Here is a 57671-nt window from a genome sequence, read left to right as displayed (position 1 = left end):
GTGCGGAACCTGCGGGTGCCCGGCGCGGTGGACGGCGTGGACCTGCTGCTGCGCCGCGGTGAGGTGATCGGGCTGACCGGTCGCCGCTCCTCCGGCGTCCGGGAGATCGCCGGCGCGCTGACCGGCGAGTTCCCGGCGATCACCGACGAGCTGCTGCTGCACGGCGAGCCCCGCGAGCTGGACCCCGGCGCGAACGGCCACGCGCTGCGGCTGCCCGCCTACCGCCCGGACGAGGACGCGTACGGGGTCGACCCCGGCGAGACCATCGCCCGGACGCTCACCCAGGAGGAGTGGGGCGCGCTCACCGACCTGCGCTCGGAGATCGCCACCCTGCGCGGCGTCATCCGGACCGTGCACAAGATGGACGTGAAGACCCTGAGCATCCGCACCCGGGTGGGCGCGCTGTCCGGCGGGGACCAGCACAAGCTGGCCCTGGCCCGCTGGATGGCCGCCTCGGCGCACGACGTCCTCGTGCTGCACGAGCCCACCCGCGGGCTGGACGTCCGGGCCCGCCGGCAGGTGCGCGAGCTGCTGGACGACGCCACCGGGAACGGCGCCTCGGTGGTCGTGGTCTCGGTCGACCCCGACGAGCTGGCCGAGTGCTGCGACCGCGTCGGGATCGTCTCCGGCGGCCGGGTCACCCGCTGGATCGACACCGGCGGGCCGGCCGACGGCACGCTGCGCGACCGGATCATCGCCGCCTCGACCGCGGCCTGAGCCGGCGCCCTCCCCGTCCCCCCGCCTGGGGTGAGCGCCGGCGCAGCGGGCGCCTCAGACGGTGACGTGGCCCGCGACCGCCCGCAGCTTGTGCCGGGCCAGGGCCAGGTTGGCGCCCACGCGGTTGAGCACGAGGTAGATGAACAGGCCGGCGTTGCCCTCGCCGGTCAGCACGTTGATCAGGTGGTACTGGCCCTGCAGCGTGATCAGGACGTCCTCGATCTCGTCCTTCAGCTCCAGGTCGGAGATGGTGCGCAGCTTGGCGCGGACCACGTTGGAGTTGCCGGCGGCCGCGACGTTCAGGTCGAAGCCGGGGCTGCCGCCGGAGGCGAGGGCCATGCCGCTGTCGATGTCGACGATCGCGGCGCCGGTGGCGCCCTCGATGGCGAGCAGGTCCGCGATGACGTTGTCGAGCTGTGCCACGGGTGGGGCTCCTGTCGTTGTCGCTGGGGGACGCAGCGGTTCGCTGCGCTCCGGGTCGGGATGGGACCCGGGTCGACCGGACGGACCGGACGGGTGGACGGGCACGGGGTCCCGGGGCGGCGGCGGTGCCGCCTCGGCGTGCGCCGCGTGGTGCGGAGCCGTCTCGTCGAGGGCGGGCGCGGCAGCGGGCAGGGGGCCGTCGTCGGGCACCCGGTCCGGGTCCCGCTGGGCCTCCGCCGCAGGGTGCTGCGGCAACGGGCGCGACCACGACCACAGCGACGCCCACCACCCGGTTGCCATGCCGTTGTTCCGCCTTCGCCGAGGGGCTCAGGACCCCAGACAACACGGCTCGACCGGGCCGGGCAAACCGGCGGACGTATCTGCAGGTGAGCGCGCCGACACTCACCGCGAGCGGCTGGGCGGCGTTCGCGGGGGACGCGTCACCGGCCGGCGCCTCCGCAGCGCTGCGCCCGGCCGGTCGCCTGCGGGCCCGACTCGGGTACCTTCCGCCGGGAACGCGCGGGCCCCCACCCGCTGCCAGCAGAGGAGACGCCGTGAAGACCCGCGACCTCGCCTACATCGCCCTGTTCGCCGCGATCATCGCGGTGCTGGGCACGTTGCCCGCCATCAACGTCGGTCCGGTGCCGATCACGGCGCAGACGCTCGGCGTGATGCTCGCCGGCAGCGTGCTCGGTGCCCGCCGCGGCTTCCTCGCCGTCCTGCTGTTCCTCGTCCTGGTGGCGGTGGGACTGCCGCTGCTGGCCAGCGGGACCGGTGGCCTGGCGCCCTTCGCCGGGGCCACGGCGGGGTACCTGTTCAGCTGGCCGTTCGCCGCCGCCGTCATCGGCTGGCTGACCGAGCGGACCTGGCGGCGCTACAACGTCGCCGTCGGCACGCTGATCAACGTGCTCGGCGGCATCGTGGTGATCTACGCGGTCGGCGTCCCGGTCCTCAAGGCCGTCGCCGGCCTCCCCTGGGACACCGCGCTCTGGTCCGGTGCCGCCGTGTTCGTGCCCGGAGACCTGGTCAAAGCGTTCGTCGCGGCGGCCATCGCCGACGTCGTGCGGCGCAGCTACCCGGTGATCGAGCGTCCCCGACGGGCCGTCGGCGTCAGGTGAGGTTCCGCCGCCCCGGCACCGTCGCGGCGGGCGCCGACGTGGCCGACCCCGGCCGGGGCGTCGAGCTGCGCGGGGTCGGGCACCGGTACGGCGACCGGGTGGTGCTGGCCGGCATCGACCTGACGCTGACCGAGCCGCGGGTGGGGGTCATCGGCGCGAACGGGTCGGGCAAGAGCACCTTCGCCCGGCTGCTCAACGGGCTCGTGGTGCCCGAGGAGGGGCAGGTGCTGGTCGACGGGCTGGACACCCGCACCCAGGTGCGCGCGGTGCGCCGGCGGGTCGGCTTCGTCTTCCAGGACCCCGACGCCCAGATCGTGCACCCCACGGTCGCCGAGGACGTCGGCTACGGGCTGGAGAACCAGGGCGTGCCGGCCGGGGAGCGCGCCGCCCGGGTCGCCGAGGTGCTCGCCCGCTACGGCCTGGCCGGGCACGCCGACCACCCCGCGCACCTGCTCTCCGGCGGGCAGAAGCAGCTGCTGGCCATCGCCGGCGTGCTCGTGATGCGCCCGGCCCGGATCGTGTTCGACGAGCCGACGACGCTGCTGGACCTGGTCAACGCCCGCCGGGTCGGGGAGCTGATCGCGGGGCTCGAGCAGCAGGTGGTCGTCGTGACCCACCAGCTGGACCTGCTCGACGGCTTCGACCGGGTACTGGTGGTCGACGGCGGCCGGGTGGTCGAGGACGCCGCGCCCGCCCCGGCGGTCGCCGCCTACCGCAGTCTCATGGCCACCCGGTGACCCTCGCGCTGTACGTCCGGCGGGACAGCGTCGTCCACCGGCTGCCGGCCGGGGCCAAGCTGCTGGGCCTGGGGGTCCTGGCCGTGACGCTGTTCTGGCTGCCGACGCTGACCGCCGCCGGCGCCGCGCTGGCCGGGGTGCTGGTCGTCGGGTCGGTCGTGGCCCGGCTGCCGGTCGCCGTCCTGGCCCGGCAGGCACGGGCGGTGCGGTGGTGGCTGCTGGCGCTGCTCGTCGTGCACGCGGTGACCACCGAGCTGCTCACCGGCGTGCACGTCGCGCTCCGGCTGCTCACGCTGGTGCTGGCCGCGGCAGTGGTGACCGCGACGACCCGGGTGAGCGAGATGGTCGCCGTGATCGAGCGGTTGTGCGCGCCGCTGCAGCTGGTCGGGGTCCGGCCGGCGCGGGTGGGCCTGGCGGTGACCCTGGCGCTGCGCTTCATCCCGGTGCTCACCGAGCGCGCCGACCGGATCCGGGCCGCGCAGGCCGCCCGCGGCGGCTCGGCCCGGGGAGTGCGCGCGCTGCGGACCACCGTCGCCCCGCTGCTGGTCCAGGCGCTGCAGATGGCCCACGACGTCAGCGAGGCGCTCGACGCCCGGGGTGCCGACGTCGAGCCACCACCGCGCGTGGCGTGGCGGCGGTCGTGACCGGCCGGGTGCGGGAGATCTGGACGGCGCCGGCGGCCGCGGCGCCGATGGTGCGGTCGGCGTCGGTCCGGGCGCTGGCCGGGGTCGGGCTGGAGGGTGACCGCTACGCGGACGGGGGCGGCACGTGGGCCGGCTACCCGCTGCAGGAGAAGCAGCTGACGCTGATCGACGCCGACGAGGTGGCGGCGGTGGCGCGCGAGGTCGGTGTCCCGCTGACCCCGGGCGCGACCCGGCGGAACCTGGTCACCGCCGGCATCGCGCTGCCCTCGCTGGTCGGCCGGTACTTCGCGGTCGGTGAGGTGCTGGCGTTCGGCACCAAGCGCTGCCCGCCGTGCCGGCACCTGGAGCAGCTGACCGGCTGGAAGCTGGTGAAGGCCCTGGCGGCCCGCGGCGGGGTCAACGCCGCGGTGCTCGTCGGCGGGACGGTGGCCGAGGGCGACGTCGTCCGGCTGGTGCCGGACGAGGAGGCCGCCGACCGCGGCGCCCCGGTCGGCGCCGACCGCCCGGTCCCCCGCATCGTCGCTCTCCCCGACTGACCTCCCCGCGCTTGCCCGCGCGAATGCGCGCTGGTTTCGGCGCGGAAACCTGGTGGGGGTCCGGCGCCGAACCCGGCCGGGGGTCAGTCGTCGAGGTACTTGGTGAGGAAGACCTTCTCCGCCGGGGTGAGGCGGCGGGGGCGGTTGAGCGCGAAGTCGACCGGGACCAGCAGGGTGCTGCCGGTGACCGCCAGCTGGCCGTGGTCGAACAGCTCGTAATGGCAGGTGAAGGCCGCGGCCCGGATGCCGGAGACCCAGATCTCCACCTTGAGCGGCTCGGCGTCGTAGACCACCGACCGCTTGTAGGTGACCTCGTGCGAGGCGACGACGATGCCGCGGCGCAGGCCGGTCTTCTCGTCGTGGGTGGGCTGGTCGAAGAACAGGTCCACCCGCGCCATCTCGAAGTAGCCGAGGAAGGCCACGTTGTTGATGTGCTGGTAGGCGTCCATGTCCGACCAGCGCATCGGGACGGCGACGGTGTGCCTCACGGCGGCCACCCTGCCCTACGGGCCGCTCCGGGGCTGCACGCGGCCCTACCCTCGCCGGCATGGACGGAGGGTGGGAGCCGACCGCGCCGGGGGTGCTGACCCTGCCGTCGGGGCGCCGGGTGCGCGGGCGCGGACGAGGGGCGCCGCTGCCGGCGGGCCCGGTGCCCGACCTCGGGGTCTACCTGCTGGGCCGGCGGCCGGAGCCGGTGCCGTGGGAGGAGCGCTGGGTGCGCTGGCCTGACTTCCGGCTGCCGGCCGACCCGGCGCAGCTGCGCGCAGCCCTGCTCGAGGTGTGGGGACGCTCGGCGGTGGAGCGGGTCGAGCTGGCCTGCCACGGTGGCACCGGCCGGACCGGGACGGCGCTGGCCTGCCTGGCCGTGCTGGACGGGGTGCCGCCGGCGGAGGCGGTCGGGTTCGTCCGCGCGCACTACCGCCCGCGCGCGGTGGAGACCCCGGGCCAGCGCCGCTTCGTCGCCCGCTTCACCCCGCGCTGAGACACCGACGGCCGGCCGGAGCAAAGGGCTCCGACCGGCCGACGGTGAGGCCGTGGAACGGCCCCGCTGCAGGGGCCCGCGCCGAGGTACGAGGCGTGGGGGGCAGCGGGGTCCTTCTAGTCCCGGCTGAGCTTCCGGTACGTGGCGCGGTGCGGGCGGGTGGCGTCGATGCCGAGCCGCTCGACCTTGTTCTTCTCGTAGTCGGCGAAGTTGCCCTCGAACCAGAACCACTTCGACTCACCCTCGTAGGCGAGGATGTGCGTCGCCACCCGGTCCAGGAACCACCGGTCGTGGCTGACGACCACGGCGCAGCCGGGGAACTCCAGCAGGGCGCTCTCCAGGCTGGTGAGGGTCTCGACGTCCAGGTCGTTGGTCGGCTCGTCGAGCAGCAGCAGGTTGCCGCCCTGCTTGAGGGTCAGCGCCAGGTTCAGCCGGTTGCGCTCACCGCCGGAGAGGACGCCGGCCTTCTTCTGCTGGTCCGGGCCTTTGAACCCGAACGCGGAGACGTAGGCGCGCGAGGGCATCTCGACGTTGCCGACCTTGATGTGGTCCAGCCCGTCGGAGACGACCTCCCACAGGCTCTTCGCCGGGTCGATGCCGCTGCGGTTCTGCTCGACGTAGCTGATCTTGACCGTCTCGCCGACCTTGACCTCGCCGTCGTCGGGCTTGTCCTGGTCGACGAGCATCTTGAACAGCGTCGTCTTGCCGGCGCCGTTCGGACCGACCACGCCGACGATGCCGTTGCGCGGCAGGGTGAACGACAGGTCGTCGATGAGCACGCGGTCACCGAAGCCCTTGGTCAGGTGCTTGGTCTCGATGACGATGCTGCCCAGCCGCGGGCCCGGCGGGATCTGGATCTCCTCGAAGTCCAGCTTGCGGAACTTGTCCGCCTCCGCGGCCATCTCCTCGTAGCGGGCCAGCCGGGCCTTGCTCTTGGCCTGGCGGGCCTTGGCGCCCGAGCGCACCCACTCCAGCTCCTCGCGCAGCCGCTTGGCGCGCTTGGCGTCCTTGGCGCCCTCGACCTTGAGTCGGGTCGCCTTGGTCTCCAGGTAGGTGGAGTAGTTGCCCTCGTAGGGGTACGCGCGGCCGCGGTCGAGCTCCAGGATCCACTCGGCGACGTTGTCCAGGAAGTACCGGTCGTGGGTGACGGCGATGACGGTGCCGGCGTACTTCTCCAGGTGCTGCTCCAGCCACGCGACGCTCTCCGCGTCGAGGTGGTTGGTGGGCTCGTCGAGCAGCAGCAGGTCCGGCGCCTCGAGCAGCAGCTTGCACAGCGCCACGCGGCGCCGCTCACCACCGGACAGCACCCGGACGTCGGCGTCGCCGGGCGGGCAGCGCAGCGCGTCCATGGCCTGCTCGATGCGGGCGTCGAGCTCCCAGCCGTCGGCGTTCTCGATGACCTCCATGAGCTCGCCCTGCTCGCTCAGCAGCTTGTCGAAGTCGGCGTCGGGCTCACCCATCGCCGCGCTGACCTCCTCGAAGCGGTTCAGCGCCGCGCGGAGGTCGGCGACGGCCTCCTCGACGTTGCCGCGCACGTCGAGGTCCTCGTTGAGCGGCGGCTCCTGCTGGAGCATGCCGACGGTGGCGTCGGGGGCGAGCACGGTGTCGCCGTTGGAGGCGGTCTCCAGACCGGCCATGATCTTGAGGACCGTGGACTTGCCGGCGCCGTTCGGGCCGACCACGCCGATCTTGGCGCCGGGCAGGAACGCCAGGGTGACGTCGTCGAGGATCACCTTGTCGCCGTGCGCCTTGCGCGCACGGACCATCGAGTAGATGTACTGGGCCACTGGGGGTTCGAGCCTTCCGTCAGGTCGCGAGTGGGGGCGGGGCGGGGCGGCCGCGCCGCGACTCCGGCCCCGCCCCCTGCGTTCTCGACTCCGATCCTCCCAGCCGGGGAGGCTCACGCCGGCGTCGGCACCGCCTCGCGGTCGCCGCTGACGTCGGAGTCCGTCAGGTGCAACGTCCGCTCCCCCTCGATGTAGTCCGTCGACCGGTCCGCGTAGGGGTCCTCGGCGGGCGGTGCGTCCTCCGGCGGCGCCAGGTCGGGGACGGCACCGGCACGGGCGGGCCGCGTGAACTCCGACCAGCCGCGGGCCAGGTTCAGCCCCACGGCGACGGCCTTGATCCGGTTGGCGCTGCGCCGCCCGGAGTCGCTGTCCCAGGACTCGGTGAGCAGGTTGCCGACCACCACGACCGGGTCGCCCTTGCTGATGCTGCGGACGACGTTGCCGCCCAGCTCACCCCAGCAGGCGACGTCGACGAAGAGGCTGGCGCCGTCGACGAAGCCCTTGGTCTCGTCGTCCCAGCGGCGGGACGACGACGCGATGCGGAAGTTGGTGACCGACCCGTTGGCGGTCCGGGTGTGGCGCGGCACGTCGACGACGTTGCCGACGACGTGGAGGGGTGTCTCGTTCACGGTGCTCCTCTGGCGGTGGGACCCGGCCAGCTGCCGGGGTGCGACCACCGTCCAGCGCCGGGCCTCCGCCGGACAGGCCTGCGCCGCGGTTGTGGAGCGACGCCCCGGCTGTGGACGACGGCGCCCCGTCCCCCGTCGTCTCCGCTACGGCCGTGCGAGGCGCTGTGGTGCGATGATCGGCACCGCGAGCGCCCGTAGCTCAGTGGACAGAGCAGGTGCCTTCTAAGCACTTGGTCGCAGGTTCGATCCCTGCCGGGCGCACTACCCGGCGCTGACCAGCAAGGACTCCGTGAAGCTTGTACACAGAGCTCTGGCACAGCGCTCAGTCAGCAGACAACTTGCGGCGATGCAGGAGACCTGGGAGTCGCTGATCCGCGACTTCGTGCGGCATCTCAAGGGCACCAACCGCGCGCTCAACACCCAGACGATCTACCGTCGCGCGGCGGTCGGGCTCGTCAACCACCTCGAGCAGGAACGCTCGCTGCCGGCGCCGCGGCAACTGACCCGGCGGCAGGTGGAGGGCTACATCGGTCACCTGGTCGAGACGCGGTCGGCATCGACGGCGAACGTCACGTACCGCGCCCTACAACAGTTCATGAAGTGGCTGTTGGACGAGGAGGAGATCGACCGCTCCCCCATGGAGCGGATGAAGCCGCCGATCGTCCCGGAGAAGCCGGTGCCCGTGCTCAGCGAGGCGCAACTGCGGGCATTGCTGGCCGGCGCGAAGGGCAACTCCTTCGTCGACCGGCGGGACACCGCGATCATGCGGCTGCTGCTGGACACCGGTGGCCGGCTGTCCGAGGTGTCCGGTCTTGCCGTGGCCGACGTCGACTTCGACAGCGACGTCGTCCACGTCCTCGGCAAGGGACGGCGTCCGCGCGCGCTCCCGTTCGGACAGCAGACCGGTCTGGCGCTCGGCCGCTACCTTCGTGTCCGGGCCCGGGAGCCGCAGGCCCACAGAGCCGACTTGTGGCTGGCGGAGAAGAACCGCGGACCGCTGTCGTCGGGCGGAGTGGGCCAGATGCTCGGCCGGCGGGGCGACGCAGTTGGGGTCTCCGGGCTTCACGCGCACCAGTTCCGGCACACAGCCGCCCACGAGTGGCTGTCCGCTAACGGAGGCGAGACCGACCTCATGCGGCTGATGGGCTGGAAGTCACCGCAGATGCTGCGCCGCTACGGCGCATCCATGGCCGACGAGCGCGCCCGTGAGGCACACCGCCGCCTTGGCCTGGGTGATCGCTTGTGAGGGTGATGCTCAGATCTCGCCGCTACTGGGATCCACGAGCCGCTAACTGAGGTCACTGGAGGCTGACCGGACCCCGGATGGGTCGGCGCGACGGGCGCCACGGGCGTGGGCGGAGGCGAGGGCCAGCCGGGTGAAGTACGCCTCCCGCGCATGCTGTGCCCGACGGGCTCGCTCGCGAGGATCGAGCACACCCTCAGGGTCGACCTCGCGCTCGAAGCGGGAGAGGAACGCGGCGCGCGCAGGGGCCGTGTGCGCTGCCGGATCTGCAATGGTGGCGTGCAGGTGGTGGGCCGCCATCCGCGCCCGCATCACCCGCTGACTGGCCGACGAGCCGTGTCCTGCCATGAGACCCCCTCGCCGCCGACCACATCCCTGACCCCACCGCCCGAGCCGGACAAGCAGGCGCTCTCGGAACAGGCGATACGCGAGCGGGATCGGTGACAGCGACTGGCTCCCCGTCGACACCCATGACCTGCGTCAGGCGATGGGAGTGACCCCTGCCATGGGGGCATGACCCGTTCTCATCAGGCGCGTCACCGGCCCTGGGAGGCGGCGACCATCACCACCGTCAGGCGCCGACGGCCGGACGTCGTCACGTCCGGACGCCCCTCACAGCGAGTGGCTGACGTGTCCTGTCACCCGTCGTGGGTGAGGCGCGAGCGCCACCGAATGAGCACAGTTGGTACCGGAACGAGCAAGTCGATCAGGACGTGAAGGCCCTCAGACCTCGGGGCGGCAGGCGCCATCGGCTTCGGGCGGACATCGCCCCGAGGAGAGGCACGGTGGACGTGCGCATGCCTGCGGGGAAGTTCCGCCGTCCGCGGCTCCCCCGGTCGGTCATCGACCGGACCTGGCTGTTCCTCCGCCCGCCGGCGGTGCCGTCGGAAGCGCTGGACGAGTGGCCGCCCGAGGCCCCGGTGACGGTCGTGTGCGCCACGGCCGGCGCTGGCAAGACGACGTTGTTGTCGGGCTGGGCCCGGATCCGCGAACAGCAGGGCGACGCGGTCGCGTGGGTGTCACTGGACCGCACGGACGCCGACCGGCCACTGTTCTGGCAGGCGCTGCTCGCGGCCGTGCGGGAGGCAGCTCTTCGAACAGCCGACCGGAGCACCGCGGACGGGACGGACCATCTCGATGAGTCCCCAGCGGCCCATCACACCCCCTTGGCGGAGCTCGATCGGCTCGTCCAGCGCTCGACAGCACCCCTGTGGTTGTTCCTCGACGACCTCCAGGAGGTCTCTTCACCCGGCGTGCTTGCCGACCTGGACACCCTGCTGCGGACCATGCCCGAAGGCCTGCACCTGGTTCTGGCCAGTCGCCGTGACCCCGTACTGGCTCTGCACCGGCTCAGGCTCGCCGGCACGCTGCGGGAGATCCATGCGAGCGATCTCGCCCTGGACCGGAGCGAGGTGCGCCAGCTGCTCGTCCACCACAGCGTCGTGCTCGACGACGAATCGCTGAGCCTCCTCGTGGACCGGACCGAAGGGTGGGCGGCGGGCGTACGCCTGGCCGCACTGGCCCTGGCCGACGCCACTGACACCGGTGCGGCGGTGCGCCGTTTCGCGGGAGACGACCGAGCCGTCGCGGACTACCTCGCTGCAGAGGTCCTCCGGCGGCTGGACGTGCGGGAGCGTCACCTGCTCCGACTCTGTGCCCTCCCCCATCAGCTGACTGCCGAGCTCGCGGTGGAGATCACCGGCGATCCCGCGGCGGCTGACGTGCTCGAGGAGCTGTCCCGGGCCAACGTGCTCGTGGCGCCTGCCCAGGCCGGCGGCTGGTTCCGGATCCACACCCTGCTTCGGGGCTACCTGCTGGCGCAGCTGCAGCGGACGGACCTCCCGGCGGTCCGGACGGCCCACGCCCGCGTCGCCCGGTGGTTCGCCGTTGGCGGTCACCTCTCGTGGGCGGTCGAGCATGCCGTCCAGTCCGAGGACGACGCCTTGGCCGTCGAACTGGTGACCACTCACGGGCCGAGCTTGTTGGCCGAGGGACGGGCTCGCGCGCTGCACACGATGATCGGCACGAGCACGGAGGCGGTGCGAGCCGATGCGTCCGTGCGACGCCTGGACGCCCTGGCCGTGCTCGAGTCCGATGAGTTCACCCGAGAGCCGCTGCCGACCTCGCGTGCCAACTCCCATGACGACCTGGCGACGCCCGACGCGGTCGCCTCGGCGGCGGAGGGGTGTCTCGAGGCGTTGCTGGCCCTGCACCGGGTGCGGTACGACCTCCACCTCTCGCCGACGGTCCTGGACGCCACCGCTCCACTGCTCGACGACCGGGAGGACGACCTCGGTCTGCTGCTCGGGCTGGGGCGCGGCAGGGTCCTGCTCCTGGCCGGCCGCTTCGATGAGGCTGATGTCGAGCTCACCAGGTCCAGCTCACTGGCCCAGGCTCACGGGAACCCGGACGCGCTGCTGCGCGTGAGCGCCCATCGCACTGCCGTGGCAGCGGCGCGCTGTCGGTTCCGCGACGTCGCGGAGCTGGCCGAGGAGACCGTCCGGATCGGGGCCGAGACGGACGGGGAGCACCACCACGAGGTGGCTGCCGCCCTGCTCCTCGCCGCCCACGCGGCCCGGCAGCAGCTCGAGCCGACGACCGCACGACAGCTCACCGACCGCGCCGGTACGACAGCCGACGGAAGGGCGGGTCCGGAGGTCCTGGTGTCCCTGCGAGCGCTGCGGGCGATCCTGGATGTCGAGGCCGGCCTCGACCCGCTGGTGGGGTGCCGTCTCCTGCGGAAGGAGGTCGCCGTCGCAGCCGAGAAGTCCCTCTCCCCTCTCGTGGTCGCCCACCTGGCATTCCTCGAACACCGCTGCGCGTGGCTGGCCGGCCGCCTGGACTGGGCCCGCGAGGCGCTGGGCCGGTTGACGGCCCTGGACTGTCCGCCCGGCGAGATGGCGACCCTGGCCGCCTCCGAGCACCTCGCTCGGGGGCGCTTCGAGGCCGCTCGCAACCGCATCGGGCCGGTCCTCGACCAGACCACGCCCTGCCTGTTCCCGACGACGCTGCAGCAGGCCTGGCTGATCGAGGCCCTGATCACCGAGAGCGCTGGCCAGCACGCCCGCCGCCACGAAGCGCTCCGGTCCGCATTGGACCTGGCCGAGGAGACCGGTGCACTGCGCTCCTTCCTGGACGTCGCCGGGGTCGTCGACCTGTTGGACGACGAAGCCGGCCGGTTCGGCCGCTCGGAAGAGCTCGTCCAGCGCATCCGAGCGGCCGCCGGGCAGCGGACAGACCACTCGGTCGTGCCCCTGACGCCTCGCGAGCTGGCGCTGCTCGTCGAACTGCCGGCACAGATGACCTTGAGTGAGATCGCTGCGCGCCATCAGGTCTCGCTCAACACCGTCAAGACGCAAGCGCGATCGATCTACCAGAAGCTGGAGGCGTCGGGCAGGCGGGACGCGGTCGCCAAGGCGCGGCACCGAGGGCTGCTCTGATCGCCGATCAGTCAGGCAGTTGCCGGAGTTCCACGATGGTGAGCCCGAGAGCCTGGAAGCGGTCCAGCAGACCGTGCAGGTGAGCGCTGTCCCGGACCGAGCCGAACATCGCCGTTCCCCCCGTGGGGCTCGGCCGGGTGGTCAGCTCAGGAAACGCGTCGCACACCATCTCCGACACACGGCCGGGCAGCAAGAACTCGTAGCGCATGCCGGTGGCCCGCTCACCGGAGGCGCGAATCACTCCTGCCATCAGTGCATCCCCACCGTCGGTTCTCTTGTCGGCCCGGTGCCGTCCCCGCGGGCCGTGTGCTCAAGGCTTGTCGAGCTCCGTCGTCGGAGGATCACCCGGCGCGGATGACCAGACGCCCTGCTCACCTCAGCGGGGCACGGCTGGCCGCATCGCCGCCAGCACTCAGTCGATCCCCTGCCTGGGCACCTCGTGGACCGAGAGCGCCTCGGCCGGCGCCTTCCGCACGGATGGGCCGACCGACGGCCGTGCATCGTCCGTGGCCGTGACGTCCGGCGGGTCGTCGGGGGCGTTGCTGGTGACCAGGTGTGCCAGCCAGCGGGTGTTCGGATCGATGTCCACCAGAAGCGCCTTGGCCAGCAGCGTCAGGGGGATGGCGAGGATGGCGCCCACCGGCCCGATCACGGCCGTCCAGAACACCAGGGAGAGAAAGGTCAGGGGAAGTGAGAGGTTCACCGCGTCGCCGACGAACTTCGGCTGGATCACCGACTGGATGACGAAGTTGACTCCGCTGTAGACGACGATCACGACCAGCATCAGCCGTGGTCCGCCCTCGAGCAGGGCAAGCAGGGCCGGCGGCGCCAGGCCGATGATGAAGCCGATGTTGGGGATGTAGTTGGTGACGTAGGAGAGCAGGCCCCACAGCAGCGGCAGCGGGACGCCCAGGAGCCACAGCGCCGCCGTGTCGATCACGGCCACGACGAGACCGAACACGGTGCTGACGTTGAGGTAGCTGCGCGTGCCCTCCGCGAAGCTGACGAGGGCTGTGACGATCGCCGGGCGGGTGGTGGAGACCGCGCGTAACCGGCCCGGGAAGCCGGCCGCGTCGACGCCCATGAAGAGCAACAAGAACAGCAGGAACAGCACGCTGGACAGTGCCCCCGCCAGGCCTGCGACCAGCTTCTCGAGAAGGGACGCGAGCGCGCCGAGGTCGATCCGGTCGAGCGCGGTGGCGATCTGCTCCTCTCCGATCCCCCACCGGGACAGCGTGGAGTTCAGCTGGCCGAGCAGTTCCGCGAAGCGGTCCGCATAGGTCGGCAGCAGCGTGGCCAGCCGGGTCACGGCGAGGGCCAGCGACAGAGCGAGCGCCAGGACGAAGCCGATGACCGCCAACGTGGTGACGGTGACCGCCAGCCACCTGGGCCAACCCCGCCGCTGCAGCCGCCTGAGGGTCGGGTGCACGGAGATGGTGAGCACGAGTGCCAAGAAGACCGGCCCCAGCAGGTCGGCGAAGGCCCTGATGCCGGCGATCGTCACGACGGCTCCTGCGCTGCCGAGCAGTACCACGACGCCGCGCGGCAGCCCCGGTGCGAACGCAGTCGGCCGCGCTTTGGACGCCACGCCGTGCAGCCTGCGTCCGCTCGAGCGAGGTGTGCGTCATCCACAACGGATGAGAGAAGCGGCGGCACGAGCGACTGTCCGGGGCCCCCGCAGCAGGCAATCCGACCGCGTCGGTGTTCCGCGCCATCCGGCGGTGTCCACCGGTGGACCGGACTCGTCAGCGTCGCCTCATCCGGCTCCGTCGCCCCGTCCGTGCTCGATCCACTGTTGCGAGTCCTGGTAGGCGCGGCGTACGGCCTCTCCCAGCCACTCCCAGCCCCGGTAGACCCCGTGCGTGCCGAGCTGCGCTGCCAGTCCGACGTCCTCGAGCTGGCGGACCGCCCGGTCGCTGCTCACGACGAGCACGAGGCGCGAGCCGACGGCACTCAACTCCCCCGCGTAGCCACGCAGGACGTCGATGATGGACAGCGCGAACTGATCGACACCGCGGAACCGGAGCACGACGACCGCGGGCGCACTGCTGTCGTCCACTCGCGGGAGCTGGGCGCGGAACACCGGCGCGCTCGCGAAGAAGAGGCTGCCGTACGGCTGCAGCACGGTCACCGTCCCCGCGGGCAGGGTGCGAGGGGCGTCGCACTCGCGCATCCGGCCATCCGGTGACGGCACGAGCCGCCGGACGGTCAGCCGGTTCGACTGCTGGGCGACGAACGCCACGATGGCCAGGCCCACGCCGACGAGCACCGCGTACTGCAGCGGAACGAGCAAGGTCAGCACCAGCGTGACGCCCATCAGCGCAGCCTGCACAGGCCCGGTCCGCCACACCGACAGCACCGCCGCCGGTTTGATCGTCCCGACGGCGACCACGATGAGCAGCGCCGCCAAGGCGGGCATGGCGACCAGGCCGACGACGTCGGCGAACAGCAGCACGGTCACCGCCATCACCCCCGCGGCCACCACCAGCGCCAGCCGACTGTGGGCACCACTGGCGACCAGCAGCGCCGACGCCGACATCGACCCGCCGACGGGCATGCCCTGGAACAGACCGGCAGCGAGGTTCCCGGCGCCCTGACCGACGAAGTCCCGGTTCGGATCGCCCCGGGCCCCATCAGGATTCGGGATGCCTGCAGAGATCGCAGCGCCTTGCACGAGCCCGACGAAGGCCAGTGACACGGCCGCCAAGGAGAGCGACGCAGTGTCGCTGAGGTCCGGCAGGACCGGGCCGGGGAGCGAGTTCGGGATGTCGGCGAGGTCGGACACGAGCGGGACGTCGTGCCCCCAGCGGTCGAGACCCGCGGCCAGCAAGGAGCCCAGCACGATGGCGACGACGAGCCCCAGGGAGCGCAACGGTGTCCGTTGCAGCAGCACGATCGCCGCCGTCGTCACCACGCCCACCGTCAGCACCCAGACGTCGACCCCCCACGGGTGCAGCACCAGGTCGAGGGCGCGCAGGACCCGGTTGCCGGCATCGGACTCGAAGCCGGTGAAGTTGGCCAGCTGGCCCAGCAGGATGTTGAGCCCGACAGCGGTGACGAACCCGGTCATGACCGCCGTGGGGACGAAGCGCAGCAGCGTGCCGGCCCGCAGGACGCCGGCCAGGATCATCACGAAGCCGGTGAGCACGGCCAGGGTGAACAGCGCCCTGGCCGGATCCTGGTAGGACGCGAGGTCGACGTCCGCGACGACGAGTGCCATGGCCCCCGTTGCCTGCACGGCCATGAACGTCGTGCCGGTCAGGAAGGCCGCGCCGACCATCCCGTACAGGTACCCGTAGAGGCCGGCCAACGGGTTGACGCCGGCGAGCAGTCCGCTGGCCAACCCGTCCGGCACGCTCTCCACGCCCAGGACCATCCCGGATACGGCGTCCTTGCCCAGGCCGCGACGGTCCACCCGCAGTCCCCGCGTTCGTAGACCGGCGCCGTGGCGCCGCAGTCGAGAGAGGCGGCTCGGCCCTCGCCCGGGGGGACGGTCAGGCTCTGCCATGACCGCCGACGTCCGGTGCTCGCCGGGCGCGCGGCAGCTCCGCCCCTGCCCAGGTCACGCGGCGAACACCGTGCGCAGGGCGTCCACCTGATCTGTCGACAGATTGGTGCGCAGCAGCGGCGGGTGCTGCTCCGCAGAGGCATCGTGGGCCTCGTCCTGCCCGGCGTCAGAGGCCATGACGACGAGCGCAGAGCTACCGGGAGTGACCTGCTGCCGGACGTCCTGGATGACGTCGTCGTCGATGCCCACGTCGGTCAGCGCGCCGCCGACCGTCCCCGTAGCCGCGCCGAGGGCGGCCCCGAGCAGGGGCACGACGAGGATCAGCCCGAACGGCGTCCCCCAGGACATGCCCCCCAGCGCCCCGGCTCCGGTGAGGTCCCGGAGCTGACGGGTCTTCGGCTTCTCCCCACCCGGGTCCCATGAGACCGTCGCCGCGTCGCAGACCTCGTCCAGCTCCTGTCCAGCACGGTGCTGCAGGGTGGGGATGGCGTCCTCCGCAGCAGCGGGTGAGTCGAACTCCCAGACCATGAGAGTGCCCGTGGCGTCCTCCTGCGATGTCGGGACCGGTCGAACATGGGCCTGCACGTCGGACCCTGGGCGATACGCCGCCCTCACGTCGTTCCGATCCGTCGAAGCCTGACTGCGCACCGCTCCCTTGCCGTCACTCGCGGCGGGTGAGCGTCAGGGCGGACGGCATCTGCTCACCGGCAGACCGGGCCGGCTGCGCAGACGACGTCGCGGACGCGCGCTCGAGCGTGCGCCGGAGCGATGGCGGCCCGGCGGCGCGTTCACCCGCTGCGGGGGAAGCCCTCCGTGAGCTCCATCAGTCGGCAGGTGCGGGCAGGTCCTGTGTTCCACCGACCACGAGAGAGAGGCGCACAGGGACGCCGGCCAGGCCTGCCTCCGACAGTTCCGCGCGAAGCGAATCGGGGTCCGGCGTCGGCGCAGGACCGACGGCGGCGATCTGCAGGCGACCCTGTACGTACGCGACGCCCGCCACGTCCCATCCCTCGGCTGCTGCCCACCGTTCGGCGACGGGACGGGCCGCGATGGTCATGCGCTGCTCGGTGATGACGTGGTAGCTGCCCACGCCCAGAGGGATCGCGACGAGCACCACGAGCCCAGCGACGACCACGAGCGTGCGGGCGCTCAACCGTCCGACGTCCCGGCCTGCGTCAAGCGCGACCGCGCGAACCCGGCAGGCCAGCAGCAGCCCGGTCGCCGTCGCGATGATCGCCGTGACGTTGGTGCCGAAGAGCAGGAGGGCGCCCAGCGACTGGCCGGGCTCGCCGGATTCCAGCGTCAGCCCGACGACCGCGAGAGGTGGCACGAGCGAGATGGCGATCGCCACGCCAGGCAAGGCGTCCGAGACATCCGACCGCACGAGAGCGAAGGCGCCCACGCCGCCGGTGGCCAGCGCGCTGATGAGGTCGATGAGCTTGGGGCTGACCCTGCCGGCCACCTGGTCGTTGGTCTCTGCGACGACCGGACCGTCGACGGCGAGCCCGAGGAGACATCCGACCGCCACCACGGCGAGCGCACCGGCGAGCACGAACCCCACGCTGGTCATCAACTGGCGACGATCCGACAGCACGACGGCAAGCGCCGTCCCGAGGATCGGCGTCATCAGCGGCGCGACGATCATCGCGCCGATGACCGTCGCCACCGAATCGGCGACGACCCCAGCCGCCGCGATCACCGCGGCGAGCAGCAGGAGCACCCAGAACGCCGACCTCGCCCTGGCCTCGCGCAGGAAGAGCCGTTCGGTCATCCGGTCGATGTCGGCGCCGACGACCCGCGGCGCGGAGACCGGCGGCACAGCAGACACGGGCGGCCCAGTCCCGGCCGTGTCGCCGGTCGGCTCATCGGTCACGGCCCCAGCCTGCCGTCGGCGGGCGGGAGGCGCCGCGTCCGTTGCGGGTGACTCCGCGGCACCGCAGCCGCGACCGGCTCGGCGCTCTACGGGCCGACGTCGTGCGGTGATCCGTCGGGCCTCCCCCCGTCCCCGCCGAGGTGGTGCTGCTGCACCGCCGTGTCGATGTCGGGGGAGATGGCGATGGTGGCGCCGACGCTGTCGGCAGCGCGGCGGAGCACGTCGCGGATCTGGCCGACGGGGTGAGCGACCGCCAGGGTGACGTGCACACGGGCGAGGTCGTGGGCGAGTTGGGTGAGCATCTCGGTGCCGCTCACATCGATGAAGGGTGCGGTCTGGGCGTCGAGGACGGCGACGCGCGTGCTCGCGGTGCACATGTCGCGGACTGTGTCGCGGATGTGGTCGGCGTTGGCGAAGAACAGGCCGGCCTCCACCCGTACGACCAGCACTGCGGGATCGGTCGCCAGGTGGGGGTGGCGGTCCAGGTCCAGCCACGCACCGCGATCGGAGCCGCGGGCCAGCCGGGCGATGTGTGGTCGGGAGGACCGGTAGAGCAGCAGGACCAGGGACACGGCGATGCCGAGGAACAGCCCCGGCAGGGTGTCGAAGACGAGCACACCCAGCAATGCGGCAACAGCGGCGAGGAAGTCGGCGCGGGCCGCCCAGCCGTAGATGCCGCCCAGGTGCGGGGTCCACACCCGGTAGAGGCGGCGCAGCGCCGGGATGTCGACCAGTTCGACCACCGCCGCGATGACGACCGCAGCCAGGGTCGCCTCGGGCAGTTGCTCGAACAACCCGGTCAGGAAGAGCAGCGTGACCACTGTCAGGGCAGCCACGGTCAGGCCCGACAGCTGGCTCTTGGCACCGGCGCCCCCGTTGACCGCGGTCTTGGACAGGCTGCCGTTGACCACCATGCCCGAGGCGAGGCCGGCGCCGAGGTTGGCCGCGCCCAGGCCGAGCAGCTCCCGGTTCGGGTCGACGTCGTAGCCGGCTCTGGCGGCATAGGTCTTCGCCGCTGCGAGGCCCTCTGCATATCCGACGAGCAGCACGCCGACGGCGGAGCCGACCAGGGTCAGGTAGTCGGTCGCCCCGGCGTCGGGCAGGCCGAGGCTCGGCAGGCCCGAGTCGATGTGACCCACGATGGCCACGCCACGGTCGTCGAGGTCGAGCAGAGCGACGGCGGCGATGCCCAGCAGCACCACGACCAGCGAGCCGGGGACCAGCGGCAGCCAGCGGCGCAGCAGGAGCACCAGCAGCAGGCTGACCGCGCCCACGACAGCCGTCGGGACGACGGTGTCACCGAGGTGGACGATCACCGAGCCCAGCTGCCGGAAGAAGTCGCCTTCCCCCTTCGGTACGCCGAACAGTTTCGGCAGCTGCCCGACCACGATGGTCAGCGCCAGCCCGACGATGAAGCCCTTGAGGACCGGCTCGGAGATGAACGACGCGAGGAAGCCCATCCGGGCCAGGCCGGCGCCGATGCCCATCAGGCCGGTGACCACCGCCAGCACGGCGGTCAGCGCGATGTACCGGTCGCTGCCGCCGTCGGCCAGGTCACCGACGATCCCCGCCGACAGCGCCGCTGTCGCCGACATCGACGCCACGACCAGGTGCCGGGAGGACCCGAGCAGCGCGTACAGCAGCAGCGCCGGCACCGCGGCGTACAGCCCGACGACCGGCGGGACCCCGGCGATGGTCGCGTAGGCCAGCGACTCGGGCACCAGCACCGCCCACACCGTCAGGCCCGCCACCAGATCAGCGCGGAGCCAGCCGATCCGGTAGCCCCGTAGCGAAGCGAAGACCAGCGGGTTGCGCCGTCGGGCGGGGCCGGAGGACGGAACCGCCTCGATGCGGTCGTGCGAGTTCACAGCAGGCCGCCCAGTCCCGTGCCGATCAGGATGACGTCGATGATCGGTATCGGGGAGATCGCCACCCCGACCGCCAGAGGCAGCACCTCACCGACGACGTCACCCATGTCCCACCCACTGACGGTCGCGACCCGGGCCCCGGGAGGTGTCGCCGGGGTCCGATCTCACGGCAGGACGATCGCGAACCCGGGGTCGGGTGCCTCCAGCACGCCGGTCAGCCGGTCGAGGGTGTCGGCGGCGCCGTCGACGGCCAGATCCCCGGCCTCGGTGAGGTCGCCGGGAGCAGCTCCACCGAGGAGCGCCAGCAGAGCCGCGCGGGTGGTCCTGACTCTGGCGTCGGCCGCGTCACGCGCGGGTCCAGGGCCGTGGACGAGGACGCCGTTGGCCAGGGTGCTGCGGTAGTGGTCGCCGGTGTCGGTGAACTCCCAGTCGATGCTCAGCCGCTCGTCCCACGCGCGTGGCCCGTCCACCCGGATGGCGACGCTGTCGAACAGCTGGGGCAGGGTCAGAGCGGCCATGACGTCGGCGGAAGCCGTCTCGGTCGGCGTGACTGCACTCGCCCCGCGGAGCTCGGTGGCGCCGGTGAGGAAGAAGTTGCGCCAGGTGCCGTTCTCGGCACCGAACCCGAGCTGCTCGAGCGCAGCAGCCTCCAGCTCCCGGGCCTCGGTGTGGGCGGGATCGGCGAACACGAGATGGCTGGTGACCTCCGCAGCCCAGCGGAAGTCACCGGCGTCGTAGGCCTGGTGCGCGTTGGCCAGCAGCCGCTCCGGTCCGCCGGCCAGCTCCACGTAGCGCCGCCCGGCCGCCTCGGGAGGATGCGGCCACAGGTGCGCGGGGTTTCCGTCGAACCAGCCCATGTACCGCTGGTAGATGGCCTTCACGTTGTGGCTGATCGAGCCGTAGTAGCCGCGGGCGTTCCATGCCCTCTCCAGCGCCGGGGGGAGCTCCAGCGTCTCGGCGATCTCGGCGCCGGTGAGTCCGCGGTTGATCAGTCGCAGCGTCTGATCGTGCTGGTAGGCGTACAGGTCGCGCTGCACCGAGAGCAACTCGACGACTCGGTCCCGCCCCCACGTCGGCCAGTGGTGGGAGGCGAACTCGACTTCGGTGCGGTCACCGAACAGGTCGATGGCCTCGGTCAGGTAGCCGGCCCAGATCCGGGGATCACGGACGACTGCGCCGCGCAGGGTGAGCAGGTTGTGCAGCGTGTGCGTGGCGTTCTCGGCCATGCACAGCGCCCCGGTGTCGGGGAACAGAAAGTTCATCTCCGCAGGAGCCTCGGTCCCCGGCGTGACCTGGAAGACCAGCCGAACGCCGTCGAGCACCTCCTCCTGCCCGGTGTGGGTCACCTCACGCGTCGGAGGGATCAGGGTGACGGTGCCCGTTGAGGTCGTCATGCCCAGGCCGGCACCCAGCTGGCCCTCCATCCCGACCGGAAGGGCTGCGCCGTACATGTAGCCGGCGCGCCGGGCCATCGCCGTCCCCGCGTAGACGTTCTCGTCCACGGCGTGCTCCAGGAAGCCCTCGGGCGCGAGGATTGGGACCCGCCCGCTGGCAACGTCGTCCTCAGAGACCACGCCACGTACCCCGCCGAAGTGGTCGACGTGGCAGTGCGTGTAGATCACCGCGGTGACCGGCCGGTCCCCGCGTACGGATCGGTAGAGGGCCAGCGCAGCGGCCGCACACTCGCTGGAGATGAGCGGGTCGATGACGATCACGCCGTCCTGTCCTTCGACCAACGTCATGTTCGAGAGGTCCAGGCCGCGCACCTGGTAGGTGCCCGGAACGACTTCGTAGAGACCCTGCAACGCCACCAACTGGGCCTGCCGCCAGAGGCTGGGGTTCGCCGACGGCGGCCGCGGCCCGTTCAGCACTGGCTGCCATGCGTCGGCGTCCCAGACGACCCGCCCGTCGGCGGCGTGCACCTGGCCCGGGACGAGCGCGGTGACGAACCCGCGGCGGGCGTCGGCGAGGTCGGTCGGGTCGTCGAAGCGCAGCGCGGACTCGGTTGCCGCTGCGGCAGCGGTGATCGAGTCGGCCACGGGGCGCGGCTTGGTGTCCGTCATCGTTCCTCGCTTCCGGTCGGGGGACGTGGGCGGCGGTTCGGCGCCGGCCTGAGTCGCGGTGCTGAGGACGTTGACGACTCTCGGCACCATCGACGTCATCCGGTCGGGGTGAACGGCGTAGGTAGGGCACCCCGCGGGCTCGTGCACCGGTCGCCGAGCTCGACGAGCTGCTGCCCTTTCTCGCCCTCGCGTCACCGACTCGAACTCGACGATGTTCCTCAGGCAGTACCGGCTACCGGAGCCCCCGCTACGGCATCCGCGGTCGACCCGGTCATCCGCTGGGGGTGATGCCCGCCTGACGGCCGCGACCTGAGGCTCGGTTCCCAGCCGAGCGGAGGGCGAACATCGTGACGGAGAAGACCACCGGCCGGGGTGCACAGGCCGCTGGTGGAACGCAGAGGCTTCGCGCCCTCATAGGGGCGACGGCCCAGCGATGACCGGGGTCGGGGTGCTCGCCGTCGGGCTGCTGCTGTGCTTCGCCGGGCTGGCGTCCATCCACCTGGCGGTACTGGCGTCTGGGTTCGCGTTGGGCTGGCTGCTGGCCGAGTCGCTCGGCGGATCGCTCGGCGTGATCAGCATCGTCGCCCTGTGCGCGGCCGTGGTGGCGTGGGTGCTGGCGACCCTGGTGTTCCGGGCGGCGCTGCTGGTGGTCGGCGGCGTTGCCGGCGGGGTGATCGGCGCAAAGCTGTTCGGCCTGCTCGAGGGCGACGACGGGAACGTGCTGCTCGCTGTGCTCTTCACCCTCGCCGTCGCCGTGCTGGCCGGGCTCGCCGCCCAGCACCTGCACGACACCGCGCTCGTGTGGATCTGCGCCTTCGGTGGTGCCGGGCTGGCGCTCAGCGGTGCCGCACGGGCATGGCCTGACGGCCTGGAGTTCCTGCGCACCCCGGACACCACCGCGGAGACCGTGATCGCTGCGGCCGCGTGGCTCGCCCTCGGGGCCGTCGGGTGGTCGGTCCAGCGCCGGTGGGCGAGCCGCCGCGACCAGAGCCGCAGCGCGTGAGGGGGAAGCCATGACCCGTCGGCAGCTGAGCGTGTGCGCACTGGCAGTCGCGGCGGCGGTGAGCGCCGGCTGCTCCGACTCCACTCCCGACTCCGCGGCTCAGTCGTCCGCCGCCTCCACATCAGCAGCCACGAGCTCGGCCACTGCGGGGTCCTCGGCCGCGAGTGCCTCCCCCGTGTGCGCGGCAGTCGACAAGCTGCGGACGTCCGTGGACGAGCTGACGCAGGTCCAGGTGACGCAGGACGGCCTGAGCGCCCTCCGAACCGAGTTGTCCGCCGTTGGCACGGCCGTTGGTCAGCTGGTCGACGCGGGGGGCGACCAGATCCAGCCGGAGGTCGAGGGACTGCAGACCGACCTCACCGCGATCGGCGATGCCCTCGACACCGCCACGGCGGATCCCTCGGTCGCCGCGCTGCGGACCGTCGGCTCGACCATCACCACCCTCGTCGACGACGTCGGCGGTCTGCCCGAGGAACTGGACGGCTCATGCTGAGACTTGCCGTCACTGGCCCCGGGCGATGATGCGCAGCCGATGTCCGACGTTCGAGCGGTCGGCACGTCACCACGGTCCATGCCAGGACGCAGTCCTGGGAGCTCCGCCTGCAGGACCGTACGTGTCTGCGACGCAGCCCGGAGCGAGCTGGATGATCGCGAGCCGGCGGGACCGGTCGGAACGTGACCTTGGCCGATGGAGCTGAGGCACCGATCGGAAGTGGCGACGTCCGCCTCCTGGCGGGATGACGCTCTGTGTGTCGAGATCGGCCCGTCGGCCTTCTTCCCGGACAAGGGTCAGTCGTCCCGGACGGCGAAGAGGGTGTGCGCCGCGTGCACCGTGCAGCGCCAGTGCCTGGAGTTCGCGCTCACCCATGAGGAACGGTTCGGCGTCTGGGGTGGGCTCTCTGAACGAGAACGCCGCCGCGCCGTCCCCGGCAGGTGAGGCCCGCCTACGGCCGCTGCCTCAACGGCCCCGAGCAACCCAGCGGCGACCCGGCCTGCCGACGCCCCGTGACGGCCTTCAACGTCCAGCGCACGCCCCCGCCATCGCCCGGACAACGGACGAGATCACGACCGACACACCTCTTGCATCTGCGGTAATAGACGGGCTCCGTCACCGAGGCGGGGTGCTCGCGGGCGTCACCGGCGAGGCTCGACCTTTTGCTGCCCGCCGTGTTCTGTCGTGGCCTTCGTAGTGAGTGCCCGCCGGTGACGTTCGCCGAGGTCCGGGCGGCTGACGCTTGATAGGAGCATGGGCTCACGGCGGCCCGCAGATGCATGCGCTGCGCCCGGGCACCGGCGGTTCGCCAGCTCGCTGGACCGGGATGGAGACGCATGCTCGCCGGGATCGACACCCACAAAGACACCCTCGCCGTCGCGGTCATCGATGACACCGGCCGCCCGGCGGTGGTCACTGAGCTGGCCAACACCGAGGCCGGCTTCGACGCTCTGGAACTGCTGCTGGAGGAGCACACGGTGACCCGGGTGGGCATCGAGGGCTCGGGCAACTACGGCCGCGGTGCCGCGGTCCGCCTCGTGCTCACCGGCGGGCTGGAGGTGGTGGAAGTACCACCGAGCCTGACCAGCCGGGAACGCTCGGGCCGGCCCGGGCAGGGCAAAACCGACCCGGTCGATGCGGTCGCCATCGCCCGGATCACCGCCCGCGAGGCCGGGCTGCCGGCGGTCCGGTTGGCCATCGGCGTGGCCGCGGACCTGCGGGCGCTGGCGGACTACCGCGCCCAGCTGGTGGCCGAGCGCACCGCGCTGGCCAACCGCACCCACTCCGAGCTGCACGGCCTGCTGCCCGGCTACCAGGCCACCATCCCCCGGCTGACCGCCCCGACGTTCCTCACCGCCGCGCAAGACCTGCTCGACGGCGACACCAGCGTGCGGGCGCAGCTGACCCGCCGCCGGCTGATCCGCCTGGCCCAGCTCACCGCCGAGATCCGGGACCTCACCGGGCTGATCACCACCGCGATCGCCGAGGTCGAGACCGGGCTGACCGACCTCTACGGCGTCGGCCCGGTGGGCGCGGCCACCATCCTCGGCGAGGTCGCCGACATCCGCCGCTACCGCTCCCGGCACGCCTTCGCCGCCGCCAACGGCACCGCCCCCATCCCGGCCTCCTCCGGGCGCACCACCCGGCACCGGCTCAACCGCTCAGGCAACCGAACCTTGAACCGGGTGCTCTACACGATCGCGATCACCCAGATCCGCGCCGACACCGAGGGCCGGGCCTACTACCTGCGCAAACGCGCCGAAGGGAAGACCAGCCGGGAAGCCCTGCGCTGCCTCAAACGACGACTCTCCGACGTCGTCTACAAGACCCTGCAGGACGACCTCGCGGCTCACCCGCTACCGGAGCTGGCCGGCGCCGCCGCACCGGGACGGTGAGTGCGGCAGCGGCAAACGGGACGCGTCTCTACGGCCGAAGCCAGCTGCGCGACAGGCTTGCAGTCCCGAACCTGATCTTCGCTACGGCCAGTCCACCGCACCCACCGCCGAACCGGACGCTACGCCCGACCAGCGTTGACACATAGGAGCTCACTGATGGGATGGGGCTACCGCGGTCGGTCTCTCCGGGGGCAGGCTGCGGGCCAAGGACACCGGGATCGCGGCGGTCTGACTCCCACATTTGCTGACGCCCTCGGGCTGTCTGGAAGGTGACCCGTCGGCTGCTCCGGCCCCGGTGTCTGCGGCACGACCGGTCGGGCGGGGTGACTTCAGAGGAGCTTGTGCGACCAGGCCCACTCAGTGTCCTGTCCGCCGTCCCGGCCGTGCGTGCCGCACCTCTCATCCGCCCTGCAGCAGAAGAGGAACGGCGATGTCCAGGTTGGCAGAACGCCACGTCCGCGACCACCTCGAGCGCCCCGAATGGCCCCCCGGTGCGGTGATCGGCGGAGTCGACACCCACAAGCACATCCACGTCGCCGCGGTCTGTGACCCCCTCGGCCGGGTCCTGGCCAGCGACACCTTCCCCACCACCACCGCCGGGTTCAAGGCGCTGCTGCGGTTCCTTCGCGCCCACGGGCAGCTTGCCGCCGTCGGCATCGAGGGCACCGGCTGCTGGGGCGGTGGCCTGGCCCGCTGGCTGGCCACCCGCGACGTGCACGTCGTCGAGGTCGACCGGCCCAACCGCCAAGCCCGCCGCCGACGCGGCAAGTCCGACACCATCGACGCCGAGGAAGCCGCCCGCGCCGTCGTGGCCGGCCGGGCCCGCACGGTGCCCAAGACCGGCACCGGACCGGTGGAGATGGCCCGCCAACTCCGGGTGGCCCGCCGCTCGGCGATCAAACAGCGCACCCAGGCCCTGCTGCAGCTCCAGGCCCTGGCCGACACTGCTCCCGACGACCTGCGCGACACCGTCAAGAAGCTGCGCTACGCCCAGCTGATCGCCACCGCCGCCCGCTTCCGCCCCGGCGAGCTCACCACCCCCAGCGCGGCCGCCAAGTACGCCATGAGCGCCCTGGCACGCCGCATCCAGCACCTCGACGCCGAGATCGAGGGCCTGGACGCCCACCTCAAGACGATCCTGACCGCCGCCCACCCCGCGCTGCTGGCCGCCCACGGAGTCGGCCCCGACACCGCCGGCGCCCTCCTGGTCGCCGCCGGGGACAACCCCGAACGACTGGTCACCGAACAGGCCTTCGCCGCCCTCTGCGGCGCCTCCCCCGTGCAGGCCTCCTCCGGCAACACCCACCGCCACCGACTCAACCGCGGCGGTGACCGCCAGGCCAACAGCGCCCTCTGGCGCATCGTCCTGGTCCGGATGAAGACCCACCCACCGACCCGGGACTACGTCACCCGCCGCACTGCCGAAGGCATGGCGAAACGCGACATCATGCGCTGCCTCAAGCGCTACGTCGCCCGCGAGATCTACCACCACATCAACCCGACGCCACCCGCAGTCGCTCACCTGCGACTGGTCTCGCCGATACCGGTGACCACCGGAGAAGCCGCCCTCAGCACCGCTTGACACAAGAGGAGCGTCACCCGGCGAGGTCGAATTCGTGGTGACGGGTTGATGCACGTGCGTGCGGACCCTGACGTGCATGGGCAGCAGAGGGAGTGACAGCTACCGAGCCCGTCAGCGGGAGCGCGAGCGCCGACGTCGTCAGGAGCCACAACGCGCCGATGCCCGGCAAGAAGGAACAGCGGCCCCCGAGCCGGCGACGACGACACCCCGCGACGGTGCGCGGCGGGCAGCCGCCGCGGCGTGCGGCTGGTGCAACGGCCCCATCACGCCGCGGACGCGCGGTCCGATCCCGAAATGGTGCTCAGCGACCTGCCGAAAGCGGGCGTGGGAGCAGACGCGCGCCGCCCAGTCCGGGCGAGCAGCCATCGAGATCGTCGAGCGGGCAGTCGTCGTGACCGTCCCGGCCCCCGCCGTCCGGACACCTCGTCACGCTGGATGGGGTGACACCCTGCGCGAGCTCAGCCGGCAGCTGGACCGTGGCGCCGTGTACGACCGCGACCTCCCGGTGGTGGCCGGCGCACTCCGCGAGGTCCTTGCGTCGTTCGAGCGCCGCTCCCGGCGGGGGTGACACTCCTCGGGACCTCGCCACAGTCGGGGCGACACCGGGGTGACAGAGCCTGAGCCGCCTGCTCCCGAGCGCGACCAGCGGTCGCGAACGCCCTCCGGGAGACCTCATGGTCGAAGCTTTGGAGTGCGCACGAGGCCGCGGCGCATCGCGTCCTGAAGGACCGGCCCGTGCGTCGTCATTCGAGCAGCCTCATCCGCTTGCCGGATGTAGGCGGGCACGTCGCCGAGCACCGGGATGACAGCCTCGGCCACGAAGTCGCTGCCGACGATCTGACAACGGATGGAAGCCCGGAAGATGTCGCCGCCGAGCCGCCTTCGCTCGGGGGCGTCCGCGTGAGGGCCCGCGTCCATCGCCGCCTGAACAGCCGTCAGCAGCTCGGTGTAGCTGTCCTGGCGGCGGTCGAGCAGCCACTGCTGGTGGGCCCATCGACGGGACTGCCAGCCGGTGAGCAAGGCGATGGTGCCGCCGATGATCGCCCCGAGGACGACGCCTCCAACTCCGATGACGGCCGGCCAGACGCTCATGCCGGGAGGTCCGGCTCAGGCTGCAGACGCTCCGCGCGTACCGGATCGCCGGCGTCCCACCGAGCCTCGAGCATCCTGCCGACCACCTCGCGACTGTCTCCGGGGAACGGCGTGAGGACGGTGGTCGATTTCCGCGAAGCGACGGTCCCCATCGAGCTGCCGATGATGTAGACGTCGTCGTTCTCAGCCTTGAGGTAGCGGTCGTGGGCATCCCCGGTGACTCGCACCTCCAGGTGGCGCTCGGCTGGCTGCAGATACCCGAGCAGGGCACGGATGCCGGCCATGTCCTTCTGACTGATCTTGTCGCTGATCAACAGCCGCTGGAGTGTGGTGTCCTCCGCGACGTGCAGTAGCTGCTCCCGGCGGATGTAGGGGTCGATGAGCAGCCCGGCTCCGGCCGCAGCCAGCTCGGACATCAGGGCTGCGTAGGCGAGTGGGTTCTTGGCATCCAGGACCACAGTCGTCGCCCCAGCGACGTCGGCCGTCTTGGCGTCGGCGTCCCGGAGCAGTGCCGTGCCCAGCGGCTGCGTGAACAGCTCACCGGAGTAGCCGGTGACCCACCGGAGGCGCAAGAGCTGGTCGGTGACCAGCCCACGGCTGAACCCGTACATAGCAGCCGACACGCTCAGGCCGACGTAGTTGTAGAGCCCCGGCGGGATCGCAGGCTCACGCAGCCAAGTCTCGACCTCGTCGGCGCTCGGACCGTAGCCCTGCCCGTTGCATGCCTTGATGAAGGCCAGGGCGCGGTGCTGGTCCTCGGTCAGGATGTCCACAGGTGGAGTCTGCCCGGCGCCGGGAGCCGGCCTTCCGCAGCTACCTCCCGGCTGAGCACGCCCAGTCTGCTGAGAATGCTCGCGCTGTGGGACTGGAGCCTCGAGCCCTATCCGAAGCTGTCCTGGCGCGTGCGCTGGTATCGCATTCCCCGAGCGCGCTGAGGTAAGTCACCGACCCCATGACCTGACAACGGCGTTGTGCCGTTGCAGCTCGCTGGCGCGGCTTGCAGGCACGGCGGCGTTGATCGACGTCCAGGTATCAGTCGCCCACTTGGCCGCTCCGATGATGGTCCAGCGACCAGATAACTGTGACCTCTACGCTCGTCACTGAGGTGCAAGAACGCAGGTCAGCACAGCGTTCAGGCCAGAACAGCTTCTAAGCACTTGGTCGCAGGTTCGATCCCTGCCGGGCGCGCACACCGGCCCGTCAGGGCAGCTGGTCGATCCAGGTGAGCACGTCGTCGGCGATGACCTCCCACCCCGGCTCGCGGACCAGGTAGTGGGCGTGGCCGTCGTAGATGCGCGACCTGCCGCCCAGTCGGCGTCCGATCGCCCGGGCCACCCGTGGCGGCGTCAGCGCGTCGTCGGAGCCGCCGATCGACAGGACCGGGCACCGGACGTCCCGCCTCCGGACGTGCACGCCGAGGACGCCGATCTCCAGGCCCTGTCGCCCGGGGCCCGGCGCCATGCGCGCGTAGGTCGCCGCCTGCTCGTCCGGTGGGAGGCGGTTCAGGTCCATCCGCCGCATCGCCGGCCCGGACGGCAGCAGCGGCCGGTGCCGCAGCATCTGTGCCAGGTACGGGAGCATCACCCGCGTGGTCGTGGCGCTGAGCGTGCCGCGCGGCGGGAGGCCGGCGAGGACGACGCAGCCCGCGACATCGGCCACGCTCGCCGCCTTCGCGGCCAGCAGACCGCCCACGCTGTGGCCGACGAGCACCGGCCGGTCGAGGGTGTCCACCACCGCGAGGACGTCCCGGAGGTGCTGGGCGAACGGCACCGTCCCGATCGTCCGGGTGGTGCCCGAGCCGTGATAGCCGGTGAGGTCCAGCGCGAGGCCGTCGTGACCACGGTCGGCGAACCGGGGGAGGTACCTCTCCCACACCCACGCGCCACCCCACCAGCCGTGCACGAACAGCACTGCCCGGCCGGACCCGTCAGACGGCTCCCGTACCCCGGTGAGGTCGCCCCAGCGCATCTGCACGGGCGACAGTGTCCTCCCGGGCACCCGCTGACGGGTGCTGATCCGCGGGCGGGCCAGGTCTATCGCTCGGGCGCCGCCGGTGCCTCGAAGAGCAGGTCGGCCGCGCGGGCGAGGACCTCGGCGCGGGTGCGGTCGCCGTGCCCGGCGGCGAGGAAGTGCTCGCCGATCGCCAGGCAGAAGGCGAGCAGGCTGCGCGCCTCGACCTCGTCGGGGTCGGTGCAGGACGCGCCGATCAGCTCGCGCAGCAGCCCCATCCGCCGGTCGTCGACCCGCCGCAGCCGCTCGGCGACCGCCGGGTCGCGTCGCGCCCACGCCCGCACGGCGAGGTCGATCGGCAGCAGCCGTTCACCGGAGAAGGTCAGCGCGCCGGCCCGGCGGATCCTGGCCGCGGCGTCCCCGCCGGCCCGCTCGACCCGCTCGAGCACCTCGTCGGTGCTCTCCCGCTCCCAGGTGTCGAGCATCGCCTCGAGCAGCGCGTCCCGGTCGGCGAACGCCCCGTAGAACCCGCCCTTGGTGACGCCGAGGGCCTTGGCCAGCACCTCGACCCGGACGGCGTCCGGACCCCCGGCCGCCAGGGCGAGGAGCCCCTGCTCGACCCACTGCTCGCGGGAGGTCCGGATCGGGGGCACCAGCGGTCACCTCATCTGTATACGGCACCGTACAAAGGCGCTAGCCTTCTTGCATACGGCACCGTACATGGAGCAGGAGGCAGGACCATGACCCGCATCCCCACGCCGCACGGTCAGGTGACCCGGGACGTCCCCGACGCCGTCCGCGCGCTGAGCTCGCTGACCCGCATCGACTACGCCGACCGGTTCACGCTGAGCACTGAGGTGCTCGCCACCCCCGAGCAGTGGGCCCGGGCGATGTTCGGCGACGTCCCCAGCGCGGCCGAGCAGCTCATCTGGCGCGGTGTCCTCGGCCTCCGGCTCAGCCACGGGCGGTCACCGGCCACGGTCGGCGGCTGGCGGATCGGCGGGGGCGGCAGCGACTGGATCCGGCTGGAGACCGCGTCCCGGTCACTCACCGCCGACATGCTGATGCAGACCGGCGGCGGAGCGGTGGCGTGGACGACCTGCCTGCGGTTCGACCGGCTGCCCGGCCGCGCCGTCTGGGCACCCGCGTCCGCCGTGCACCGGCGGCTCGTGCCCGGGGTGCTCCGCGCCGCCGCCGCCCGGCTCGCCGCCAGGCCGAGCGGGGGCCCGGGCCTAGCTGCCGTCGCGCCGCTCGGCCGACCGGCGGTGGACCAGCCACGCCGCGGCGACCGCCAGCAGGCAGGCGGCCACGACCGCCGACCAGGCCCAGGTCGTCAGGAACCCCTCCAGGCCGGCGAACGGCCCCTGCCACTCCTGCACGGCTCCCCCGATCTGTCCACGGACTGAGCCCTCCCATCGGCGCGGGGACCGGCCCGCCGGAGAGCCCGGGGCACCGCGGTCATCCGTAAGGGGCGGAGCAGCCGTGCAGCGACGTCGCAGCGTGCGCACAGGTCGCTCATCGCCCACGGGTCTTCCCTGGGGTCGTGAGCGAGACAGAGCAGGCCCCGGTCCCCCCGACGCACCGCCGGCGCACCCGCACGGTGGCGATCAGCACCCTCGGCGCGCTGGGCATCGCCGCCGGTGGCTTCTACGGCGTGCACGCGGCGAGCGGCGGCACCACGACCGCCGTCCGGTCGCTCGCCGCCCCGGCGACCGACCCGACCGTCGTCCTCGGCGGCCGCGGTGGGTACGGCTGGGACCCCCGGACGCTCGGGGGCGGCACGTCGACGCCCGGGACGACGGGCAGCGCGGCGGACTCCGTCGCGGCGGCCGGTCAGGCGACCGCGGCCCAGCTGGTCGGCGTCGTCGACATCACCACGGTGCTCGGCTACGAGGGCGGCGAGGCGGCCGGCACGGGCATGGTGCTCACCGCCGACGGCGAGGTGCTGACCAACAACCACGTGGTCGAGGGCGCCACCAGCATCACCGTCACGGTGCTGAGCACCGGCCAGAGCTACCCCGCGACCGTCGTCGGCACCGACCCGACCGACGACGTCGCCGTCCTGCAGCTCGCCGGCGCCTCCGGGCTGGACGCCGTGGCCGTCGACGACGACGGGGTCGCCGTCGGGGATGCGGTGACCGCGGTCGGCAACGCCGGGGACGAGGCCGGCACGGCGGCCGCCGCCGGCACGGTCACCGCGCTGGACCAGTCGATCACCGCCACCGACGAGAGCGGGCAGGACGCCGAGCAGCTCACCGGGCTGATCGGGATCGCGGCCGACGTGGAGGCCGGCGACTCCGGCGGCCCGCTGTACGACGCCGAGGGCGAGGTGGCCGGCATGGACACCGCCGCCTCGAGCACCGGCGGCCAGGCGTACGCCATCCCGATCGCGACGGCGCTGTCCATCGCCGACCAGATCACCAGCGGCGTCGACGACGCCACCGTGCACCAGGGGTACCCGGCGTTCCTGGGCATCTCGGTGCAGGCCACCGGGGCCGGCGGCGCGACGGTCGCCGGGGTCGTCGACGGCGGGCCGGCCGACCAGGCGGGCCTGGCGGCCGGCTCCGTCGTCACCGCGATCGACGGGGTGCCGATCACCTCGGCCGACGACGTGAGCAGCGTGCTGGCCGGCCACGCCCCCGGCGACCCGGTGAGCGTCACCTGGACCGACGGCTCCGGCCAGCCCCGGACGGCGACCGTCACCCTGGCCACCGGCCCGGCCGACTGAGCAGCAGCCCGGCCGCGCGGGAACGTAACCGGGCCGACCCCGGGCCGAGACCGGACGACGTCAGGGTGCGGGCATGAGCACCATCGACGGCGTCCTGGACCACGTGGGCACCGAGGAACCCGACATCGACGCCCGGGTGGCCTTCCTGGTCGGTGTGGTCGGCCACCGGGTGCTCCGCTGGGGCAGCCACGTGGTCACCGGCCGCCGGATCGTCATGCTCGCCGACCCGGCCGGCACGAAGCTCGAGCTGATGGAGGTCGACGAGCGGCGCGGCGAGCTCGACCACGTCGCCTACCGGGTGGCCGACGTGGACCGGGCGCACTCGGCACTGCTGGCGGCCGGCTGCACCGAGCTGCGGCCGCCCTTCGACCTCGCCGCCGCCAGGGCGCGCAGCTCGCTGCTCCGGGAACCGGCCGGGCACCGGCTGCAGCTCATCGCCTACGCCCCCGACTCCCCCGACCTGACCTGAGGAGCCCGGCGTGACCCTCGACGAGTTCACCGCGCTGCTCGGCCCGGACCGGGTCGTCCCCGGCGGTCCGGCCGCCAGCGCCTGGCTGCGCGACTTCTCCTGGTACTCCCCCGTGCTGGAGAACGCGCTGGCCGACACGACCGTGGACGCCGTGCTGCGGCCGCGCTCCGTCGACGAGCTGCGCGGCTGCGTGGCGACCGCCGCGGAGCTGCGGGTGCCGGTCACCCTGCGCGGTGCCGGCACCGGCAACTACGGCCAGTCGCTGCCGCTGCAGCGCGGGGTGGTCGTCGACGTCCGGGACGTCGCCGGCGTGCTGGACGTCGCGTCCGGCCGGATCAGCGTGCTGCCCGGCACGGTGCTCAAGGACGCCGAGGAGGCCGCCCGGCTCACCGGCCAGGAGCTGGCGATCATGCCGAGCACCTACCGGATCTCCACCGCCGCCGGCTTCGTCTCCGGTGGCTCCGGCGGGATCGGCGGCGCGGCGCACGGCGACCTGTGGGACGGCAACGTGCTCGCGGTCGAGCTGCTCACCGTCGAGGAGCGGCCCCGCACGGTGCGGCTGGAGGGCGACGACGTCCGGCCGGTGCTGCACACCTACGGCACGATCGGCGTGCTGACCCGGGTCGAGCTGCGGCTGGTGCCGGCGCGCGACTACACGCCGGTCGTGGTCGCCTTCCGCGACCTCCCCACGCTGGCCGGCTTCGCCCACGACCTGGTCGCAGGCGATGTGCACGTGCGGCTGTGCTCGGTGCACGAGGCGGCCGGTGCGGCGATGCTCACCCCCATCACGTCGCTGTTCTCCCCCGGCGAGGACGTCGCCCTGGTGTGGGTGGACAGCACCCGGGTCGAGGACCTGCGCGAGCTGGTGGGCGCGGCCGGTGGGCGCACCGTCGACTGGGCCGCCAAGCCGCACATCAGCCAGTTCCCGTTCAGCCACACCATCCTGTGGGCGCGCAAGGCCGAGCCGGCGTCGTCCTGGCTGCAGTGCGAGTACGCCAGCGACCGGGCCGGCTTCCTCGACCAGGTCGCAGCGCTGCGCGACCGGTACCCCGGGGTGTTCCTGCAGCACGTCGAGTTCGCCACCTCCGCCGGCCGCACCCGGCCGCTGGGCATCACCCCGCTGGTCGGGTTGCCCGACCACGAGGTGGCGCTGGAGGAGCTCATCGGCTTCTGCCGGAGCCTGGGCATGACCGTGCTGAACCCGCACAGCTACGTGGTCGAGGAGGGCGGCTTCGTCGGCGACACCGGCCAGGTGGTCGCGCTGAAGACCTCCTGCGACCCGTACGGGCTGCTCAACCCGGGCAAGCTCGGCGACAGCTTCTTCACCTCCCGCGGGCTCACCCCGCCGAGCGCACGGGCGGCTGCCGCGCGGCGCTGAGCGTCCGGTCCCACCCGGCCAGCAGCGCGGTCAGCGCGGTGTCGGTCCCGCCCGCACCGAGCACGGCGAGCCCCACGGGCAGCCCGTCCACCAGTGCCGCCGGCGCCACGGCGACCGGCAGCCCGCCGACCCCGGCCAGGCAGGTGAGCCGCAGGGTCGCGGCCCGGTACTCCGCCTTGCGGGCCGGGTCTGCGGTGATCGGCGGCGCCGTCGAGCTGGCCGCCGGCATCAGCACGGCCACCCCGGCCGGGAGCCGCCCGGCCAGCGCCGCCCGCCCCTCGGCCACCGCGGCACGGCCGGCCGCCAGCTGGTCGGGCGTCACCGCCGCGCCGTCGGCGAACCGCTGCGCGATGCCCGGCCCGAGCACGCCGGGGTGCGCGGTGATCCAGTCGCCGTGCGCGGCCCAGGCCTCCGCGCCCTGCACGGCGCGGAACGCGGTGAACCAGCGCTCGCGCTCCTCGGAGGTGGCCAGCGCGGCGCGGCTCAGCGGCAGCCCGGACGCCGCGGCCAGCTCGTCCGCCGCAGCGGCCAGCGCTGCGGCGACCGGCGGGTCGGCCAGGGCGAGCAGGTCCTCGGCCAGCACCAGCGAGGTCACCGGTGCCGCGGCCGGCAGCAGCACGCCGGCCACCCGGTGCAGCAGGCCCGCGCCCCGGGTCAGCCAGCCCAGGGTGTCGAAGGAGGGCGCCAGCGGCAGCACACCGTCCAGCGGGACGGCGCCGTGCGTCGGCCGCAGCCCGTGCAGCCCGCAGTAGGACGCCGGCACCCGGATCGAGCCCGCGGTGTCGGTGCCCACGCCGACGTCCGCGGTCCCGCGGGCCACCGCGCTGGCCGGGCCGTTGGTCGAGCCGCCGACCACCAGCCCGGCGCCCCACGGGTTGGCCGGGCTGCCGGAGTGCACGTTGGTGCCGGACAGGCTGTAGGCCAGCTCGTCGGTGCGGGCGATGCCGCGCACGTGCGCCCCGGCGGCCAGCAGCGCGGCCAGCACCGGGGCGGAGGCCGCCGCGGGCGCCGACTCGGCCAGCTTCACCGGGTTGCCGGCGCCGATCGGGTGCCCGGCCACGCCGACCAGGTCCTTGACCGCGAGGCCGACGCCGTCCAGCGGCCCGCTGCCGGTGGCCGCGACCAGCGGCGAGCCGGTCACCCGCCAGGTGGCGGGGTCCTCGCGGGCGAGGGTGTCGCGGGTCGACGGCGGGGGCGTGGAGCTGACGTGCGCGACCCGCACCTGCCAGCCGACCGGCCCCTTCTCCCACACCTGGGTCTGCAGCCCCCGCGTGCCGTCCGGGCGCAGGGTCTCGGCCAGCGCCGTCGCCACCCCGGGCGCGTGCACCACCACGTGCAGCGCGGTCATCACCCGGGCCGGCGCCCCGCCCCGGCCGCGGCGGTAGCCGCTGATCGCCTCGTGCGAGACGAGCACCCCTGAGGCGTCGGCCCGCAGCGTCTCCTCCCCCGGCGCGAACAGCGCGTCGAGCTCGTCGAGGTCGTCGGCGGCCAGCGCCGACTCGTACCGGGCGACCGCCGCGCGCACCTCCTGCTCGACGACGGCGCGCTGCGGGACGGTCTCGACCACCGGGTCAGACCCCGGTGAGGACGGCGCCCAGCACGGCGGCGTCCGCGTCGTCCAGGAACGCCTCCGGGCCGGTGAGGATCAGGTCAGCGAAGCCGCCGTCGTTCTCCATCACCGTGATCGTGTACAGCCGCTCGGTCGGCGAGGAGTTGACGATGTGGTGCACCGAGGTGGCCGGCAGCACGATGACGTTGCCGGCCACCAGGTCCGCGACGTGCTCGTCGCTGTGCGCCCGCGCCGTCCCCTGCAGGACCACGAAGGTCTCCGTCGACTCCTCGTGCGAGTTGTCCGGCTGGGAGCCACCCGGCTCCCAGATCTCCAGGACGACGGTGGTGCTGGACCCGTCGGCGGGGCCGGACAGCACGGCGAGCCGCACGGTGCGGTTCTCGCCGATGTAGTGCGGGGTGATCTCCGCCAGCGACTTGACGACGGGTGCAGCGGCCATGGGGGGCTCCTTGCGGGTGGGTCGGAGGGTCAGGCAGGGAGGCCGGCGAGCAGCTCGGCCGAGGTGGTGGTGAAGCCGAAGCACTGGCGCACGTTGTAGACCGTCGCCTCGGTGCAGAACTCCGGGGAGGTGGTGCCGCACAGGTCCTCGACCAGCACGACGTCGTAGCCGAGGCAGGCGGCGTCGACGAGCGTGGCCAGCACGCACTGGTCGACGTTGACCCCGGCGAACAGCAGGGTGTCGACCCGCAGGTTGCGCAGCACCGAGTCCAGCGGGGTGTCCCAGAAGCCGCTCATCCGGTACTTGGCCACGTGCAGGTCGCCCGGGTCGACGGTGAGCCCGTCGACCACCGCGGCCGACCAGGAGCCCAGCTCCAGCACGTGCGAGCCGTTGGGCAGCGGGTCGCCGATGCCGGTGCTCGCGCCGTCGGGGTCGTAGACGTGCCGGACACCGGGCGGCAGGTTCGCCCGGTCGGGCCGGTTGCCCCAGTTCAGCCAGACCACCGGGACCCCCGAGCCGCGCAGCCGGGGCAGCGCCCGCTCCAGGGCCGCAGCCGGCGCGGCGGCAGCCGAGACGTCGACGCCGCTCGAGGCGAGCCACCCGTCGGGAGCGCAGAAGTCGTTCTGCATGTCGACCACGACGACCGCGGTGCGGGCGAGGTCCACGGTCAGCCGCTGCGGCAGCGCGGCGAGCTCCACCGGGCGTGCCGGCTGCGGCGGCCGGCGCAGGTCGACCGCGTCGGGGCCCAGACCCCAGCTGTTGCGTCCGGTCAATGCGTGATCATCCCGCCGGTCACGTTGAGCGCGTCGCCGGTGAGGTAGTCCGAGTCCTCGCAGGCGAGGAACAGCGCCGCGCGGGCGACGTCCCGGGGTTCGCCGAGCCGGCCGAGCGGGGAGAGCGCGGACCAGGCCGCGACGTCGTCCTCGGTGCGGGTGCCGGCACCCATCTCGGTGAGCACGAACCCCGGGCACAGGCAGTTGACGGTGATGCCCAGCGGGCCGAGCTCCGCGGCGGCGGCCCGGGTCAGCGCGATGACGGCGGCCTTGGACGCCGCGTAGTGCGCCTGGCCCCCGCCACCGGCCTTGCCGCCCATGCTCGCCATGTTGACGATCTTGCGGACGCCCCGGCCCGGGTCGGCGGTCATCGCCCGGACGGCGACCTGCGTGGTCACCAGCATCGCCCGGGTGTTCACCGCGAACACCTCGTCCCACTCGGCCGGGTCGATCTCCAGCAGCGGGGTGAGCCGCAGGATCCCGGCGTTGTTGACCAGCACGTCCACGCCGCCCAGCTCGGCGATCGCCTTCCCGGTGACCTCCCGGGTGGCCGCCACGTCGGCGAGGTCGACGGCGTACCCCCGGCCGCCCACCTCGGCGGCCACCGCACCGACCTCGTCGGCCAGCCGGTCCAGGAGTGCCAGCCGGGCGCCCTCGGCGGCGAAGGTGCGGGCGATCTCGGCCCCGATGCCGCGGGCGGCTCCGGTGACCACCACCCGGCGGCCGGTGAGCCGCCCGGTCATCGCGGCGCGGGGTCGAACCGGGCGACCTCGGCGAAGGCCTCACCGAGGTAGGCGACCATCGCCTTGGTCCGCTCCTCGCCGCGGGCCGCGGTGGCCTGGCTCGCGTCGCCGATCACCCCGGCCGGGCCGAACTCGTCCGACGTCCAGCCGAAGGAGACGGTGCCGCCGAAGCGGACGTGCTTGTACTCGTCGAGGTGCTCGGGCACCCAGCGCTCGGCCTGGGACATGTCGACCAGCTCGGGACGCAGGTGGAGCATCAGCGAGGTCTCCTCCAGCCCGCCGTGGACGCCCATGCCCAGCTCGTCGGCCGGGCTCTCGCCACCGTGGTCGGCCGGCAGCGCGGGGTGCATGGTGAAGGTGCGCAGCCCGGTCTCCAGCCGGATGTCCCGGGCGGCGACCTGGAGCAGCGCGGAGTTCCCGCCGTGCCCGTTGAGGAAGGCCAGCCGGCGGGCCGGGGTCTTCGCCACGCAGCGGGCGATGTCGAACAGCACCGCGGTCAGCGTCGCCGCGGACAGCCAGAAGGTGCCCGAGGACCAGGCGTGCTCGTTGGACTTGGTGTAGGCCAGCGGCGGCAGCAGCCACAGGTCCAGCTCGTCGCCGAACTGCTCGACGGCCAGCTCGGCCAGGGTCTGCGCGGTGATCAGGTCGGTGGCCACCGGCAGGTGCGGGCCGTGCTGCTCCAGCGCGCCGGTCGGCAGCACGATGACGCTGTCCGGCCCGAGGGCTGCGGTGAGGGCGGGGGCGGTGAGCTCGGTGAGCAGTCGGGCGGTCACCCGGCGGACGCTAGGTGCCGGTCGTTGCGCTCCGGTGACGGCCGCGTTCCAGGCGTCACCTGCGCGGAACACGGGGCTGCCAGGGTCCCCGGCGTGCTGAACGTACGAGGTGCCCTGGCCGTGTCCACCGGCGCCGGGGAGGAGCTGGCCGGCGCCGACGTCGGCTGCGGGGACGACGGCCGGGTCGCCGTCCTGGGGTCCGGGGCGGCGGGTGAGGTGCTGGACGCGACCGGCTGCGTCGTGACGCCGGGCCTGGTCAACGCCCACCACCACCTGCTGCAGACCGCGTTCCGCACGCTGCCCGGCACCCGCGGCGTCCCGATGGCGCAGTGGCTGCCGACCATGGCCGCGGCCTACGCCGCGGTCGGGGTGGACGACGAGCTGGCGTACGCCGCCGCGTCCGCGGGGCTGGCCGAGGCGCTGCTCTGCGGCGTGACCACCGTCGCCGACCACCACCTCACCTGGCCGCCGCTCGCCGACGACGGCGTGGGCATCGCCACGGCCACCGCCACCGCCGCCCGCGAGCTGGGCGCACGGGTGGCGTTCGTCCGCGGCAGCGCCCGCGACGACGCGGAGACCGCGGCCACCTCGGCGGCGGCGATCGCGCAGGCGCTGGTGCCGCACGGCGGGGTGACCGAGGACGGCGTGCTGCAGGTGGCCGTCGGCCCGGCCGGGGTGCACAGCGACTCCCCCGACACCTTCCGGCTGCTCGGTGAGGTCGCGGCGGCCCACGGGCTCCGCCGGCGCACCCAGGCCAACGAGCAGGTCGACGTGGTCGTCGCCGCCGAGCGCTACGGCCGTCGTCCGCTGGAGCTGCTCGAGGAGTGGGGCTGGCTGGCTCCCGACGTCACCCTCGCGCACCTGTGCGGGGTGACCGGCGCGGAGGTCGCCCGGCTGGCGGCCGCCGGGGTCACCGCCACCCACGCCCCGGGCTGCGACCTGCCGATGGGCTGGGGCGTCGCGCCGATGGCCGCGCTGGCCGACGCCGGGGTGCCGGTCGGGCTGGGCACCAGCGGCGGCGGCTTCAACGACGCCGGGCACCTGCTGGCCGACGCCCGGCTGGCCCTGCAGGTGGCGCCGCTGGTGGGCCGGCCGGTGAGCGCCCGGGAGGTGCTGGGCTGGGCGACCCGCGGCTCGGCCGACGGGCTGGGGCGGACCGACCTGGGCCGGCTCGAGGTGGGCGCCCGGGCGGACCTGGTCTGCTGGGACGTCACCGGGGTCGCCGACGCCGGCCTCGCCGACCCGGTCGCCGGGCTGCTGTGGGCCGCGCCCGGCCGCCGGCCCCGGCACGTGGTCGTGGCCGGGCGGGTCGTCGTCCGGGACGGCGTGCTGCAGACCGTCCCGGAGGCGGCGGTGGTCAGCCGGCTGCGCGACCTGCTGGCGCGCCGCCGGGCCCGCTGACCCGGCCGGCGCTCACCACCCCGCGGGGGGCTCGAACCGGAGCACCCCGGCCTCCTCGAGCAGGGCCGCGACCCGCAGCGGGGTGCGGTCGTCGAGGTACCGGCCGAGCAGCTGCGCCCCGATCGGCAGCCCCGACCGGGCGCCCCGACCGACCGGGGCGACGGTGGCCGGGCCCATGCCGATGCCGGTGAGCCGGCTCCACGCCCAGACCGTGTCCGCAGCCGGCAGCACCCGCCCGTCGAGCTCCAGCGTCCGCCGGGACGCCGGCACGTCGGACAGCGCGGGCGCGGCGCACGGCACGGCCGGGCAGAGGACGACGTCGACCCGGTCGAAGACCCGGTCCCAGCGGGTCACCGTCGCCCACTGGTCCTCCCGGTCGTCGAGCGCGTCCCGCAGCGTCTGCACGGACCGGCGGGCCGCCAGCACGTCGGGCTCGTCCCCGGCCCGGGCCGCCAGCTCCCGGCTGGCCTGCCACGCCGCCTCGTCCAGCCCGTGCACGACCTCCCCGGCCTGCAGCCGGGTGAACAGGTCCAGCGCCGCCTGACCGGCGACCGGGGCGTCGGTCAGCTCCTCGACCCGGCAGCCGGCGTCGGCGAGCCGGTCGGCGAAGCCGGTCAGCGCGGCGCGGGTCTCCGCGTCGACCGGCGCCGCAGGGTCGTCGAGCCACACCGCCACCCGCACCTGGTCCAGTGCGTCGACCGACGGCGGCGGCAGCTCCAGCCGCCAGGCCCGTGTGGCCGGACCCTCCACCCCGACCAGGACGTCGAGGAACAGCTCCAGGTCGCGCGCCGAGCGCACCATCGGCCCGACCGAGGAGACCGCGGGCTCCAGCAGCCCGCCCTGCGGCCACGGCATGTGCCCCAGCTTGGAGACGATGCCGTTGCTGGGCCGGTGGCCGAAGAGCCCGCACCAGGCGCTGGGCACCCGCAGGGACCCGGCGAGGTCGCTGCCGAAGTCCGCCACCGACAACCCCGCCGCGACCGCGGCACCGGCACCGCTGGAGGAGCCACCCGGGGTGCGGTCGAGGTCGTGCGGGTTGCGCGCGGTGCCCAGCTCGGTCGACGCCTGGTGGTCGTCGAGGTACACCGGCACGCTGGTCTTGCCCAGCACCACCGCGCCGGCCGCCCGCACCCGGCGCACCAGCGGTGCGTCGACGGTGGCCGGCCGGGCGTCGGACAGCCGGCCGTGGGAGGTCCGCAGGCCCGCCGCGTCGAAGCTGTCCTTGATCGTCACCGGCAGGCCGGCCAGGGCCGGCAGCTGCTCGCCGCGGGCCCGACGGCGATCGACCTCCGCCGCGGCCCGCCGGGCCGCCGGCACGTCCGCGTCGACGACCGCGCCCAGCGCGCTGCCCGGGCCGGTGAGCAGCCGGACGTGCTCCTCGAGCAGCTCCTCCGCCGAGACCGATCCCTCCGCCAGCTCGGCCAGCAGGCCGGTCCCGTCCCGCCCGGCGAGCGACCGGGGTGCGACGGCCCGGCCGTCGTCGACGACGTGGCGCACGATCGGGCCCCTTCCCCAGGACGTCGGCCGACCGGCACGACCGGACGGACCCTGGCACCCGCCCCCGGTCGGGGCAACCGTCGCCGGACCAGGACACACGATGTTCACGAGCGCCGGACCGCCGTGACACCGGACTCGGCCACCGTCGCGGCCATGACCACCACGCAGCGGGCACCCGGCCCGCTCCAGCCCGGCGAGGCACTCGACCCCCGGGCGCGGTACCTGCCGACGACACCGGAGACCGCCTCCTGGGGCTGGCTGCCCGGCGCCGAGGACCGGCCGGTGCTGACCATCGACCCCGGGGACACCGTCGTCGTCGACACCGTCAGCCACGAGGGCGTGCTCGAGGACCAGGGCCGCGACCCGGTGGCCTTCTTCGGCGGGCACGGGGTGGCCGCCGCCGACGTGCTCGGCGACGCGGTGGCCATCGCGGCGTCGGGGCTGCGGCCGGCGGGCAGCGAGGGCGGCCCGCACGTGGTGACCGGGCCGATCGCCGTCCGGGGTGCCGAGCCGGGCGACGTGGTGACCGTGGAGGTGCTCGACCTGCAGCTGCGCGCCGGGTACGGCGTCATCTCCAACCGGCACGGCAAGGGCGCGCTCCCCGGCGAGCTGCCCGTGGTCCCCGGCACGGTCAGCGTCTTCGCGACGGTGGACGGCGACGAGGGCGTGATCGGGGTGCCCGGACGCCCCGGCCGCTCGCTCCGGTTCCCGCTGCGCCCCTTCCTCGGGTTGGTGGGGGTGGCCACCCCGGGCCGGCTGCACTCGACCCCGCCCGGCCGGCACGGCGGCAACCTCGACGTCTCGGTGCTCGGCGTGGGCAGCCGGCTGCACCTGCGCGTGCAGGTGCCTGGCGCCGGGGTGCACGTGGGCGACCCGCACTACGCGATGGGCGACGGCGAGGTGGCGCTCACCGCCTTCGAGGCACCGCTGCGGGCGACCCTGCGGATCACCTCCACCCGGGCTGCCGACCTGCGTCCCGGCATCGCCGAGCTGCTGCCGCTCGGCGAGACACCGCAGCTGTGGGTGCCGATCGGCCTCGACGAGGACCTCGGCGAGGCGATGCGGGACTGCGTGCGCCGGGCGCTGGGCCTGATGCAGCACGGCTTCGACGTCGACCGGGCGACGTCGCTGGCCTACCTGTCCGCCGCCGTGGACTTCTCGGTGTCCCAGGTCGTCGACGTCGTCGCCGGGGTGCACGCCGCCATCCGCAAGGCGGACCTCCGCGAGGTGACCGGTGACCGACCGGCCGCCCTGTTCGGCGGCTGAGCCGGCGTGGCAGACGTCATCGTGGTCGGCGGCGGGCACAACGGGCTGGTGTGCGCCGCCTACCTGGCCCGTGCCGGGCTGGACGTCGTGGTGCTCGAGGCACGCGGCACCACCGGCGGATGCGCGTCCACCGTCGACGCGCTGGACGGCGCCCGGGTCAACGTGTGCAACTGCGACCACACCATGGTCCGCACCACGGCCATCGCCGACGAGCTCGACCTCGCCGCCCACGGGCTGAGCTACCTCGACGTCGACCCGCAGGCCCTGCACGTCTCCTGGGACTCCCCCGGCGCCGCACCGTTCGTCCAGTTCCGGGACGTCGACCGGACCATCGACGCCCTCGCCGTCACCCACCCGACCCAGGTCGACGGCTACCGCCGCTACCTCGCCGACGCCCTCCCGGTGGCCCGGCTGCTGGTGGAGCTGACCTCGGCCCCGCCCACCCCGGGCGCGGTGCTGCGCCGGCTGGCCGACCGGCGGGCCACCGCGCTGCCCCGGCTGCTGGACTGGTCCCGGCGCAGCGTGGGCGCCGTGCTGCAGCGGTACCTGACCGACGAGTCGCTCGTCGCCGGTGCCTTCACCACCGGCCCGGCCGTGTGGGGCGTGACCGCCGGCACCCCGGGCACCGGGCTGGGGGCCACCGGCCTCGCGATGCGGCACCTGGTCGGGATCGGTCGCCCGGTCGGGGGGTCGGGCGCCCTGCCCGCGGCGGTGCACGCGGCCCTGGTCGCGGCCGGCGGCCGGGTGCGCACCGGGGCCCGGGTCGCCGAGGTGCTCGTCGAGGGCCCCGGCGTGCGCGGCGTGCGGCTGAGCACCGGGGAGGTGGTCGAGGCGCCCGCGGTGGTCTGCGCCGTCGACCCGCGGCAGGCCCTGGTCGACTGGCTCGGCTCCCCGCCGTCCGGCGCCGCCGCGATGACCGCCCGGTGGGCGGCGCGCCCGACGCCGGACGGCTACGAGTCGAAGATCGACGCGGTGGTCTCCCGGCTGCCCCGGCTGCCGCAGGTCGACGACGCGCTGCTGGCCGCCACCGGGCCGTTCGACCAGCACGTGCCCACCACCACGATCGCTCCCCCGCTGACCGAGATCGCCGCTGCGCACGCCCTGCTGCCGGAGGGGCGCGTCGCGCCACGGCCCATGCTGCTGGTCAACACGCCCTCGGTGCTGGACCCGACGATGGCGGTCGGCGACGACCACGTGTTCAGCCTCGAGGTGCTGTGGACGCCGTACTCGCTGCCCGGCGGCTGGGCCTCCTCGACCGAACCGCAGCGCTGGCTGACGGCCTACGCCGCCCAGGTCGAGCCGGGCTTCCTCGACGGGGTCCGGCGCTGGCGGGTGGTGACCCCGGAGGACTACGAGCGCGACTTCGGCATGACCCGCGGCTACGCCCCCTCCTTCGCCGGCGGCCCGCTGGCCGCACTGCTGGGCCGGGACCGCGAGCTCACCCGCTACGAGACGCCGGTGCGCGGGCTGTTCCTCACCGGCGCCGGCACGTTCCCCGGCGCCGGTGTGTGGGGCGCGTCGGGCCGCAACGCCGCGTCGGTGGTGCTGCGCCGGCACGGCGCCCGCGCCGCGGCGTGAGTGGAGTGCCACGGGCGCGTTCTCCGCGCCGTGGCACTCCACTCAGGCGGGGACGGCGGCCGGCAGCTTGCCCGGGTTGAGCAGTCCGGCCGGGTCGAAGCGGGCGGCGGCCCGGCGGACGTCGTCCAGCGGCTCCGCGAGCTCCCAGGTGTGCGGGTCGCTGACGTGCACGCCGAGGCCGCGCAGCGCGTCCATCGCCTCGTACAGCGCCTGCTCGGTGGTGTACCGGGTGAGCAGCAGCCCGACGAACCCCGGACCGTCCGGGCCGCCGAGCCCGTCCAGGTGCACCAGCGCCCCCGGCAGCAGCGCCCGCACCTCCGCCGCCCGCTCAACCAGCGCCGGCCCCCCGACCTGGAGGTGCGCCAGCCCTGGCCGGACCTTCTGCACCCGGTGGGTCGCGTGGTTGAACGACAGCGAGGTCAGCAGCGCCGGGCCGCCCGCGCGGACCTCCTCCACCCGGCCGCCGGCCGCACGCACCACCTGCCGGGCCGCGGCCAGCACCCCGGTGTCCACGATCGCCCGCAGGCTGCACCGGTCCCTCGGGATCGCCGGGTCCACCGGCAGGGCCGCCACGATGCCCGGCTCGTCGACCGAGACCAGCCGTGGCGCGGGGTCCAGGGACATCAGCGCCAGCCCGGCCGCGACGGCGTCGGCCTCGGCGGGGAAAGAGGCGAACAGCGCCGTCCAGTCCCGCCGCGGGCGCAGCCGGACGGTGGCCGAGGCGATCACGCCGGTCGTGCCGTAGGCGTGCAGCAGCGGCGCGGTGTCCGCCCCCGCCAGGTGGACCAGCTCCTCGGCGCCGGTGCACGGGACGACGTCCAGCCCGGTGACGAAGCCGCTCCACAGCCAGCCGTTCTCGATCGAGCCGGTGCCCCCGGCGCCGCCGGCGAGGAAGCCGCCGAGCGTGCTGCCCACGGTCGAGGGGAACATCGCCAGCTCCTGCCCGGTGCGCCGGGCGGCCGCCTCGAGGGTGACGAAGGGCGTCCCGGCCTCGGCCGTGATCCAGCCCGCGCCGACGTCGACCACCCGCCGGGACCGGGTCAGGTCGACGACCAGCCCGTCGCGCAGCGGGATCGCCTGCCCGTAGTTCCCGGTGCCCTTGCCGCGCGGGGTCACCGGCACCCCGGCCGCGTGCGCCAGCGCCACGGTCCGGGCCAGCCCGGCCGGGTCCGCGGGGAAGGCGACGGCGTCGGCCAGCCCGGCGGGGAGCTTCGCGGCCAGCACCGGGGACATCGACGCCCAGTCGGTGGACGCGGTGCGCCGGACCCGGGGGTCGGTGGAGACCGCGTCGTCGCCCAGTGCCTGCCGGAGCCGTGCCACGAGATCGCGCATCCGGACACCGTGGCGTGCCGGCATTTCCCCGGGATGAGCAGCGCGAGACGACTCGTCACCGCCGCGTAATGGCGGCGACACCCCCGCCGGGCAGCCTCGCCGGTGCCCGAGGTCGCGCGGATGGCGCGAGCGACCCGGGGAGGGAAGGACACCCCGATGACGATCACCGAGACCGAGCAGACGGCGACCCGCGAGACCACCCACCACGGCCCCGACCACCTGGTGCTCTCCGAGCACCCGGTCTTCCGCCGCTTCTGGTACGCGGCCTGCTTCAGCGACGCGGTCACGGACGGTCCGGTGCAGCGCACCGTGCTCGGCCGGGAGCTGGTCGTCTGGCGACCGGTGCCGGGCGGGCCGGTCAGCGTCGCCTGGAACCGCTGCGCGCACCGCGACGCCCCGCTGTCGATGGGCTGGGTGAAGGACTGCCACCTGGTCTGCCCGTACCACGGCTGGGAGTGGGACGCGCAGGGTCACACCCAGCGGATCCCGCAGTTCCCGACCGCGCCGCACCCGACGAAGAGCGGGCTCACCATGGTCCGCGCCCAGGAGCGCTACGGGATGGTGTGGGTGTGCCTGGCCGGTGAGGACGAGGGCGGTCCGTTGGCCGACCTGCCCGAGGTCCCGGAGTGGGGCGCGCCCGGCTGGCGGACCGTGCCGGAGAAGCAGTGGGACTTCGACTGCACGGCGATGCACCTGGTGGAGAACAACGTCGACCCCGGGCACGTGGCGTTCGTGCACAAGAACACCTTCGGCAACCCGGACAACGCCGAGCTGACCGAGGCCGAGCTCGAGCGGACGCCCTACGGCTTCGTCACCCGCAGCGAGGTGCCGGTGGAGGCCCGCCCCGGCGAGACCGGCTCGACCGTGCGCTCGACGGTCAGCCAGGTGCACCTGCCGTTCTTCATGGCCCTGCACATCACCTACCCGGACGGGCTGGGCCACGTGATGCTCAAGGCGATCACCCCGGTCGACGACGAGCGCTGCACGATCATCCAGACGGTGCTGCGCACCGACCGCGAGGAGGACCGCCCGGCCGCCGACATCGTCGCCTTCGACGACGTCGTGGAGCAGGAGGACGCCGACCTGCTCAACCGGCTGCCCGCGGCCTTCCCGCTGGCCCCGCGGCTCAACGCGCATGCCAAGGCCGACCGCAACAGCCTGCTGCTGCGGCGGATGTACACCGAGCTGGTCACCGGCCGCTGGTCGCCCGGCTGACGTCCCGCCCGTGACGCGCGGCCCGGTGACCTGACCGTCACCGGGCCGCAACGTGGTCCCGGCATCGTCCGGTCGTGACCCGACTTCTCGTGCGCAACGCCGTCCTGCTGACCCTGGACCCCGATCGCCCCGACCCGTTCCCGGGCTGGTTCACCGTCGGGGACGACGGCCGGCTGACCGCCGTGGAACCCGGCGAGCCCCCGGCCGGCGTCGCCGCCGACGAGACGCTCGACGCCGGTGGCGCGCTGGTCGGACCCGGCTTCGTCTCCGCGCACAGCCACCTGTTCACCTCCGGCTCGCGCGGGCTGGGCATGGACCAGACGCTGTACGGCTGGATCGAGGCGATGACCCGCTACACCGCGGCCGCCGACACCGACGACATCTACTGGATGACCCGGCACGGGGCCCAGGACTTCCTGCGCAACGGCATCACCACCGCCTTCGACTTCAGCGACGCCGGGCTGCGCTTCGAGAAGGAGTCCGCCGGCGTCGCCCGGTTCGACTCCGCGCTGCCGGACACCGGGTTCCAGCACGCGCAGCTGCGGGCCAAGGTCGACGCCGGGCTCCGGCACGTGCACAGCGTGATGCTCGGCCAGGGCGACGTGGACACCGACGCCGCCCTGGCCCAGCTCGACGACGTGGTGGCCCTGGCCGCCACCGCCGACCCCGACCTGCACCTGCGGCTGGCCATCAGCGGCACGGTGCAGTGGGCGTCGTCCCGGGACGCGGCGACGCTGGAGGTCGCCGCGATGCGCCGGCACGGCCTGCTCAACCAGCCGCACTTCCTGGAGAACCCGAACGAGGTGGAGCTGCAGCAGTCGAAGTTCGCCTGGTACGCCGAGGCCGGCGCGCTGGGCCCGGACCTGGTGTTCGGGCACTTCATCCAGACCACCGACGAGATCCTGCAGGCCGCCGCGGCCGCCGGCTGCGGGATGAGCTGGCAGCCGATGAGCAACGGCCGGCTGGCCTCCGGGGTCGCGCAGATCCCCCGGATCCGCGAGCTGGGCATGCGGGTGGGCATGGGGCTGGACGACCAGTCGTGCACCGACGTCAGCGATCCGTGGAACAACATGCGCACCGCGCTGGCCCTGCTCCGGGCCACCCACCACGACCCGGCCGCGATGCCGGTCCGCGACGTCCTCGCGCTGCACACCCGCGGCTCGGCCGAGGTGCTCGGCATCGACGACTCCGTGGGCACGCTGCGGGTCGGGCGCTACGCCGACTTCCTGGTCGTCGACCCCCGCCGTCCCGACACCGGGCCGGTGTGGGACGCCTACGGCACCTACGTGCTGGCCTGCTCACTGCGCAACCTGCACGCGGTGTACGTGGGTGGCCGGCAGGTCGCCGAGGGCGCCACGCTGTGCGACCCGGCGTCGACCGAGGTGGAGGCCCAGGTGCACGAGCGGATGGCCCGGCTGCGCGCCGAGGTCGACAGCCGCTGAGCGCCGCCGTCCCGGGGCCTGCCCGCCGGCGGCGCGCCCCGGGACGCGGACCTCGCGCTCGATCCCGATGAAGCACGCGTGCTTCATCGCGCGAAAGTGCGCGTGCTTCATCGCGCGAAAGTGCGCGCGTGCTCGGCCCCGGGACGGCACTGCGCCGGCAGTCCCCGCGGGGACTGCCGGCGCAGCGGGTGGGCCGGGCCTCGGGTCAGTTGAGGCCGATGGCCGTGTCGATGAACTCGTTGGTCACCAGGTCGTCCGGGGTGATCCCCGACTTGGGCGCGGTGCCCTGCTCGGTGAAGATCGGCGTGGTCTGGTCGATCAGCGTCTGCACGCGGGCGGTGTCGAAGTTGCCGTGCGTGCCGTCGTTCCCGTTGCCGACCAGACCGAGGTCGGCCTGGGTCTGCACCGAGTAGTCGGCGACGCCCTGCGAGTACACCCAGCCGGTGTCGTACTCCTCGACCAGCTCCAGGATGACGTCGTTGACCCGCGACGGGTCCTCGAGGTAGTCCAGGTCGGCCTGCTGCATGAGCGGCACCAGCGCCTCCAGGCAGCCGGACATGCCCTCCAGGTCATCGGTGCGCACCGAGATCGACGACTGGTAGGGCTGGAACCCGGCGTCGTAGACCAGCTGGTAGTCCACGTCCTTGCCCCAGGCGTCGACCTCGTTCTTGTAGATGTAGGGCTCGGCCGAGGCGAAGCCCTGCTGGGCAGCCTCGCCACCGGCGGCGACGAAGCCGCTCGGGGTGCCGTCGTAGGAGCCGTCGACCTGGTCGGCCTTCAACACCCCGGAGCCGGTCAGGTAGGCCATGTACGCCGAGCCGTCGAAGTAGCGGACGGTGGCGTCGGTCGTGCCCAGGTCGGCGATGCTGGTGACGTCGGGGTAGGTCTCCGGGTCCCACATGATCATCGTGGGTGACTTCTCCAGCGGTGCGAGGACCGCCGTCGTCGGCTGCGTGTCCGACAGCTGGATCGCCTCGTCGGTGGCGATGTAGCCCAGGGTGATCGAGTCGTCGGCGTACATCTGCGAGGTGACCGTCTGGAAGCCGATCGCCGGCCCGCCGGCGCGGATCTCCAGCTTCACACCGGTGCTGTCGCCGGCGCTGTCGATCAGCGTGCCGCTGACGACCTTGTTGTCCGAGTCGATCTCGTAGTCGTCGCCCAGCGACTCGTAGAGCCCGCCGTGCTCGGCCTCGGGGTTCCAGTCGGTCTGGACGACGACGGTGTCCGGGCAGCCGGCGGCCGCCAGGTCGGTGCTGCCGACGTCGCCGGAGGGGGCGGCCGACGCGGCGTCGTCGTCCCCGCCACCGCAGGCGGCGAGGGAGAGGGCCAGCATGGTCGCCGCAGCGACGCCTGCCGTGGTCCGGGTGATGCGCATCGTGCTCCTAGGGGCTGGGAGGGCGGCGCCTCAGGCTCGGGGCGCCGTCACCGGGCCGGCGACGGTGCGCGGCACGGGGCTGGTGCGGGCTGGTGCGGCAGCGCCGGGGAGGGCGCGGCGACGGCTGCCGGCTGGGACCGGTCACCCGTCGGTGTACGACCGTGGTCACCCTCTGCGGCGACTGTTTCGGCTGCGTGTGTCGGCGGTGAACGGCGCTCGCGGTGCATCACGACTTGGCCACAGCGGCCGGCTCACACCATCGCCGCACGTTCGGGCGCCGTCCGGCGGCCCACGTGCGAGGCCGGCAGCCGGTCGCGCCCGGCACCGAAGAGGTGCGCGCGCAGCGTGGCGCCCTCGTAGGCCTCCTTGGCCAGGCCCCGCGCACGCATCACCGGCAGCACCAGGTCGATGAGGTCGTCGTAGGTGCCCGGGGTGACGTAGGGCTGGACGAGGAAGCCGTCGGCGCCGGTGCGCTGGACGAACGCCTCGGCCTGGTCGACGACGTGCTCGGGCTCGCCGACGAACACGGTGCCGTTGACCCCGTTGCGCCGGTGGTCCTCCAGCACCTGGCGGACCGTGGCGACCGGCGCCCCGTTCGCCCCGGTGAAGCGGTCGACGCTGCTCTGCCCCTGCTGCGTGCGCCCGGTCAGCGGGCCGTCGAGGTCCATCGCGAGCAGGTCCAGGCCGGTGAAGAAGGCGTAGGCCGCTGCGGCGTTCTCCAGCGTGGACAGGTCCAGCATCCGCTGCCGTTCGGCCTGCGCCGCGGCCTCGGTGGGCGCGGTCACGAACATGGCGCCCACCAGGAACTTGATCGCGTCCGGCTCGCGGCCGTACCCGACGGCGCGGCGGCGGATGTCGGCGATGTTGGCGGCCACGTGGTCGGGGTCGCCCCCGGCCAGGAAGACCGACTCCGCGTAGGTGGCCGCGAAGTCACGGCCGCGGCCGGAGGTGCCGGCCTGGAACAGCAGCGGCGTGCGCTGCGGCGAGGGCGGCACGGTGAGCAGGCCGTGCGCCCGGAAGTACGGACCCTCGTGGTCGATCTCGTGCACCTTGGCCGGGTCGGCGTGGACGCCGCCCGCCTTGTCCAGCCGGAGGGCGTCGTCCTCCCAGGAGGTCTCCCACAGCTTCAGCGCCAGCTGCACGGAGTCCTCGGCCATGGCGTAGCGCTCGTCGTGCGGCATCATCTGCTCGCCGAACAGCCGGGCCGAGGACGCCTGCGCGGCACCGGTGACGATGTTCCACCCGATCCGGCCGCGGGTCAGGTGGTCCAGCGTGGCGAAGCGCCGGGCGAGCACCTGCGGCTTGTCCACCGTGGTGGACGCGGTGACGACCACGCCCAGCCGGCTGGTCGCCGCCGCGATGGCCGAGACCAGGACCACCGGGTCGGCCGCGGGGAAGTTGATCGCGTCGGCGACCGCCAGGTCGATGACCCGGTCGTGGAGCGTGGGGTAGCCGTAGCTGTCGGCCAGGAAGAGGAAGTCCAGCCCGGCGTCCTCGAACCTCCGGGCCAGCCCCGTCCAGTGCTCGATCGTGAGGTACGCCGCGGAGGTGTCGTCGGGGTGCCGCCAGCTGCCGCCGGTGACCCCACCGGGGCCCATCCGCTGGAAGATCCCGAGGGTCAGCGGTCGGGTCATGCGGCGTCGCGGCTCTGGTCGTACCAGCGGCCGACGGCGAGCTTGCCGAGCCAGCCGAAGAGCGCGAAGACGGCGATGCCGAGGGCGGCGGCCACGATGATCGTGAGGAACAGCTCGGCGCCCTGCAGCCGCGAGCTGAAGTTGTTCAGCAGCACGCCCAGGCCCGGGTTGCCCTTGCGGAAGAAGAGGTCACCGACGATCGCGCCGACCACCGAGAGCCCGGCGGAGATGCGGAACCCGGCGAAGATGGCCGGCATGGCGGCCGGCAGCTGCAGCTTGAGCAGCCGGGTGAGCCGGCCGGCGCCGTGCAGGTCGAACAGCTCGTGCATGCCCCGGTCGACCGACTGCAGGCCGAACAGCGTGTTCGACACGACCGGGAACAGCGCGATCATCACGCAGACGATCACCCGCGAGCTGAAGCCGTAGTCGAACCAGAACCCGATGAGCGGCACGAGGGCGAGGATCGGGACGCACTGCAGCGCGACGGCGTAGGGGAACAGCGAGCGCTCGACCGTCCGGCTCTGGCTCATCGCGATCGCCCAGGCCATGCCGATCACGATCGCGATGACCAGGCCGACGAAGGTGACCGTGATGGTGCGGCCGAGGGCCTCGCCGATCTTCTCCATCGTCGGCCCGTCGAGCAGGGCGTCGGTGATGATCGTGTGCGGCGCCGGCATCAGGAACCGCCGGGCGGGGTCCAGCACCAGGTAGGTGATCGCGTACCAGATGCCCAGCAGCACCACGAAGACGCCGATCGGCAGCAGCGCGTCGGTCAGCCGCTTGCGTCCGCGCCGCCGGCGGACCAGCGGGGCGGTGCCCGCACCGCTCGCGGCCACCGGGGCCGGTGTCTCCGCGGTGGTCGTCACGGCGGTGGTCGCCACGGCGGGCTCCTCCGAGTCGGGCGCGGAGCTGGCCGCGCGGTTGTCCAGGGTGGTCACGAGTGACCCGCCCGCAGGGCGTGCGAGACCTGACCGGCCAGCGCGGCGAACTCGGGGGTGAAGCGCAGCTCCGGGGTGCGGTCGGCGCCGAACGGGACCTCGAAGGTGTCGACGATGTGACCGGGCCGGCCGCTCATGACCATCACCCGGGTCGACATGTAGACGGCCTCGCTCACCGAGTGGGTGATGAACAGCGCGCCGAAGCCCTTGGCATGGAAGAGCCGGATCAGCTCGTCGTTGAGGCGCTCGCGGGTGATCTCGTCCAGCGCGCCGAACGGCTCGTCGAAGAGGAACAGGTCCGGGTCGAGGGTGAGCGAGCGGGCCAGCGAGGCGCGCATCTTCATGCCGCCCGACAGCGCCCGCGGCAGCTTCTTCTCGTGGCCGGCCAGGCCCACCAGGTCGATGGCGTCCCGGGAGGCCTGGTTCGTCGCGGTCTTGCTCATGCCGTGCAGCTCGGCCAGCAGCTGCACGTTCTTCAGCACCGAGCGCCAGGGCAGCAGGGTGGCGTCCTGGAAGACGTAGCCGATCCGGGCCGCCTCGATCTCGACCTCCCCGCCGGTGGCCGGGGACAGGCCCGAGGCGATCCGCAGCAGGGTGCTCTTCCCGCAGCCGGACGGGCCGACGACGGTGACGAACTCACCGCGGCGGATGTCCAGGTCCACCCCCTCGAGGGCGACCGTCCCGTCCGGGAAGGCCTTGGCGACGTCGCGGAAGTGCAGGACCCGCGCGCGGGTGGCGGTGGCCGGGACGGTGGGCGCGAGCGTGCTCATCGGCAGCTCCCTGGCTCAGGGACCGAACACGTGGCCGGTCGGTGGTGCGGACGGCACCCACCCTCTGCGGCCTCTGTTTCCGGCGCGTGTGCCGTCGGTGAACGCCGCGCGCCGTCCGTCACGAGTTGGCCACAGCGGACGGGACCGGACCGTTGACCGCCCGCGTCACCCGGCTGGAGGCGACGACCCGGCCCCGCGAGAGGACCGTCCGGGCGGTGCCGGCCCCGGCCACCGCGGCGTCCAGGCTCTCCGCCTCGATCGCCACGAACTCGGCCACCGAGCCGACGGCGACCGCCGGCACCGGCAGCCCCATGCAGGCCCGCGCCCCGGCGCTGACCGCCGTCCACGCCTCGCGGGTGGACAGGTGGCCGGAGGTGACCAGCAGCGAGGCGGCCTCGCAGGCGTCGGCCCGGCCCATCGGGTTGAACGGGTCGCGCAGGTTGTCCCCGCCGGCGCCGAGGGTCGCCCCGGCGTCGAGCAGCGCCCGGACGGCGGTCAGCCCCCGGGGCCGGGCCACCTCGACGTCCCGGCCCTGCAGGTAGAGGTTGGTCTGCGGCAGCGCGACCACGCCGACCCCGGCGCGGGCGACCTCGGCCGCCGTCGCGCGGGCGACCTCCAGCGGGTGCACGCCCAGGCTCACGCAGTGGCTCGCGGTCGCCCCCTGGGCGAAGCCGGTGGACAGCACCCGCCGGGCCAGCGCCAGCAACCCCTGCGCGGTGGGGTCCAGCGTCTCGTCGGTGTGCAGGTCCAGCGGCAGCCCGTGCCGGACGGCGGCGTCGAAGGACAGCTGCAGCCCCGCGTCGCGGTCGTCCCACATGTGCGGCGCACCGCCCACCAGGTCCACGCCCAGCTCGACCGCCTCCTCCAGCAGGCGCGCGTTGCCGACGGCCTCCGCCGGCGACCACGGCGAGGAGGCCAGGGCGACCACCTGCACGTCGACCAGTCCGGCCAGCGCGTCGCGCACCTCCAGCAGCGCGCGGACGTGCCGGGTGCCCGAGTGCGCACCGACGTCGGCGTGGGTCCGGATCGCCGTCGTCCCGTTCGCCAGGTACTCGTGCGCCGCCCGGGTGGCCCGCTCGACCAGGTCCTCGTGGGTGAACCCGGCGGCGATCTCCCGGATCGCGACCACCGCCCCGGCCAGGTCGCCGGTGCGGTTGGGCGCCCGGTGGCTGGTCAGCGCCTTGTCCAGGTGGGCGTGCGGCTCGGCGGGCGCCGGGAGCAGCAGGTGCCCGGTGAGGTCGAGGACGTCGTCGCCGGGCTCGACGGCCAGCGCGGGGGCGACCGCCGCGACGGTGTCCCCGTCGAGGCGGACGTCGACGCGCCGGCCGTCCAGGTCGGTGACCGACTGGAGCAGCAGGGTCATGAGAGTGCCTTCCCGATCGTGGCCAGTGCGTCGGCCGTGGACAGTTCGCGACCCGGTGGCGCGACGGCGGACAGGTCGACGCCGCGCACCCCGGGGACGGACAGGCAGGCCTCGGCGAGCGCGACCGCGGCGGAGACCCCGGCCCGGTGCGGGTCCCGGGCCGACTCGATCGAGGCGAGGTAGCCCGCCGGCAGCACCAGGCCCGGGAAGCGCCGCAGCTCGGCCGCCGAGGCCGGGTCCAGGGCGACGGCCACGCAGACCACGAACGGCACGTCGGCCCCGGCGGCGACCGCGGCGGCGACGAAGTCGGCGACCGCGTCCGGACCCCCGCAGTGGTTGACCACGCAGACCTGCGCACCGGCCCGCACCTTCTCCGCCAGCCGCTCCGGCCGCTGGGCCACCGGTGGTCCGGCCGGCGCCTCGGCGACCGAGACCAGCAGCCCGGCCGTGGCGGCCCGGGCGGCCAGTTCGGTGGAGTCCAGGTCGAAGACGGGACGGGCGTCGGGCCGGTCGCCGAGCGAGGTGTGGTCGCCGGTCACGCAGTGCACGGCCGCGGCACCGGTGTCGGCCAGCGCCGCGAGCTCGCCCTCCAGCGCCACCCGGTTCCGGTCCCGGCAGGTGAGCCCCGCCCAGGCCGGCACCCCCCGCGCCTGCACGAGCGCGGCCCGGTACGCCGGCGGGAACTGCACGCGGGCGCCGCCGGAGTCCCCGAGCAGCACGGCGTCGACGCTGCCGGCCAGGACGTCGGCACCGCGCACCAGCGACTCGCGGGACAGCGGCGCGGCCGGCAGGTCGGCGACCACCACCGGCCGCTGCCGCATGAGGGCCAGCAACGGCGCCTCGGGCGCCGGCGGGTGGACGTCGTCCCCGGCCCACCGCACGGTCGGCCGGCCGAGGAACACGCACGGGCCGGGCGCCGCCTCGCACCCGCCGTCGACGCCGACCCCGCCGCACGGGCCGTGCGTCATCGACTTCGGGCAGGACGGCGCGGTCACCGCCGCAGGGTCGCCGAGGCGTGTTCCCGGCCGGTTTCGCCGACATTCCGACCCGCCGCACCCCGCCGTCCAGGTCCCGGCGCCGACCCCGGCGCAGGTTTCGGCGCCGAACCCCGGTCAGGTCTCGGCGCCGAAACCGGCCCGGGGGCTCTCGGTACAGAGAGCCCCGGGCTTCCTGTACCGAGAGCCCGAGGGGGTCAGAGGTCGAGGACGAGGCGGGGGCCGGCGGCGCGGGAGACGCAGATCATCATCGCGGTGTCGTCGGCCTGCTCGGCGGGGGTGAGCACGGAGTCCCGGTGCTCCACCTCGCCCTCCAGCACCGGGGTCTCGCACGTCCCGCAGGTGCCCACCCGGCAGGAGGAGAGCACCACGACGCCGGCCTCGGCGACGGCGTCCAGCACGCTCACCCCGGGCTCCACGACGACCGTCTCCCCGGACAGCGCCAGCTCGACCTCGAACGGGTCCGGCCAGACCGGCTCACCGAACTCCTTGGCCTCGAACCGCTCGGTGTGCAGCGCCTGCCCCGACCGGCCGGCGGCCTCCACCGCGTCGATCAGCCGGGTCGGACCGCACACGTAGACGGCGGTGTCCGCGCCCGCCTCGGCCAGCAGCGCGACGGCGTCCAGCCGGCCACCCTCGTCCGCGGCGTGCAGCCGGACCCGGTCCGGGTGGGCGCCGGCCAGCTCGTCGGCGAACGCCATCGTGCGGCGCGAGCGGCCGGCGTAGTCCAGCGTCCAGTCGGCGCCCGCGGCATCGGCGGCGACGACCATCGCGCGCAGCGGGGTGATCCCGATGCCGCCGGCGATGAAGCGGTACCGGGTGCCCGGGGTGACCTCGAAGGCGAAGTGGTTGCGCGGCCCGCGGACCCGCAGCCGCTGCCCGACCGCCACCTCGTCGTGCAGCGCGACCGAGCCACCCCGGCCGCTCTCCTCACGGAGCACCGCGATCCGCCAGCGGGACCGGTCGGCGGTGTCGCCGCACAACGAGTACTGCCGTTCCAGCCCCGGGCGCAGCAGCACGTCGACGTGCGAGCCCGGCGTCCAGACGGGCAGGTCGCGGTCGTTGTGGGCGACCAGGTCCAGCGCGACGACGCCGTCGGCGAGGTCGGTCCGGGCGGCGACGACGAGGTCGCGTTCGACGTCGGAGAAGAAGCTCACCGGCCGGATTCTGCACACCGGTCGGCACCGCGACGCCGATGACCCGAAGAGGTCACACGGTCGTAACCGCCGCGCGTTTCCATCGACCGCGTGACCCTCTCCGTCTCACCGCCCACCTCCTCCGCCGTCGCCGACCTGGAGGCCGAGCTGGTCGAGCTGCTCGGCGCGCGCAACGTCAGCACGGAGCCCCGGGCCCGGGAACGCGCCTCGGTCGACGGCGCGCGGATGAGCCCCATCATCAGCGAGCTGCTGCCGCTCGGGCTGGCCGACCTGGTCGCCTTCCCGACCTCGGCGGAGCAGATCGGCCAGGCCGTCGCCGCCGCCGTCCGGCACGGCGTCCCGGTCACCCCGCGCGGCAAGGGCACCGGCAACTACGGGCAGGGCATCCCGATGGCCGGCGGCCTGGTGCTCGACCTGTCCCGGGCGCGGGCGGTGGTGGAGGTCGGCGACGGCTTCGTCACCGCGGAGGCGGGCACGCCGATGGTGACCCTGGAGCGGGCCGCGCACGCCACGGGCCAGCAGCTGTGGATGTACCCCTCGACCGCGCAGTCGTCGGTGGGCGGGTTCCTGGCCGGCGGGTCCGGCGGCACCGGCAGCATCGTGCACGGCACGAACGACGCCGGCTTCGTCGCGGCGCTGGACGTCGTGCACGGCACCGGCTCCCCCGAGCTCGTGCACGTCGAGGGTGACGAGGCGCAGCTGTTCGTGCACAACTACGGCACCGCGGGGGTCATCGCCCGCGCGACGGTGCGACTCGAGCCGCTGCAGGACTGGCGCGGCCTGTACGCCAGCTTCCCGGACTTCCGCAGCGCCCAGGCGGTGCTGCGCGACCTCGCCGCGCTGGAGCCGCGCCCCCGGCTGGTCTCGGCGGACACCCCGGAGATCACCGCCACCCTGCCGGCCGACCCCGCGCTGCCCGAGGGTCGGGCGAGCGTCCGGGTGATCGCCGACGAGCGCACCGTGCGCCGGGCCACCGAGATCGTCGAGGCAGGTGGCGGCCGGGTCGAGGACGTGCGCGAGGGCGCCCAGACGGCGTTGACGCTGAGCATGCTCAGCTACAACCACCCCATCGAGTGGCTGCAGAAGAGCGCCCCGGGCGTCTACTTCCACCTCGAGGTCTCCGGCGCCGCGCTGATCGACCGGATCGACGAGGTGCACGCCGTGTACGAGGGCGGGATGCTGCACCAGGAGATCGGGCACAGCGGCCCGATCGGCATGCTCGCCGGTGTGTACCGCAGCCCGGAGCAGGTGC

At 73.7% G+C, this 57671-nt stretch carries 52 protein-coding genes and 1 tRNA gene (2 of these 53 running past the window's edge); 24 read left to right on the top strand and 29 right to left on the bottom strand.

All coding sequences use genetic code 11. From position 1 onward, the window contains the following. On the top strand, positions 1-717 hold the end of the coding sequence (locus tag MODMU_RS07435) for an ATP-binding cassette domain-containing protein (RefSeq protein ID WP_014739589.1). The gene continues 813 nt to the left of window position 1, outside the view; only the last 717 of its 1530 coding nucleotides appear in the window; its start codon lies beyond the left edge, outside the window; it ends in the stop codon at positions 715-717. A gap of 54 nt (positions 718-771) precedes the next feature. On the opposite strand, the gene MODMU_RS07430 is transcribed toward MODMU_RS07435, so the two are convergent. After that, entirely contained in the window at positions 772-1140 is a 369-nt protein-coding gene (locus tag MODMU_RS07430; RefSeq protein WP_041795054.1) for a hypothetical protein, read from the bottom strand. Between the two features lie 554 nt (positions 1141-1694). Between MODMU_RS07430 and MODMU_RS07425 the strand changes: the two genes are divergently transcribed. The 4 genes from MODMU_RS07425 to MODMU_RS07410 are packed head-to-tail and all read left to right on the top strand — an operon-like array spanning position 1695 to position 4175. Then, complete coding sequence (locus MODMU_RS07425; RefSeq protein ID WP_014739587.1) at positions 1695-2258, top strand: biotin transporter BioY; 564 nt, start codon at positions 1695-1697, stop codon at positions 2256-2258. Then, entirely contained in the window at positions 2255-2995 is a 741-nt protein-coding gene (locus tag MODMU_RS07420) for an energy-coupling factor ABC transporter ATP-binding protein (RefSeq protein ID WP_014739586.1), read from the top strand. Before MODMU_RS07425 ends, MODMU_RS07420 begins: the two co-directional genes overlap by 4 nt. Continuing rightward, entirely contained in the window at positions 2992-3639 is a 648-nt protein-coding gene (locus MODMU_RS07415) for an energy-coupling factor transporter transmembrane component T family protein (RefSeq protein WP_014739585.1), read from the top strand. The genes MODMU_RS07420 and MODMU_RS07415 overlap by 4 nt, the downstream gene beginning before the upstream one ends. Beyond that, entirely contained in the window at positions 3624-4175 is a 552-nt protein-coding gene (locus tag MODMU_RS07410) for an MOSC domain-containing protein (RefSeq protein ID WP_231851781.1), read from the top strand. The genes MODMU_RS07415 and MODMU_RS07410 overlap by 16 nt, the downstream gene beginning before the upstream one ends. 83 nt (positions 4176-4258) lie before the next feature. Here MODMU_RS07410 and MODMU_RS07405 read toward each other — a convergent pair whose 3' ends face one another. Beyond that, a complete protein-coding gene (locus tag MODMU_RS07405) occupies positions 4259-4663 on the bottom strand; it encodes an acyl-CoA thioesterase (RefSeq protein WP_014739583.1) in 405 nt (134 codons plus the stop codon). Between the two features lie 59 nt (positions 4664-4722). On the opposite strand from MODMU_RS07405, the gene MODMU_RS07400 reads away from it, so the two are divergent. Continuing rightward, positions 4723-5157: a protein-tyrosine phosphatase family protein gene (locus MODMU_RS07400; protein ID WP_041795052.1), complete on the top strand. Its 435-nt coding sequence runs from the start codon at positions 4723-4725 to the stop codon at positions 5155-5157. Between the two features lie 116 nt (positions 5158-5273). On the opposite strand, the gene ettA is transcribed toward MODMU_RS07400, so the two are convergent. Then, positions 5274-6944 (bottom strand): energy-dependent translational throttle protein EttA, encoded by a 1671-nt coding sequence (ettA, locus tag MODMU_RS07395; RefSeq protein WP_014739581.1) that lies wholly within the window; start codon positions 6942-6944, stop codon positions 5274-5276. Between the two features lie 113 nt (positions 6945-7057). After that, entirely contained in the window at positions 7058-7573 is a 516-nt protein-coding gene (locus tag MODMU_RS07390) for a single-stranded DNA-binding protein (protein WP_041795049.1), read from the bottom strand. A 188-nt stretch (positions 7574-7761) separates the two neighbouring features. Between MODMU_RS07390 and MODMU_RS07385 the strand changes: the two genes are divergently transcribed. From MODMU_RS07385 to MODMU_RS07370, 3 genes are all read left to right on the top strand, one after another. After that, positions 7762-7834: transfer RNA gene (locus tag MODMU_RS07385), tRNA-Arg, on the top strand. A gap of 85 nt (positions 7835-7919) precedes the next feature. Beyond that, positions 7920-8819, top strand: a complete 900-nt coding sequence (locus MODMU_RS07380) for a tyrosine-type recombinase/integrase (RefSeq protein ID WP_014739579.1) — start codon at positions 7920-7922, stop codon at positions 8817-8819. 782 nt (positions 8820-9601) lie between these two features. Continuing rightward, the gene (locus tag MODMU_RS07370) at positions 9602-12256 is read left to right on the top strand and encodes a winged helix-turn-helix domain-containing protein (protein ID WP_014739577.1); all 2655 of its coding nucleotides are present in this window, start codon (positions 9602-9604) and stop codon (positions 12254-12256) included. A gap of 7 nt (positions 12257-12263) precedes the next feature. Here MODMU_RS07370 and MODMU_RS07365 read toward each other — a convergent pair whose 3' ends face one another. The 7 genes from MODMU_RS07365 to MODMU_RS07335 form a co-directional block, all read right to left on the bottom strand. Beyond that, positions 12264-12464 carry a hypothetical protein gene (locus tag MODMU_RS07365; protein WP_041795047.1) on the bottom strand — a complete coding sequence of 67 codons (201 nt, stop codon included), beginning with the start codon at positions 12462-12464 and terminating at the stop codon, positions 12264-12266. 204 nt (positions 12465-12668) lie between these two features. Further along, the gene (locus MODMU_RS07360) at positions 12669-13760 is read right to left on the bottom strand and encodes an AI-2E family transporter (RefSeq protein ID WP_197537396.1); all 1092 of its coding nucleotides are present in this window, start codon (positions 13758-13760) and stop codon (positions 12669-12671) included. A 252-nt stretch (positions 13761-14012) separates the two neighbouring features. Continuing rightward, a complete protein-coding gene (locus MODMU_RS07355) occupies positions 14013-15671 on the bottom strand; it encodes a SulP family inorganic anion transporter (RefSeq protein ID WP_014739574.1) in 1659 nt (552 codons plus the stop codon). Between the two features lie 147 nt (positions 15672-15818). Then, complete coding sequence (locus MODMU_RS07350) at positions 15819-16292, bottom strand: DUF1269 domain-containing protein (RefSeq protein WP_014739573.1); 474 nt, start codon at positions 16290-16292, stop codon at positions 15819-15821. Positions 16293-16587: 295 nt separating this feature from the next. Beyond that, complete coding sequence (locus tag MODMU_RS07345) at positions 16588-17637, bottom strand: DUF389 domain-containing protein (protein WP_014739572.1); 1050 nt, start codon at positions 17635-17637, stop codon at positions 16588-16590. An 86-nt stretch (positions 17638-17723) separates the two neighbouring features. Then, positions 17724-19505, bottom strand: coding sequence for a SulP family inorganic anion transporter (locus tag MODMU_RS07340; RefSeq protein ID WP_014739571.1), 1782 nt, complete (start codon positions 19503-19505; stop codon positions 17724-17726). Between the two features lie 164 nt (positions 19506-19669). Then, a complete protein-coding gene (locus tag MODMU_RS07335) occupies positions 19670-21568 on the bottom strand; it encodes an alkyl/aryl-sulfatase (protein ID WP_014739570.1) in 1899 nt (632 codons plus the stop codon). A 433-nt stretch (positions 21569-22001) separates the two neighbouring features. Between MODMU_RS07335 and MODMU_RS07330 the strand changes: the two genes are divergently transcribed. The 5 genes from MODMU_RS07330 to MODMU_RS07310 all read left to right on the top strand — a co-directional run bounded on the left by MODMU_RS07330 (position 22002) and on the right by MODMU_RS07310 (position 26541). Then, on the top strand, positions 22002-22571 hold the full coding sequence (locus tag MODMU_RS07330) for a hypothetical protein (RefSeq protein WP_014739569.1): 570 nt from the start codon (positions 22002-22004) through the stop codon (positions 22569-22571). A gap of 208 nt (positions 22572-22779) precedes the next feature. Beyond that, positions 22780-23064: a hypothetical protein gene (locus MODMU_RS07325; RefSeq protein WP_014739567.1), complete on the top strand. Its 285-nt coding sequence runs from the start codon at positions 22780-22782 to the stop codon at positions 23062-23064. A 195-nt stretch (positions 23065-23259) separates the two neighbouring features. Next, positions 23260-23508 (top strand): WhiB family transcriptional regulator, encoded by a 249-nt coding sequence (locus tag MODMU_RS07320; RefSeq protein WP_014739566.1) that lies wholly within the window; start codon positions 23260-23262, stop codon positions 23506-23508. Positions 23509-23900: 392 nt separating this feature from the next. Continuing rightward, on the top strand, positions 23901-24959 hold the full coding sequence (locus MODMU_RS07315; RefSeq protein WP_014738412.1) for an IS110 family RNA-guided transposase: 1059 nt from the start codon (positions 23901-23903) through the stop codon (positions 24957-24959). 430 nt (positions 24960-25389) lie between these two features. Next, entirely contained in the window at positions 25390-26541 is a 1152-nt protein-coding gene (locus tag MODMU_RS07310; RefSeq protein ID WP_014739565.1) for an IS110 family RNA-guided transposase, read from the top strand. Between the two features lie 672 nt (positions 26542-27213). Here the strand turns inward: MODMU_RS07310 and MODMU_RS07305 are convergent. The 4 genes from MODMU_RS07305 to MODMU_RS07290 all read right to left on the bottom strand — a co-directional run bounded on the left by MODMU_RS07305 (position 27214) and on the right by MODMU_RS07290 (position 30236). Beyond that, positions 27214-27633 carry a hypothetical protein gene (locus tag MODMU_RS07305; protein WP_014739564.1) on the bottom strand — a complete coding sequence of 140 codons (420 nt, stop codon included), beginning with the start codon at positions 27631-27633 and terminating at the stop codon, positions 27214-27216. Next, positions 27630-28406 (bottom strand): hypothetical protein, encoded by a 777-nt coding sequence (locus MODMU_RS07300; RefSeq protein ID WP_014739563.1) that lies wholly within the window; start codon positions 28404-28406, stop codon positions 27630-27632. The genes MODMU_RS07305 and MODMU_RS07300 overlap by 4 nt, the downstream gene beginning before the upstream one ends. 427 nt (positions 28407-28833) lie before the next feature. Continuing rightward, entirely contained in the window at positions 28834-29601 is a 768-nt protein-coding gene (locus MODMU_RS07295; protein ID WP_231851856.1) for an alpha/beta hydrolase, read from the bottom strand. A gap of 65 nt (positions 29602-29666) precedes the next feature. After that, a complete protein-coding gene (locus MODMU_RS07290) occupies positions 29667-30236 on the bottom strand; it encodes a TetR/AcrR family transcriptional regulator (RefSeq protein WP_014739561.1) in 570 nt (189 codons plus the stop codon). A gap of 87 nt (positions 30237-30323) precedes the next feature. Here MODMU_RS07290 and MODMU_RS07285 point away from each other — a divergent pair, with 87 nt between their 5' ends. From MODMU_RS07285 to MODMU_RS07270, 4 genes are all read left to right on the top strand, one after another. Further along, positions 30324-30989, top strand: coding sequence for a hypothetical protein (locus MODMU_RS07285; RefSeq protein WP_014739559.1), 666 nt, complete (start codon positions 30324-30326; stop codon positions 30987-30989). 137 nt (positions 30990-31126) lie between these two features. Further along, positions 31127-32311, top strand: coding sequence for a S1C family serine protease (locus MODMU_RS07280; RefSeq protein WP_051143942.1), 1185 nt, complete (start codon positions 31127-31129; stop codon positions 32309-32311). A 73-nt stretch (positions 32312-32384) separates the two neighbouring features. Continuing rightward, positions 32385-32780 (top strand): VOC family protein, encoded by a 396-nt coding sequence (locus MODMU_RS07275; protein ID WP_014739557.1) that lies wholly within the window; start codon positions 32385-32387, stop codon positions 32778-32780. A gap of 10 nt (positions 32781-32790) precedes the next feature. Then, complete coding sequence (locus tag MODMU_RS07270) at positions 32791-34158, top strand: FAD-binding oxidoreductase (RefSeq protein WP_014739556.1); 1368 nt, start codon at positions 32791-32793, stop codon at positions 34156-34158. Here MODMU_RS07270 and MODMU_RS07265 read toward each other — a convergent pair. The 5 genes from MODMU_RS07265 to MODMU_RS07245 are packed head-to-tail and all read right to left on the bottom strand — an operon-like array spanning position 34118 to position 38456. Then, positions 34118-35725, bottom strand: a complete 1608-nt coding sequence (locus tag MODMU_RS07265; protein ID WP_014739555.1) for an AtzH-like domain-containing protein — start codon at positions 35723-35725, stop codon at positions 34118-34120. The genes MODMU_RS07270 and MODMU_RS07265 overlap by 41 nt on opposite strands. Before the next feature lie 4 nt (positions 35726-35729). Next, positions 35730-36167 (bottom strand): cupin domain-containing protein, encoded by a 438-nt coding sequence (locus MODMU_RS07260; protein ID WP_014739554.1) that lies wholly within the window; start codon positions 36165-36167, stop codon positions 35730-35732. A gap of 29 nt (positions 36168-36196) precedes the next feature. Beyond that, a complete protein-coding gene (locus MODMU_RS07255; RefSeq protein WP_041795039.1) occupies positions 36197-36940 on the bottom strand; it encodes a cysteine hydrolase family protein in 744 nt (247 codons plus the stop codon). Beyond that, entirely contained in the window at positions 36937-37683 is a 747-nt protein-coding gene (locus tag MODMU_RS07250; protein WP_041795037.1) for an SDR family NAD(P)-dependent oxidoreductase, read from the bottom strand. The genes MODMU_RS07255 and MODMU_RS07250 overlap by 4 nt, the downstream gene beginning before the upstream one ends. Continuing rightward, positions 37680-38456, bottom strand: a complete 777-nt coding sequence (locus tag MODMU_RS07245) for a creatininase family protein (RefSeq protein ID WP_041795035.1) — start codon at positions 38454-38456, stop codon at positions 37680-37682. The genes MODMU_RS07250 and MODMU_RS07245 overlap by 4 nt, the downstream gene beginning before the upstream one ends. Positions 38457-38549: 93 nt before the next feature. On the opposite strand from MODMU_RS07245, the gene MODMU_RS07240 reads away from it, so the two are divergent. Continuing rightward, positions 38550-39857 carry an amidohydrolase family protein gene (locus MODMU_RS07240; RefSeq protein ID WP_014739550.1) on the top strand — a complete coding sequence of 436 codons (1308 nt, stop codon included), beginning with the start codon at positions 38550-38552 and terminating at the stop codon, positions 39855-39857. Between the two features lie 12 nt (positions 39858-39869). On the opposite strand, the gene MODMU_RS07235 is transcribed toward MODMU_RS07240, so the two are convergent. Beyond that, on the bottom strand, positions 39870-41354 hold the full coding sequence (locus MODMU_RS07235) for an amidase family protein (protein WP_014739549.1): 1485 nt from the start codon (positions 41352-41354) through the stop codon (positions 39870-39872). A 153-nt stretch (positions 41355-41507) separates the two neighbouring features. Here MODMU_RS07235 and MODMU_RS07230 point away from each other — a divergent pair, with 153 nt between their 5' ends. Together MODMU_RS07230 and MODMU_RS07225 are read left to right on the top strand one after the other, a co-directional pair. Next, positions 41508-42620 (top strand): acetamidase/formamidase family protein, encoded by a 1113-nt coding sequence (locus tag MODMU_RS07230; protein ID WP_041796143.1) that lies wholly within the window; start codon positions 41508-41510, stop codon positions 42618-42620. Between the two features lie 6 nt (positions 42621-42626). Beyond that, positions 42627-44198, top strand: a complete 1572-nt coding sequence (locus MODMU_RS07225) for a phytoene desaturase family protein (protein WP_014739547.1) — start codon at positions 42627-42629, stop codon at positions 44196-44198. A 42-nt stretch (positions 44199-44240) separates the two neighbouring features. On the opposite strand, the gene MODMU_RS07220 is transcribed toward MODMU_RS07225, so the two are convergent. After that, the gene (locus MODMU_RS07220) at positions 44241-45530 is read right to left on the bottom strand and encodes an FAD-binding oxidoreductase (RefSeq protein WP_014739546.1); all 1290 of its coding nucleotides are present in this window, start codon (positions 45528-45530) and stop codon (positions 44241-44243) included. A 156-nt stretch (positions 45531-45686) separates the two neighbouring features. On the opposite strand from MODMU_RS07220, the gene MODMU_RS07215 reads away from it, so the two are divergent. Both MODMU_RS07215 and MODMU_RS07210 read left to right on the top strand, forming a co-directional pair. Continuing rightward, on the top strand, positions 45687-46745 hold the full coding sequence (locus MODMU_RS07215) for a Rieske 2Fe-2S domain-containing protein (RefSeq protein ID WP_014739545.1): 1059 nt from the start codon (positions 45687-45689) through the stop codon (positions 46743-46745). Between the two features lie 74 nt (positions 46746-46819). Further along, the gene (locus tag MODMU_RS07210; RefSeq protein WP_041795034.1) at positions 46820-48187 is read left to right on the top strand and encodes an amidohydrolase family protein; all 1368 of its coding nucleotides are present in this window, start codon (positions 46820-46822) and stop codon (positions 48185-48187) included. Between the two features lie 205 nt (positions 48188-48392). On the opposite strand, the gene MODMU_RS07205 is transcribed toward MODMU_RS07210, so the two are convergent. The 7 genes from MODMU_RS07205 to MODMU_RS07175 form a co-directional block, all read right to left on the bottom strand. Further along, positions 48393-49562: a nitrate ABC transporter substrate-binding protein gene (locus MODMU_RS07205; RefSeq protein WP_014739543.1), complete on the bottom strand. Its 1170-nt coding sequence runs from the start codon at positions 49560-49562 to the stop codon at positions 48393-48395. A gap of 251 nt (positions 49563-49813) precedes the next feature. Then, entirely contained in the window at positions 49814-51196 is a 1383-nt protein-coding gene (locus tag MODMU_RS07200) for an NtaA/DmoA family FMN-dependent monooxygenase (RefSeq protein WP_051143941.1), read from the bottom strand. Then, complete coding sequence (locus MODMU_RS07195) at positions 51193-52077, bottom strand: ABC transporter permease (protein ID WP_014739541.1); 885 nt, start codon at positions 52075-52077, stop codon at positions 51193-51195. The genes MODMU_RS07200 and MODMU_RS07195 overlap by 4 nt, the downstream gene beginning before the upstream one ends. A gap of 53 nt (positions 52078-52130) precedes the next feature. Continuing rightward, a complete protein-coding gene (locus MODMU_RS07190; RefSeq protein WP_014739540.1) occupies positions 52131-52904 on the bottom strand; it encodes an ABC transporter ATP-binding protein in 774 nt (257 codons plus the stop codon). 118 nt (positions 52905-53022) lie between these two features. Beyond that, the gene (locus MODMU_RS07185) at positions 53023-54267 is read right to left on the bottom strand and encodes an amidohydrolase family protein (protein ID WP_014739539.1); all 1245 of its coding nucleotides are present in this window, start codon (positions 54265-54267) and stop codon (positions 53023-53025) included. Continuing rightward, on the bottom strand, positions 54264-55262 hold the full coding sequence (locus MODMU_RS07180; RefSeq protein WP_041795033.1) for a methylenetetrahydrofolate reductase: 999 nt from the start codon (positions 55260-55262) through the stop codon (positions 54264-54266). Before MODMU_RS07180 ends, MODMU_RS07185 begins: the two co-directional genes overlap by 4 nt. A 197-nt stretch (positions 55263-55459) precedes the next feature. After that, entirely contained in the window at positions 55460-56419 is a 960-nt protein-coding gene (locus tag MODMU_RS07175) for a PDR/VanB family oxidoreductase (RefSeq protein ID WP_014739537.1), read from the bottom strand. A 90-nt stretch (positions 56420-56509) separates the two neighbouring features. Between MODMU_RS07175 and MODMU_RS07170 the strand changes: the two genes are divergently transcribed. Continuing rightward, positions 56510-57671: the 5' portion of an FAD-binding oxidoreductase gene (locus MODMU_RS07170; RefSeq protein ID WP_014739536.1), read on the top strand. 182 nt of this gene lie beyond the right edge of the window; only the first 1162 of its 1344 coding nucleotides appear in the window; it begins with the start codon at positions 56510-56512; its stop codon lies off the right edge, out of view.

Origin of the sequence: Modestobacter italicus (assembly GCF_000306785.1) — a bacterium.
In the GTDB taxonomy this organism is placed as follows: Bacteria; Actinomycetota; Actinomycetes; order Mycobacteriales; family Geodermatophilaceae; genus Modestobacter; species Modestobacter italicus.
This window is presented reverse-complemented; position numbering and strand designations above follow the sequence as displayed.

Coding starts and splice junctions, on each gene's coding strand:
- MODMU_RS07400 (WP_041795052.1), top strand. CDS start 4,723: ATGGACGGAGGGTGGGAGCCGACCGCGCCGGGGGTGCTGACCCTGCCG.
- MODMU_RS07380 (WP_014739579.1), top strand. CDS start 7,920: ATGCAGGAGACCTGGGAGTCGCTGATCCGCGACTTCGTGCGGCATCTC.
- MODMU_RS07365 (WP_041795047.1), bottom strand. CDS start 12,464: ATGCGCTACGAGTTCTTGCTGCCCGGCCGTGTGTCGGAGATGGTGTGC.
- MODMU_RS07350 (WP_014739573.1), bottom strand. CDS start 16,292: ATGGTCTGGGAGTTCGACTCACCCGCTGCTGCGGAGGACGCCATCCCC.
- MODMU_RS07335 (WP_014739570.1), bottom strand. CDS start 21,568: ATGACGGACACCAAGCCGCGCCCCGTGGCCGACTCGATCACCGCTGCC.
- MODMU_RS07330 (WP_014739569.1), top strand. CDS start 22,002: ATGACCGGGGTCGGGGTGCTCGCCGTCGGGCTGCTGCTGTGCTTCGCC.
- MODMU_RS07320 (WP_014739566.1), top strand. CDS start 23,260: ATGGAGCTGAGGCACCGATCGGAAGTGGCGACGTCCGCCTCCTGGCGG.
- MODMU_RS07315 (WP_014738412.1), top strand. CDS start 23,901: ATGCTCGCCGGGATCGACACCCACAAAGACACCCTCGCCGTCGCGGTC.
- MODMU_RS07310 (WP_014739565.1), top strand. CDS start 25,390: ATGTCCAGGTTGGCAGAACGCCACGTCCGCGACCACCTCGAGCGCCCC.
- MODMU_RS07305 (WP_014739564.1), bottom strand. CDS start 27,633: ATGAGCGTCTGGCCGGCCGTCATCGGAGTTGGAGGCGTCGTCCTCGGG.
- MODMU_RS07295 (WP_231851856.1), bottom strand. CDS start 29,601: ATGCGCTGGGGCGACCTCACCGGGGTACGGGAGCCGTCTGACGGGTCC.
- MODMU_RS07285 (WP_014739559.1), top strand. CDS start 30,324: ATGACCCGCATCCCCACGCCGCACGGTCAGGTGACCCGGGACGTCCCC.
- MODMU_RS07275 (WP_014739557.1), top strand. CDS start 32,385: ATGAGCACCATCGACGGCGTCCTGGACCACGTGGGCACCGAGGAACCC.
- MODMU_RS07260 (WP_014739554.1), bottom strand. CDS start 36,167: ATGGCCGCTGCACCCGTCGTCAAGTCGCTGGCGGAGATCACCCCGCAC.
- MODMU_RS07250 (WP_041795037.1), bottom strand. CDS start 37,683: ATGACCGGGCGGCTCACCGGCCGCCGGGTGGTGGTCACCGGAGCCGCC.
- MODMU_RS07230 (WP_041796143.1), top strand. CDS start 41,508: ATGACCACCACGCAGCGGGCACCCGGCCCGCTCCAGCCCGGCGAGGCA.
- MODMU_RS07220 (WP_014739546.1), bottom strand. CDS start 45,530: ATGCGCGATCTCGTGGCACGGCTCCGGCAGGCACTGGGCGACGACGCG.
- MODMU_RS07215 (WP_014739545.1), top strand. CDS start 45,687: ATGACGATCACCGAGACCGAGCAGACGGCGACCCGCGAGACCACCCAC.
- MODMU_RS07205 (WP_014739543.1), bottom strand. CDS start 49,562: ATGCGCATCACCCGGACCACGGCAGGCGTCGCTGCGGCGACCATGCTG.
- MODMU_RS07200 (WP_051143941.1), bottom strand. CDS start 51,196: ATGACCCGACCGCTGACCCTCGGGATCTTCCAGCGGATGGGCCCCGGT.
- MODMU_RS07190 (WP_014739540.1), bottom strand. CDS start 52,904: ATGAGCACGCTCGCGCCCACCGTCCCGGCCACCGCCACCCGCGCGCGG.
- MODMU_RS07185 (WP_014739539.1), bottom strand. CDS start 54,267: ATGACCCTGCTGCTCCAGTCGGTCACCGACCTGGACGGCCGGCGCGTC.